Below are 57,108 nucleotides of genomic sequence, written 5' to 3' on the forward strand. Positions count from 1 at the left end.
CGGGCCGAGGCCGAAGGTGACGGGCAGCAGCATCGCGATGGTGGCCGTGGCGCCGAGGCCGGGCAGGACGCCGATCAGCGTGCCGACGAGGCAGCCGAGGAAGGCGAGACCGAGGTGCTGCAGCGTCAGGGCGACGCCGAAGCCGAGTGTGAGGTGGGAGACGAAGTCGCTCATCGGGATACCTCCCGGCGCAAGGACGAACCGTGCCGCGCCCGACGGCGCCAGGCGACCGCTGCGAAGGCGGCCGCGACCAGCGCAAGAACGGCAGCGACGACCCGCAGGACCGCCTTCGGCGACCAGCCGGGCGGGAAGGATGCGAGCAGGGCGTCGGGATAGAGCGGGATCTGCAAGGAAAGGAGATCCCCGAACAGCACCATGCAGAACGCCGTCAGCCCGGGCGCCAGGATCGCGAGTTCCAGCCAGTCCGCCTCGTCGCTCGCGAGGCCCGACACGAACACCGCCACGGGGCCGGCGACGACGAGGCCGAGGCCCGGGAGCGTCATGCCCCCGATGGAGAACGCGCGGACCAGGACGGCGAAGGCGAGGATCGCGATCGACAGGACGACGGGACCGCGCAGCGGCAGGGGTTCGAAGGCCGCACCGCGACGCAGGACGGACAGGAGAAGAAGCGCAAGGCCGCAGGCGCCGACGCCGATCGCCAGCCATCGCGGCAGAAGGCCCGAGCCGATCTCGTCGAGGGTTCCCTGCGTGAGGTCCCGCGTCAGCCACAGCGCGACGGCCGCGAGCGCGAGGAGCGTCAGCCCGCCCGCCAAGGCCGACGGCGACCGCACGAGGCCGGCCCTCCTTCGGATCGCTTGCCGATGGTCGATCATGAATTCCTCCCTGGTACTGCCGCGCTCCGCCCGCTTGTCGGCCGGCCACCTCCCAATGGCTCCGGTCGAAGGGCGAAGTCCGACGCCGCGGCGGGGGCGGCGGCGCCGGTCGTCAGGCCGGTGTCACTCCGGCTTGGTGCCGGACGCCGCGACCAGTTCGGAATGCTTCTTCAGCTCGTCCCGAAAGAAGGTCTCGGCCGTCGCCGGGTCGCTGCCGACGACGACGAGGCCCTGCGCGGCGAAGTCGTCCTTGACCTTCTGGGTGTCGAGGACGCGCTTGGTCTCGGTGTAAAGGCGATCGACGATCGGCTGGGGCAGTCCCGCCGGTCCGATCATGGCGACCCATGCGTCGAAGCTGTAGTTCGGCAGGCCGGACTCGGCGAGGGTCGGGACGTCGGGCAGGGACGGGTTCCTGGTCGGGGTCGAGACGGCGAGGGCCTTCAGGGTCCCGCCCTGGATCTGCGGCAGCGCGGCGGCGACGGACAGGAAGCCGACCTTGACGTGGCCGGCGACGAGGTCGTTCGTGAGCGGACCCGTGCCCTTGTAGGGGACGTGCCGCATCTCGACGCCCGCCTCCCGCGTGAAAAGGACGCCCGCAAGATGGAGGGCGGTGCCGTTGCCGGAGGATCCGTAGTCGACCGTGCCGGGCTGCGCCTTGGCCATGGCGATCAGCTCCTGAGCGCTCTTGGCCTCCAGCGAGGGGTGGGCCACGAGCACCAGCGGCACCGTGGCGATGACGGAGATCGGCTTGATGTCCGCGAGGCTGTCGAAGGGCACCGACTTCATGATGCTCGGGTTGATCACGTGGTTCGACGAGATCATGCCGATCGTGTAGCCGTCCTTCTCCGCCCGGACGAGCTCCGAGGTGCCGATCACGCCGCCCGCCCCCGGCCGGTTCTCGACGATGAACTGCTGTCCCATCGGCGCGGCGAGATCCTCGGCGAGCTTGCGCGCGACGATGTCTACCGTGGACGCGGCGGCGAGCGGCACGAGGATGCGGACGGGCTTGGTGGGATAGGCGTCCTCGGCGAACGAGGGCGCCGACAGGAGCGGCAGCATCGCGGCTCCCAGAACGAGGGCGCGTCGGGTCAGGCTGGCGATTGCGTTGGTCACGGTGTTCCTCCCTTGGATGTCCGGCGTTGGCCGCCGGCTCGGTTATCTCGGTTGCTGGTTCCGCAGCTCGTCGAACGACACCAGCGTCCCCGCGATCGCGCTCGCGGCGACGGTGGGGGGGCTCGCGAGCCAGACCTGGCCCGGGCCGGAGCGGCCGGGGAAGTTGCGGTTGATGGCGCTGACGGTCACCTGGTCGCCGCGGGTCGAGGATCCCGGTCCGCAGTTGGCGCAGGCGCCGCAGCTCGGCTCGAGAAGCTCGGCGCCGACGCGGCGGAACGTCTCGACGTAGCCCCGTTCCACGCAGTAGTCGCGGACCGCGCTCGTTCCGAACTGAAGGAACAGGGTCACGTGCGGAGCCACCTTCAGACCGTTGGCGTCGGCCCAGGCCAGCACCTCGTGGTAGCGGTCGAAGTCCTCGCGCTTGCCGGCCGTGCAGGAGCCGCCGTAGGCGATCTCGAGCGTCACCCGCTCCGTCACCTCGGCGAGCGGCCTGCCGTTGCCGGGATCGCCGGGCGCCGCCACCATCGGCGGGATGCGGGAGCAGTCGACGCGGATGACCTCGGCGTAATCCGCGCCGTCGTCGCTGCGCATCCAGGGCTCGAGCGTGAACGCGACGCCGCGCCGCTCGCGCAGGAACCGGACCGTCTCCTCGTCCGGCTCGACGATGCCCGTGAAGCCGCCGAGCTCGGCCGTCATGTTGGTGAGGGTCGCCCGCTCGTCCGTCGACAGGCCGGCCATGCCGGGTCCTGAGAACTCGAACACGCGCCCGACGCCGGAGCCGCCCTTCAGCGAGGGCAGGGCGAGGAGGTGCAGGATGACGTCCTTCGCTGTCACGCCGCGCGGGATCGAGCCCTCCAGCTCGATCCGCAGCACCTCGGGCATCACCATCCGCACGGCGCCGGTGACCATGGCGTTCGCCATGTCCGTGGTGCCGACGCCGAACGCGACGCAGCCGAGCGCCCCGCTGTGCGGCGTATGCGAGTCGGTGCCGACGATGAGCTGGCCGGGCAGCGCGTAGCTCTCCGCCATCATCGCGTGCGAGATGCCCTCCGATCCGGCGCGGCCCTCGAGGTAGCCGTGGTCGCGCAGGCCATAGTCGGCGACGAACTCGCGGTGGGCTGCCGAGAGCCTGCGGGCGCTCGGGATCAGGCCGCCCGCCACGTGCGCCGGGCTGCGGTCGACATAGGAGAGGTGATCCTCGAAGCAGACGATCGTTTCCCGCTCGCGCAGGGGCGCCGGGCGGCCGAAGGTTTTGTGCAGGAGATGGCTGCACATGCCCGTGTAGTATTCGTGGATGAAGCGGAAGTCCGCCCGTACGAAGCCGCCGGCACCCGCCGTCGGCACCGACGTGTCGGGGGTCTCGACGACATGGCGCCGGACGATCTTCTCGAACAGCGTCAGAGGGCCCTCGGACGCGGGTTGCGGGGAGACGTCGTCCTTCGCGGTCGTGCCGAGCCGCTCGTGGCCGTAGAGAAGCAGGCCGCCGCTCCTGAGGATGGTGGCGGCCAAGGTGTCGCGCCCGGCGACGAGTTCGGCGACGTCGATCTCCTCGCCCCGTTCGATCCGCTCCACGAGGCCGAAGTCGGTGGAAGTGAAGAGGCCGAGATTGTCGGCGTTCTGTCGGTAGATACGCTCGAAGCTCTCCGCCACCACGAGGCGGATACCGGCTGCCAGCTCGGCTGCCGGGCTGTGTTCGCGTGACGACCCCTTGCCGTAGCGACGGCCGGCGACCGTCACGGCGAACCCGCCGTCGCGCACGGCGCGCTGGCCGATCGGCCGCTCGTCCCCCGCCTTGAAGCCGGTGTAGGGATGGTCGCCCAGCGTCTCGTCGTAGTGGACAAGGCTCGTGATCGGGGTGATCTCGTCGGTGGAGATGTCGTCGCGCAAGGGCCCGACGGTCGCCAGCGTGGCTTGGCCCCCGGCGAGCTGCGCGCGAACGGCAGCCGGATCGGCCGCGAGGAACAGGATGCGTCCGGACAGCTTGAGCTTCATGATGCGTCTCTCCCGACGCAATCCGTAGCGCAGTTTGGTCCGGGTCTAAGGTGCTAAGGCGGGGTGGGGGCCATCGCGGATTGCGACGGCTGGCCGCGCATGACCGTGACGAACGCGTCGGCCGAGGGCAAGCGCGGGGTCTTGCGCAGGGCGTAGAGCCGGAGCTCGCGCTGGCTCCAGTCCTCGGCGAGCGTCCGGCGGACGAACTTGTCGGTCCCGGCATAGGCGGAGGCGGCCCCTTGCGGCAGGACGGCGATGCCGAGCCCGACCTCGACCATGCGGCACACGGCATCGAAGCTGTTGACGACGACGCGCACGTCGAGCGCGAGGCCGGCCTCAGCGGCCTTGGCGCGAAGCGTCCGGTCCAACGATCCGCCGGCCTGGATCGAGATCAGCGGGTGGACCGCGAGTTCCGCCAGCGTCATCGCCTGCCGCCGGGCCGCATGGTGGCCGCGCGGTAGGACGACGATGAAGGGATCGTTGCAGAAGAACCAGGACTCGACCCCCGAGGGCACGTCCGTCCGCATGCCGATGCCAACGTCGGCCCGGTCGTCGAGGCAGCCCCGGACGACCTCCTGCGTCGAACACTCCTGGAGCGCGACGTCGACGGCGGGGTATCCGTCGCGGAACGCGCGCAGGCGCTCGGGCAGGTAGCCGACGATGGCCGACGGGTTGGCGAGGACCCGCAGCGTTCCCGACAACGTGCCCGAGCGGGCCTGTACCTCCCGCGCCAGCGCGTTCAGTTCGGACTCCAGCCGCGTGCCGCGCGACAGCGCGATCTCGCCCGCGTCGGTGAGCTTGATGCCGCGGGGCGAGCGCACGAGGAGGGGCGCGCCGAGCGCCTGCTCGAGGTCGGCGATGCGCCGGCTGAGGGCGGAGGGCGCGATATGCTCCCGCTCGGCCGCGCGGGCGATGGACCCTTCCTGCGCGACGGTCAGGAACAGCCGCAGGCTATAGGGATCGACCCGGCGCGACATGCTGTGTGTCTCCCGAATGGCGATGGGGCCCCGCGACCGCGGCGTCAGACCGGGACATAGGTCGAAGCCTTGACCCGCTTGAGCGTGAAGCTCGTGCTGATCGAGCGCACGTTGGGCAGTTCGGTGAGCGCGTTCTTCACGGTCGCCTCGTAGTCGCGCACGCTTCGCGACACGACTTGGAGGACGTAGTCGTGCTCGCCGCTGAGCGAGTAGCATTGGAGGATCTCCGGCACGCGCTCCACGGCCCGCTCGAACTCCTGCAGGCGCTCGCGGCGGTGCTCGGAGATGCGCACGAAGCAGAACACCACGATGTCGAAGCCCACGGCCTCGGGATCGACGAGGTAGCGCTTCTCGCTGACGATGCCGACCTCCTGCAAGCGCTGGAGACGGCGCCAACACGGGGTGTGGCTCAGCCCCGTCTCCTCGCCGAGTTCGCGCATGGTGAGGCCCGGCTTCTCCTGGATGACCCGGAGGATGCGTCGGTCCGCTTCGTCGATGTCCAGGCGCACGGCGGCAGACCCTTCGAAAGTGCCTTGCGTCATCTCCGGAAACGTTCGAGAAGGACGCTGTCCTCGTAACCCCTATCATTGCGGGACCGTGTTGCGAAAGCAGTTTGGAGCGGCTCCAAAATAGTGACCGTTCCGCTGCCTGGGCATGCGAGCGTCATGAGGCTGGGAGGCACCTCATGAACAAGCTGGTTTCGCTCGACGACAAGTACACCGCGCAGGGCGGCTCCGTTTACATGACGGGGACGCAAGCGCTGGTGCGCCTGCCGATGACCCAGATGCGCCGGGACCGGGCGGCGGGGCTGAACACCGGCGCCTTCATCTCCGGCTACCGTGGCTCGCCGCTGGGCGGCTACGACCAGCAGCTCCTCAAGGCGCTCAAGTACCTCGAGCCCCACGACGTCGTCTTCCAGCCCGGCCTCAACGAGGATCTGGCGGCGGCGGCCGTTTGGGGCAGCCAGCAGCTCCACCTGTCGCCGGGCGCGACGAAGGACGGCCTTCTCGGCATCTGGTACGGCAAGGGGCCGGGCGTCGACCGCTCCGGCGACGTGTTCAAGCATGCCAACGCGGCGGGCTCGGCCCGCCATGGCGGCGTCCTGGCGCTGGCGGGCGACGACCACACCTGCAAGTCCTCCTCCATCCCGCACCAGTCGGACCACGCCTTCATCTCGGCTTTGATGCCGATGCTCTACCCGTCCTCGGTCCACGAGTTCCTCGAACTCGGCCTCCTCGGAGTCGCCATGTCGCGCTTCTCCGGCTGCTGGGTCGGCTTCAAGGTCATCTCGGAGACGGTCGAGACGACCACGGTCGTCGACCTCGCGCAGGAGGGCCGGCAGTTCGTCCTGCCGTCCGACTTCGCCCTGCCGGAGGGCGGGTTGAACCTGCGCTGGCCCGACACGCCGCTGGTCCAGGACGCACGCCTCCAGGAGACCAAGGGCTTCGCCGCCATCGCCTTCGCCCGCGCCAACGGGGTGGACCAGACCGTCATCGACAGCCCCCGGGCCCGCTTCGGTATCGTCGCCTCGGGCAAGGCGTTCGAGGACGTCCGGCAGGCGCTCGCCGAACTCGGCCTCCGCCAGCCGGAATGGGAGGCGATCGGCCTCCGGCTCTACAAGGTGCGCATGCCCTGGCCGCTCGAGCCGCAGGGGATCCGGGCCTTCTCCGAGGGACTCGAGGAGGTATTGATCGTCGAGGAGCGGCGCGAGATCATCGAGAACCAGATCAAGCAGCAGCTCTTCAACTGGCGTGCCGACGTCCGTCCCCGCATCGTCGGCAAGTTCGACCACGAGGACCGGCCGTTCCTGTCCCTGTCTGCGGGGCTCACCGTCTCGTCCGTCGCCCGCGCCATCGCGGAGCGTGTCCTGCGCCTCGAACTCCCCGCCGACCTCGCGCAGCGGATCACCGAGCGGCTTCGTGTCGTGGAGGCGGCCAAGGGACGGGGAGCCCAGCATTCCGCGCCGGTGACCCGGCTTCCGCACTACTGCGCCGGCTGCCCGCACAACACCTCGACGCGCGTGCCCGAAGGCTCCAAGGCGATGGCCGGCATCGGCTGTCACTTCATGGCCCAGTGGATGGACCGCAACACCGAGACCTTCACCCACATGGGCGCCGAGGGCGTGCCCTGGACGGCGATCGGCCGCTTCACCACCGAGGCGCATCGGTTCGTCAACCTCGGCGACGGGACCTACTTCCATTCCGGCCATCTCGCGATCCGCCAGTCGGTCGCGGCCAAGGCCAACGTCACCTACAAGATCCTCTACAACGACGCCGTCGCGATGACCGGCGGCCAGGCCGTCGACGGGGTGCTGACGCCCCAGCAGATCACGCACCAGATGCACCACGAACGGGTGGAGCGCATCGTTCTGATGTCCGACCGGCCCGACGTCTACGCCCCCGCCGAACTCGCTCCGGGCACCGAGATCCGCCACCGCGACGAGATCGATGCGACCATGCTGGAGTTGCGCGAGGTGCCGGGCGTCACCGTCATCGTCTTCGAGCAGATTTGCGCGGCCGAGAAGCGCCGACGCCGCAAGCGCGACAAGTCGCTCGACCCGGACAAGCGCCTGTGGATCAACCCCGCCGTCTGCGAGGGCTGCGGCGACTGTTCGGAAAAGTCGAACTGCATCGCGGTCGAGCCCGAAGAGACCGAGATGGGCCGCAAGCGCCGCATCAACCAGTCGGCCTGCAACAAGGACTATTCCTGCCAAAAGGGCTTCTGCCCCTCCTTCGTGACGATCAACGGGGCCAAGCCGAAGCGCCGTGCGGCGCTCGGGCGGCCGGACGTCACCGCCTTGCCGGACGCGGTGCTGCCCGAGATCGACCGGGCCTGGAACATCGCGGTCACCGGCGTCGGTGGAACGGGCGTCCTGACCATCGGCGCGCTGCTTGGCATGGCGGCCCACATCGAGGGCAAGATTCCGATGATCCTCGACATGGCGGGGCTGGCGCAGAAGGGCGGCGCGGTGCTCAGCCACGTGCGCATCGCGCGCGCCGACCGGCCGGTCGCCGCGCCGCGCATCGCAGCGGGCGGCGCCGACCTCCTGCTGGCTGCCGACTCGGTCGTCGCCGCCTCGAAGGAGGCCATCCTCCTTTGCGACGCCAGCCGGACACATGCCGTCTTCAACACCCGCAACACGCCCGTCTCGGACTTCGTGCGCCTGCGCGACTTCGACTTCAAGGAAGCGGCCGTCGAGCGCACCGTTGAGAAAGCGGTGCGCCACCGGGACGACTTCCGCAACTTCTCCGACATCGCGGTCGCCGCGTGCGGCGACGAGATCGGCGCCAACATCATGATGCTCGGCTACGCGTGGCAGAGGGGCCTGATCCCGCTCGGCCGCGACGCGATCACCAAGGCCATCGAGCTCAACGCGGTGGCCGTGCCGTTCAACCTCGCGGCCTTCGACTGGGGACGCCTTCTGGCGCACGATCCGGCCGCCGTCGAGCGGATGGCGGTGGAGGAAGATCGGCCGCGACCGCTGGCGACGATGTCGACGCCCGAGATCGTCGAGCATCGCAAGGCGCACCTGACGGCGTACCAGGACGCCGCACTGGCGCGGCGCTATGTGGATCGCGTCGGGCGCTTCGCCGAAGCCGCGAAACGTCTCGGAGGCGACGACGACCTCGTCCGAACGGTGGCGACGGGCTACGCTCGGGTCCTCGCCTACAAGGATGAGTACGAGGTCGCCCGGCTCTACAGCAGCCCGGCGTTCCGCGAGGGGCTGGCGAAAGCCTTCGACGGCGACGTCCGCCTGCGGTTCAACCTGGCACCCCCGATGCTGCCGGGCACCGACGCCGACGGGCGGCCGAGGAAGCGCGAGTTCGGCGCCTGGATGCTGCCCGTCTTCGGTGTCCTCGCTCGCCTGAAGGGGCTGCGCGGCACCGCCTTCGATCCGTTCGGTCGCACCGCAGACCGCAAGCTCGAGCGGCGCCTCATCGAACTCTACGAGGCGGACCTCGACTTCGCGGAGCGTCACCTGACTGTCCGGACCGCCGCGCGCTTCAAGGCGCTGCTCGGCCTCGCGAACGACATCCGCGGCTTCGGCCCGGTGAAGGAGAAGGCCTTCGAGAAGGCCATGGCCCGGCGGGAGGCGCTGCGGGCCGAGATCGAGAACACGGGCGTGGAACCGGCCGCTGTCGCGGCCGAGTGAACGCGGGAGGGAGACAGCATCATGTTCACCAATTCGATGGCGTTCGATCTCGGGGACGAGGTGAACGCGCTCCGCGACACGGTCCATGGCTGGGCGCAGGAGCGCGTGAAGCCGATGGCGGCGGCGATCGACCACGCCAACGATTTCCCGCACGAGCTTTGGCGCGAGATGGGGGACCTCGGCCTCCTCGGGATCACGGTGGACGAGGAGTTCGGCGGGGCCGCGATGGGTTACCTGGCCCACGTCGTCGCCGTCGAGGAGGTCGCCCGGGCCAGCGCCTCGGTCGCGCTGTCGTACGGCGCCCACTCCAACCTCTGCGTCAACCAGATCAAGCTGAACGGCTCGCGCGAGCAGAAGGCGCGCTACCTGCCGCCGCTGGTTTCGGGCGAGAATGTCGGCGCCCTCGCCATGTCGGAGGCGGGCGCGGGCTCGGACGTCGTTTCGATGCGCCTGCGCGCCGAGAGGCGCAACGACCGCTTCGTGCTGAACGGGACGAAGTTCTGGATCACCAACGGACCGGAGGCGGAGACGCTGGTCGTCTACGCCAAGACCGATCCCGAGGCGGGATCGAGGGGCATCACGGCGTTCCTGGTCGAGCGCGGCATGAAGGGGTTCTCCACGTCGAAGCACTTCGACAAGCTCGGCATGCGCGGCTCCAACACGGCCGAGCTGGTCTTCGAGGACGTCGAGGTGCCGTTCGAGAACGTGCTCGGCGAAGAGGGAAGGGGCGTCCGCGTCCTGATGTCGGGGCTGGACTACGAGCGTGTCGTCCTGTCCGGCATCGGGCTCGGCATCATGGCGGCCTGCATGGACGAGATCATGCCGTATATGGTCGAGCGCAAGCAGTTCGGCCAAGCCATCGGCTCGTTCCAGATCATGCAGGCCAAGATCGCCGACCTCTACACCAAGCTGAACACCGCGCGGGCCTACACCTACGAAGTGGCGCGCGCCTGCGACCGCGGACGGGTGACGCGCCAGGACGCGGCCGCGTGCGTGCTCTACGCCTCCGAGGAGGCCATGACGCTCGCCCACCAGGCGGTGCAGGCGATGGGCGGGGCGGGTTTCATGAACGAGACGCCGGTCTCGCGCCTCTTCCGCGACGCCAAGCTGATGGAGATCGGCGCGGGCACCAGCGAGATCCGCCGCATGCTGATCGGTCGCGAACTCGTCGGGGCTCAGGGTTGATGGGCGCGATCCGTTCCAAGGCCGTCGCGGGCTCCACGCAGTTCGCCGCCAACCGCGAGGCGCACCTCGCGTCCATCGCCGAGATCGAGCGAGTCGCTGCACGCACGGAGGGGGGAGGCGGCGACACCGCGCGCGCCCGCCATGCCGCGCGCGGCAAGCTGCTTCCGAGGGAGCGGGTGCAGCGCCTGCTCGACCCCGGCTCGCCGTTCCTCGAGATCGGCGCCTTCGCCGCCAACGGGATGTACGGTGACGCGGTCCCGGCCGCCGGCGTGATCGCCGGCATCGGGCGCGTGTCGGGCCGCGAGGTCATGGTGCTGGCCAACGACGCGACGGTGAAAGGCGGCACCTACTACCCGCTCACCGTCAAGAAGCACCTGCGGGCCCAGGAGATCGCGTCCGAGAACCGGCTCCCTTGCGTCTACCTCGTGGATTCCGGCGGTGCCAACCTTCCCAACCAGGACGAGGTCTTCCCCGACCGCGACCATTTCGGGCGCATCTTCTACAACCAGGCCCGCATGTCGGCGGCGGGCATTCCCCAGATCGCCGTCGTCATGGGCTCTTGCACGGCGGGCGGCGCCTACGTGCCCGCCATGTCGGACGTCACTATCATCGTGCGCGAGCAGGGGACCATCTTCCTGGCCGGGCCGCCGCTGGTGAAGGCGGCGACGGGAGAGGTCGTGTCGGCGGAGGACCTCGGGGGCGGAGACGTCCACACGCGCCTTTCGGGCGTCGCCGACTACCTCGCCGAGGACGACGCTCACGCCCTCGCGCTCGCCCGGCGCGCGGTCGCGAACCTCAACCGGGAGAAGCGGCCGGCCGTCGAGTTGCGCACGCCGGAGGACCCGCTCTGCGACCCCGAGGAGATCCTCGGCGTCGTGCCCGCCGACCTGCGCACGCCCTACGACATCCGCGAGGTGATCGCCCGCGTCGTCGACGGTTCGCGCTTCGACGAGTTCAAGGCGCGTTTTGGCGAGACCCTGGTCTGCGGCTTCGCCCACGTCTTCGGCGTCCCCGTCGGGATCGTCGCCAACAACGGCGTCCTGTTCTCCGAGAGCGCGCTGAAAGGCGCCCATTTCGTGGAACTCTGCTCGCAGCGGGGCATGCCCCTCGTCTTCCTCCAGAACATCACGGGCTTCATGGTCGGCCGCAAGTACGAGGCCGGCGGCATCGCGAAGGACGGGGCGAAGCTCGTCACCGCCGTGGCGACCACGTCCGTGCCGAAGGTGACCATGCTGGTCGGCGGGTCCTTCGGCGCCGGCAACTACGGTATGTGCGGACGTGCGTACTCGCCTCGGTTCCTGTGGACCTGGCCGAACAGCCGCATCTCGGTGATGGGCGGCGAACAGGCGGCGGGGGTGCTCGCCACCGTGCGCCGCGCCGCGGTCGAGAAGGAGGGCGGGGCGTGGTCGGCCGAGGACGAGGCCGAATTCAAGCGGCCGACGGTCGAGACGTTCGAGCGGCAATCGAGGCCGCTCTACGCCTCGGCCCGACTCTGGGACGACGGCATCGTCGATCCCCGCAAGAGCCGCGACGTGCTCGCCCTGTCGCTGTCCGCCGCCCTGAACGCCCCCATCGAGCCGACGCGGTTCGGCGTCTTCCGGATGTGAGGAACCCTTCGATGTTCGAGAAGCTCCTCATTGCCAACCGGGGCGAGATCGCCGTCCGCGTGATGGCCACCGCCCGCCGCCTCGGGATCCGCACCGTCGCCGTCCATTCCGAGGCCGACAGGAACGCCCTCCATGTGCGCACCGCCGACGAGGCCGTCCTGATCGGGCCGGCGGCAGTGGCCGAAAGCTACCTCAAGGCCGCCGCGATCCTCGACGCCGCGCGGCGGACCGGGGCACAGGCGATCCACCCCGGCTACGGGTTCCTGTCCGAGAACCCCGAGTTCGTCGAGGCCGTCGAGGCGGCGGGCCTCGTGTTCGTCGGCCCGCCGGCCTCGGCGATCCGCGCCATGGGCCTCAAGGACGCGGCCAAGCGGCTGATGGAACGTGCCGGCGTTCCCGTCGTCCCGGGCTACCATGGGGCGGACCAGGACCCGGCCATGCTGGCCGCCGAGGCCGACCGTGTGGGCTATCCCGTCCTGATCAAGGCGCGGGCCGGCGGCGGCGGCAAGGGCATGCGGCTCGTCGAGCGGCCCGTGGACTTCGCGCACGCGCTGGAGGGTGCGCGGCGCGAGGGGCAGGCGAGCTTCGGCGACCCCGCGGTGCTGATCGAGCGCTACGTCACGGCCCCGCGCCATGTCGAGATGCAGGTCTTCGCCGACGCCCATGGCAACGTCGTCCACCTGTTCGAGCGCGACTGCTCGCTCCAGCGCCGGCACCAGAAGGTGATCGAGGAGGCGCCCGCGCCCGGCATGACGCCGGAGGTGCGCGAGGCGATGGGCCATGCGGCGATCGAGGCGGCGCGCGCGATCGGCTACCGCGGGGCGGGGACGGTCGAGTTCATCGCCGATGGCTCGGTGGGCCTCCGTCCGGACGGGTTCTGGTTCATGGAGATGAACACCCGCCTCCAGGTCGAGCACCCCGTCTCCGAGGCGATCACCGGCCTCGACTTCGTGGAGACGCAGCTTCGCGTCGCCGTCGGGGAGCCGCTGCCGTTCCGTCAGGAGGACTTGGCGATCCGCGGCCACGCCTTCGAGGCGCGCCTCTACGCCGAGGATGTCGCCAAGGGCTTCCTGCCCGCGACGGGACGCCTGGAGCACCTGTCCTTCCCCGAGGCGACGTCGTTCGCGCCCGGGCCCGTGCGCATCGACAGCGGCGTCGTTGAAGGGGACACGATCACCCCATGGTACGACCCAATGATCGCCAAGGTGATCGTTCATGGCGAGGATCGGCCGAGCGCTCTCCGGGCCTTGACCGACACGCTCGACCGCGTTCGGGTGGGCGGCACGGTCACCAACATAGGCTTTCTCGCCCGGCTCTCGCGGCAGCCGGACTTCGCGGCGGGGCGCGTCGACACCGGTCTCATCGCCCGCGACATGGAGCGCCTTTCAGCGGAGCCGGACGCCCCCGAGGACGCTCCCCTGGTCGCCGCGCTCGCGCTCACCGGGCTTCTAGCGCCGTCGGAAGGAGACGACCCGTGGAGCCGCCTCCGCGGCTTCAGGTCCTGGGGCGTCGCGGAGGTGAGGGTTCCCCTCGTGCACGAGGGGCAGGGCACCACGGTGTCCTTCGGATTGACGGCTGACGGGACCGTGGTGTCGGACGGCGCCGCCGTGTCCGTACGCCGCGACGGGGATGCGGTCGCCGTCGGACGCGACGGACGGAACACCTCGCTCGTCGCCGTCGCCCGACACGGAAAGGCGATGTTGTTCGGGGGCGGGGCGTCGTCCACCTATCACCTCCTGGACGCGCTCGACGCGGCCGGCGACCCGTCCGGCGGCGGCGACGTCATCGCGGCCCCCATGCCCGGCGTCGTGACGGGACTGCTGGTCGCGGTCGGCGATGCCGTCGCGGCAGGTGATCCGATGGTCGTCCTCGAGGCGATGAAGATGGAGCATACCCTGCGCGCGCCGCGCGACGGCGTCGTGGCCGAAGTCCTCGTTGAGGTCGGGCGGCAGGTCGAGGACGGCGACGTGCTCGTGACGCTGGAGCCGACGGTCGATGACTGACGCGGTGACGCTCTTCGAGATGGGGCCGCGTGACGGCCTTCAGAACGAGAGGCGGTCGATCTCGACGGCGGAAAAAGTCCGCCTCGTCGATCTCCTCTCCGCGACGGGCCTCCGCAAGATCGAGGCGGCAAGCTTCGTCAGCCCGCGCTGGGTCCCGCAGATGGCGGACGCTGCCGAAGTGATGGCCGGCATCACACGCGCTCCGGGCGTCGCCTACACCGCGCTGACGCCGAACATGTGCGGGCTCGAAGGCGCTCTGGCTAGCGGGGCGACCGAGGTGGCCGTCTTCGCATCGGCTTCCGAGGGCTTCAGCCGAGCCAACATCAATTGCTCGATCGACCAGAGCCTGGAGCGTTTCGTCCCGGTGATCGTGGGGGCTCTCGCGGCGGGTGTCGTGGTCCGGGGATACGTCTCCTGCGTCGTTGACTGTCCCTATGATGGCTCGGTCGCCCCGGGCGCGGTTCTGGACGTGACGGAACGGCTGCTCGCACTCGGGTGCTATGAGGTCAGTCTCGGAGACACGTTAGGCCTTGGGACCCCGGCGGCCGTCCACGCATTGCTCCGGCGCCTTGCGGACAGCGTGCCTCCCGCGCGGCTCGCGGGCCATTTCCACGACACCGGGGGCAATGCAATCGCGAACATCGAGGTGGCGCTCGAACAAGGCCTTCGCACCTTCGACAGTTCCGTCGGCGGCCTCGGGGGCTGCCCGTACGCGCCGGGAGCAAAGGGAAACGTCGCGACGGAGAAGGTGAACGAGCGTCTCCGTCAGCTCGGCATGGAAACGGGCCTCGACGCGGAGCGACTGTCGGACGCGGCGGCCTTCGCGAAAACGCTCGGGAGTGCCAACTGACGCCGTTCGAAACCATCCTCGTGCGGCGTGACGCGCGCGACGTCGTTACGGTGACCCTGAACCGCCCGGAGAAGCGCAACGCGCTCTCCGCCGCGATGATCGCCGAGCTGACGGAGTTCGCGACGGGCATCGACGCCGACGGGACGGTCCGCGCCGTCGTCCTGGACGGTGCCGGCGAGACTTTTTGCGCCGGAGGCGACCTGTCGTGGATGAAGCGGCAGGTAGAGGCCGACCGCACGACGCGTATGTCCGAAGCGCGCAAGCTAGCGGGCATGCTCGGTGCCCTCAACAACCTTCGCGCGCCGCTGGTCGGGGCGATCCGGGGGGCGGCGCTCGGAGGCGGGGCCGGACTTGCCGCGGTACGCGACGTCGCCGTCGCCGAGACGGGGACGCGCTTCGGATTTACCGAGACGAAGCTCGGGTTGATCCCGGCGACCATCGGGCCCTACGTCCTCGCCCGGCTGGGCGAGGGCAGGGCACGGCGGGTATTCATGTCGGCGAGGATCTTCGATGCCGCGGAGGCGGAACGCTTGGGGCTGGTAGCCCGGTGCGTCGAATCCGGCCATCTTGCCGCCGCGGTGGAGGAGGAGGTTGCCCCGTACCTCGCCGCCGCTCCCGGTGCGGTCGCCCGCGCGAAGCGGCTCGCCCTCCAGCTTGCGTCGCCGATCGACGAGGCGTCAGTGGAAGCTTCCATCGCGGCGCTTGCCGACGCCTGGGAAAGCGACGAGGCACGGGCGGGCATTGCCGTGTTTCTCGACAAGCGCGCTCCGCCATGGACATCGGTTCCGGATGTCTGACAGCCACCTTTGCCGGCTCCCTGGCGTCGCGGATGAACGGGCGCCGCCTCCGCGGTGAAGGGGCTTCCCGGATGCGATCCCGGCATTGGAGTGGCGAGTCCCCCTCCTGTTCGTGGGGTCGTCGGAAGGCTCGTGTGGCGATGCGAAGCCTTCTCTGTGAATCGGCGTGGAATAAGGCCCCTGTTTTTGGGGTGATCGGCGTCCAAACGGGGGCTGACGCAATTCTGATGACGATTAGGGTGCTCCGATAAGGCGGGCTTCGAGAAGGTCCAGCTTGGCGCTACCGTACATCTGGCGCTTGATCAGCTTCAGGCGGTTGACGTGCCCTTCGGTCTGGCCGCTCGACCACTGCTCGGTGGCAGCCGCACGCACGGCGGCAAAATCCTTGGTGATGGCGCGGGCGAACGAGGCGATCAGGCTGGAGCCGGTGTCCTTCAGCCAGGGGTCGAGATCGGCTTCGGCCTTGCGACGGACGATGGACTGGAAGCGGTCGACCAGGGTTCGAGCTTCGGCCAGAGTTGGAACACCTTCCTCGATCGCGGCGACCGTGAGCGTCTCGGTCCTCGTCAGTTGGTCGCGCTTCCGCGTCATGAGGCGAGCGGTGGTACGGGCAGACGGCGGTCTGCAAAGCTGGGCGCTTGTTATGCGTTCCGATCGGCGTCGACGCGTCGTCCATTCCCGAACGACGCGTTCTGAACCACCGAAGCCAAGCGCCCGGAGGCGACGCCAGAGTTCTGCGCCGTTACGACAGCCTGCCTCCCACTGCGCGTCGAGAAACGGCAGATGCGGGTCGAGCGAGCCCTGTCGCGTACGGAACATATCGGTGCGTTGGCCTCGCACGATCAGGCGCACTAGCTTGCGACTGCGGCCCGTTCGGCGGGCGATCTCCTTGATCGAGACGCCGTTGGCCGCCAGCTTCGTGACGATGGCGTTCGTTTTCTCCCGGCGGAGGTAGCCACCGTACTGGCGCCGTTCGGCACAGGTGAGGAGCTTAGGATCGACGAACGTTGCGCCGAGGCCGGCTCGGATCGGCTTCATCGACTTCGATACCGCCTCGAGAAAGGCGCCGCTGGCATTCTCCATCAGGTGCCAGCGGTCTGCGACCTGGATCGCATCGGGCAGTGCCCGTGCCGCCGCTTCTCCGTAGCCGCCGCCTCGGTCGCGGGAGACGACACGAATGCCGGGATGGGCGGCGAGCCACGCAGCGACGGTCCCGATCTCGCGGTCGGGCAGCAGCTTCACGATCCGACGGCGTTCCAGATCGCAGATGATCGTGCCGTAGCGATGGTTGCGGCGGAACGCCCAGTCGTCGACCCCGATCACCACCAGTGGGTCGGTCCGGGAACGAGCCCGGCGCCGCACGACACGCAGCAGCGTGTCGTTGCTGACCGGCAGCATCAGACGGGCGGCGAACGCAGCGCCCGGTCTGCCGCCGAGAGCAAGGCCGAGGTGATGGACGATCCCCTCCATGCGATCGGTACGACGGACCCGTTCGGACACGCTCGCTCCGAAGCGCTCGGCGAAGATCCGTCGCCGACAACCTCGCTCGTCACATCGGAAGCGCCTCGTCGCCAACGGAAGCTGGACCGCATGTCCGCCCAGGGGCAGGTCGGCGACACGCCGGTGGTGGCGGCTATGAACCCGATGCGAGAGACGATCGCAGGACGGGCGCGCTGCGGATGACGCTCGCGCCGAGGCGGTGACGATCAGGACGCCGTCAGCGAACTCCTGTTGATTGACAGCAAGTCCGGCTGGAGCAACGGCTGAGAGCGAAAGGCGACACGACATGGCAGCGATCACCGATGGAAACCGCCATTCCCATCGTACAACTGCACCAAAGATGAGTCAGACCCCCTCTTGCACGCCGATCCGGGGTCCCGTTCCAACGCAGTTTGATAGCAATAAGGCCGGAGCGGAACGCCCGGCCCCAGGACGTCGAGGATCTGACGGTAATGTCGGCGTGGGAGTTCGCCGAGCAGGGTAAGCGCAGCCTCGTTGTCGTCACAGAGGCCAATTGGGTGGAAGGATACGGGACCCGTGCGGTCGAGCTGGTCCGTCGGGGCTACCTTCCAAGCCTGATTGATGACAAGGCGCCGCTGGCACGCGCGCTCGAGGTGGGTGCCGAATGGCTCGGCGCGGAACATCCCGTCGTCGCCGCCATGCGCATCGGCGTAGCAATTCATCACGGGAAACTGCCGCAGCCGTTCCTGCGGGAGATGGAACTGCCGCTCAACTCGGGCACGCTAGAAGTGATCGTTGCCTCGCCGACACTGTCGCAGGACCTCAACCTGAACGGCATCTGGCTTCGCCAGCGATGCAGCCGCCTCGTAGACACGGACGACTCTGCCTACGACGTCGCCGACCTCGTTGAATGGAAGACCTTCTCGGAGGCCGCAGCGGCGGTGGAGCTGCGGGGATACCTCGTCCGACGCGGCCGGGACTTTCCGAGCCTGGGAGCGAAATGCCCGAACTCGTCGGCGAGATGCGGGACGACATCCGTTCGGCGCCCTTCACCAGGGAGATCGTCGCCCTCTCGAAGCGTATTATGTACAACCCGGGTCCGATCCCGTTCTTCTGCTACTACCACGAAGACCAAGCCGACCTGCTCGCCAAGCTCAAGGTGTGCGAGCACTACAGCGGGATTTACGACGCGTGGCGGAACGACATGCCGCGTTGGAACTTCACCGAGGACTTCGCGGAGTACTTCCTGGGGTAGTGAGGCGAGGACGCCGACATGCCGCTCTCGAGCAGTCGGTCATACATTGCCTCCCGTCCCTATATCCCGTCGGGTTTCCGAGGAACACCCGCTGAGCATTCGTCGGCATCCAGTTCGCGCTGGCGTCTGCGCTCGCCCTGCCCGAAGCTCAGCGTGCCTGTCCGAAACCGTAGAGTCGCTCAGGGTTGTCCACCAGCATGGTACGCCACGCCTCTCCGGCGAAGTCGATCGTCCGCTCCAGCATCAATGGGTCGCTCGGAAGCCCGAAAGGGCCCGGCGACGGGTGTGGCCAGTCGGTCCCGAACAGGAGCCTATCGGGCGCGATGGCCGCGTAGCGGCGCGCGAGCTCGCCGGCGTCCTCGTAACCCGGCGGTCCGACGCGGGTGACGTGATATAAGCCCGATATCTTCACGTAGGCCCGGCGCCGTTCAAGAAGTTTGCAAACCACCGCGATCGCCGCCTTGCCGCAGCTCCCGCGGGGATCCACGCCGCCCAGATGGTCGAACACGACCGGCACGGGCAATCCCGCCAGGACATCCGCGTACGCCGTGATCTCTTCCGCTCCGACATGGAGCTGGATATGCCAACCAAGCGGCGCGATCCGTTGCGCCAGCGGCTCGGCCATCCTCAAGGTCAATGGGCCGGGACGGCGGGTGTTGAACCGGACGCCGCGAACGCCCCCTCGATGGAAGCGGGCGAGTTCGTCGTCCGTCACGTCAAGATCGACGACCGCAACACCGCGAAACGACGGTCCCAGCTTGCCGAGCGCGTCGAGCAGGCATGCGTTGTCGGTGCCGTAGGTGGACGGTTGGACGACGACCCCGCACTCGATTCCCATCGTTACAGCAAAACCCAGGTAATCCGACGCCGTCGCCGGCGGCGGGTTCACGACGGCGCCGGGCGGCCGGGGGAAACGGTCATCGAAGACATGGAAGTGTGTGTCGCAGGCATGCCGAGGCATGGCGCGAGACGTGGCCGGTGCCGTGGACGCTCCTGAGGCGTAGGTCGTCATGGGCTTCCCCCGTCAGACCGCGTCCCGCTCGCGTCGGTGGCGAGCGAAGGGCCGAACACGACGCATACGGGGCTCGGGGTATTCGCGAGAAGGATGGTCTCGCCCGTGACGTCGCGTCCCAGCGCCACAATCGTGTCGCTGTCCTCGTTGGCGACCACAAGCCCGCTTCCACCCGGGTAGGCCGTCGCGAAGCGGGGAGTGCGCCCTCCGCATCCGCTCCAACGGGGCGTCGACAGAAGTCCGGTCTCCCGATCCACCTCGAATGCGCAGATCGTATCGTGTCCGCGGTTAGACACGAACAGGGTGGACCCGTCGGGAGACAGCACCACCGCGGCGGCACGGCTCTGCGCAAAGGCGTCGTCCGGCAACGTTGAATGAGTGCGTAGTGGTTTCAGGAGGGCTCCTGCCGTCGAGAGTACCGTCACCGTGGAGTCCAGTTCCCCGACCAAGTATGCAAGCTCGTGAAGCCGGGAGAAAACGATGTTGCGTGGCCCCGACCCTTCCCGAACGCGAGCCGTTCCCTCGGGCCGGAGCGAGAGCTGGCCAGTCTCAGAGTCATACGCGACGGCGCTGACTGTGTCCGACCCCTTGTTGGGGACGGCGAGCCACCGTCCGCATGGCGAGAACCGTGCTTGGTGCGGCTTGGTGGAGGTCTGCTCCGTTCGGTGCGGCCCCAGCGTCTCTTGGATCGTCAGGTAAGACACTAGGGAGCCCAGGCACCCGTCCGCATCCACCGCGCGCGTGACGAGCGCTCCGGTCAGATGATTGGTGGCCACGAGGAACCGCTCGTCGGGACTCAGCAGGAGATCGACCGGGTTCAGCCCGGCAACCGTGTCGCTTCCCAGGGAACTCAGCGTGCTGCCGTCAACGCGGAAGACGGTGATCTCGCTTCCATCACCGTGAACCGTATACAGACGACGGCCGTCGCGCCGGAGCGCGAGGTAGGAAGGGTTCGGTAGGGTCGCCTCGACACCTTGGAGATGCCATCGCCCGTCGACGTCGACGCCGAAGACCGAGATGCCCTCACCCCGCGCATTACGCTCACGCGTCGTGCGGCAGCCCACGTAAGCGTATCGTTCCAGCATGCCTCGAAGTCCCTACTTCCTCCGACTTGCGACCGTGTCGCCGCCCGGCACCGTCCGTCCGGGTCGGGCGGCCGCCGCCGGTGGCCCCGCAGGAGCGACACGTCGCGCCACGCCCGCAATCGGGCGCCGTCAGCGTCCCGCCTGCGCGCCTTCGGCTCCGAACACCGTCAGCCAGCGGGCAACGTCCTTCTCGACGACCGCCTGCATGTTCTGGCCACCCTTCTCGTCCTCGGCAGGCTCACGCGCCCCGAGTCCGACAAGACGTTCCCGAACGCCAGGCTCCGCCAGCGCGTCGTTCAGCGATGCCTGAAGCGCCGCGACCACCTCGGGCGGCGTTCCCTTCGGCGCGAAGAGCCCGGTCCAGACCTGTAGTTCGAGGTTCGGCAACCCGGCCTCGGCAGCCGTCGGAACGTCCGGCATGGCCGCGGAACGCTCGGGCGCGGCGACCGCGAGCGCGCGTACTGCCCCGTCCTTCACGTATGAACTCGCCGACACGACGAGATCGCACGACCCGTCGATCTCGCCTGAGATCACGGCCATGACGGTTTGGCCGAACCCTTGGAAGGGGACGTCGACCGGGTTTATGCCGCCCGCCTGGAAGAGCAGCAGGCAGGCCAACTGCGAGGCTGCCCCGATGCCGGAATGGCCGAAGGTGACTTCGTTCGCCGGATCCTTCGCGTAGGCGATGAACTCGCTCAACGTCTTGTAGGGCTTGTCCTTATTGACGAAGACGACGCCGGGCGTGAAGGACGCTATCCCGAGATAGTCGAAGTCCGTCGTCGGGTCGAAGGTCAGGTTCTTGTTGACCGCGACGGCCGCCGCGAGCGTGCCCGTGTGCCCGAGTCCGATCGTGTAACCGTCGGGGGCGGCTCCCTTCACGCGTTCCGTTCCGATCGCCCCGCCGGCGCCCGGCAGGTTTTCCACCAGCACGTTCTGTCCGAGACGCTTGCCCATGGCCTCCGCGACGATGCGTCCCGTGGTGTCGGCCGCTCCCCCTGCCGCGAACGGCACGACCATCGTTATGGGCTTGTCGGGAAACGACTGTGCTGCGGCGGTTCCCAAAGGGGCCAGCGCCAGGGCCGTCGCCAAGGCGGCTGTGCGAAACGATGCCATGCGTGATCCTCCCAGATCCTTGCCCGCTACCGGGGCCTACGCCAGGCACACTACCCAGTAAAGGTTTTTAATCAACAAAAAACCAATAACTGAAATGCTTATCACGCATGTAGCGATAGACGTTTGGCTTTACATCGGAATAAGGGCAGCGCGAGGGGGCGACCGCATTGCCTGAGTTGCACGGAAGCTGGCTGCTTACCCCGTCCGCACCGGGAGCGTGGTCAGGGTCGTCCGCATGCCGTGAAGTTTGGCGACGGCCGCTGCCAACGGCTCGTTTCCTGCCTGGCGCGGACCCACCAAACGGACACGACCGCACATCCCGGACCGCACCGGGTCCAAGGCCGTGACGGGGTCGGGCCGGCAAGGGCAGACCGAGCGCTGCCCGCATATCCGACGACCGTCAGCGTTTCGGTCGTTCAGTCCAGGACGTCGCGGGTGTGGACGACGACGGGTGGTTCGGCGAAATGCGGGCCCGCAAGGCGCCGCCACTCCTGGAAGTCCTCCGACCCGCGGAAGCGGACTGTATGGTCCTCCACCGTCACCCACCGGACAATGAGCTTGTATGATCCCGGCTGCTCCACGACGCGGTGGAACTCCATGCCGGCGCATCCACGCGCCCGGAGGAAAAGCGGACGCGCCGCCGCGGCCGCGCGTTCCAAGGCTTGCTCCTCGCCGGGTTTGGCGACGATCTCCGCGATCTCAAGGAACATCGCCATCTCCTGCCGTGGCGGGCTTCACCCCATGTTCTGCGTCGATGGTCCGCGTGTCGCCCGTCGCCACGATGGTGCGCGTCGCATCGACGTTGGCGTAGATCCAAAGGATCTTCATCGGCTCCGTGTCGGAGGCGTTGATGAAGCGGTGGGGCAGGTTCGCCGGGATGTACGTCGTGTCCTGCGCCTTGATCCTATGACGCTCGCCGTCGATCTCGACGATGGCGTTGCCCTCGAGAAGCATGACGCTCTCCTCGCAGTTGTGGCTGTGCACCGGGATCGCAGCGCCCGGCTCGAAGATCGTAATGCCGTTGATGAAGCTGGTGGTGCCCGAAGCCCGGTTGACCAGCGGGATGGTCCGGGCACCGCCTCCGCGCTCGTGCGCCTCGATCTCGTCGGGCCGGAGGATGAGGGCCTTCCGGGTCATGGCGTCGTCTCCCTGTCCGCATGGTCACGCGTATCGGCGGAAATCGGTTGCGAAATGTCCGGGACGGAAGCGAAGCTATCCCGCCACCGAAGGCCGGATAACGTATCCGCAGCGGGAACGTACTCGAGCCCAACGGCCCCCGCGTAGCCGATCTCGTCAAGGACAGAGAACACGCCATCGAAGTCGATCGTCCCCGTACCCGGCTCGTGACGACCCGGGTGGTCGGCGACATGGACGTGCGCCACGAGCGTCCTGTGCTCCCTCAGGAAGGCGAGCGGGTCCCGGCCCGCGTTCGTCTCGTGGAAGACGTCGAGGATGATCGCGAGGTTTCCGGGTCCCACCTCCGTGACCGCACTGACGGCGACGGCAGGATCGTTGAGGATATAACGTGCGATCGTCCCCGGTCCGATGGCCTCCACGAGCACGGTCGTGTCCTGCGCTCGCGCGGCTTCGCAAGCGTGTCGAAGGTTCGCAACGTAGGTCGACCAGACATCCTGCCGCCCTGCGCCGCTGGGAAGTACCCCCGCCATGGCGTGAACGTACCGCGCTCCGACGTCCCGCGCGTAGCGTAGGCCCGCCTCGACGCCGTCGCGGAACTCTTCCTCCCGCCCCGGAACGCCCGCCAAGCCCTTGTCCCCGCGCGCGGCGTCGCCGCCGGGCAGCGCCAACTGGAGGAATTCAAGGCCGTGTCCCCGGCACAGCTCGAGCACGCGCCCGGCGGGGAGCGAGTAGGGATTGGAGTGCTCGACGGCGGCGAAGCCGGCTCGTGCCGCCGCGGCGAAGCGGTCCTCCAGGGGGAGCTCGGTAAACAGGTAGCCGAGGTGGGCGCTGTACCGCCTCGTGGCTTGTCCCGTGAGCGACGGATCATGCATGGGCGCCCAGCCTTTCGAGGATCAGGGGAACGATGCCGCCAGCCGCGAGCTGCTTGACCTCGAGGGCAGTCTCGACCGCGGCCACCGTTTCCAATTTTAATCGGGTGCCGTCCATCCGACCGACCGTCACCGTGATGGTCGCCCGCGGTCCCAGTTCCCCGACCGGTGCGAGGACCTCGATCTCGTCGCCCGGCGAGATCGACAGCGTCGCAGGGTGCGAGCTTCTCGGGAGCATTAGGGGAAGCACCCCCATGGCGATGAGGTTCGTGCGGTGGATCCGCTCGAAGCTAGAGGCGATCACGGCCCGGATGCCGAGAAGGGCGACGCCCTTCGCCGCCCAATCCCTGGACGAGCCCATGCCGTACCGTTCGCCTGCGATGATCACGACGGATCGAGCGTCCGCCTCGTACCGGGCGGCGGCCTCGCGCAGACCGACGACCTCGCCGCTCGGGCCGTAGGCCGTCGTCCCGCCGTTCAGATTGGGCGCCAGGAGGTTCGCGACGGAGCGGTTGTCGAACAGCCCGCGGACCATTGCCTCGAAGTTTCCCCGCCGCGACGCGAAGACGTTGAGGTCGGCTGGGTCGTCTCCATGGTCGACGAGATACCGGGCCGCCTCGGATCTCGGCATGATCTGGCCTGCCGGGGAGATGTGGTCGGTGGTCACGTCGTCGCCCAGCACGAGCAGCGGTGTGGCGGTGTAGGAGCCTAGCCGTGTCGTGCCGCCACGATGCGTGAACGGCGGGCGCCGGATGTAGGTCGAGGAATCATCCCAAGGGAAAACTTTTCCGGTCGGTGCGTCCAATTCCACCCAATCGCGGCTCGCCGTCGCCTCCGCGAACGCCGACGGGAAGTCGGCGGCGTCTCCGGCTTCGGCGGCGACCCGGTCAATCTCAGCCGAGGTCGGCCAGAGGTCAGCCAGGAACACCGGAGCTCCGCCCGGCGTCCATGCTACCGGGTCGGACGTCACGTCGCGACGCACGTCCCCGGCCAGCGCGTAGGCTACGACCATTGGCGGCGAGGCAAGGAAGCCGAGGTCGAGCCGGGGATGGACGCGCCCGGGGAAGTTGCGGTTGCCCGAGAGAATGGCGACCGCCGCCTTGCCGTGGTCCAGGGCGACCTCCACCACGGACGGAAGAGGACCGGAGTTACCGATGCACGTCGTGCAGCCGAACCCGACGATGCCGAAGCCGACAGTGGCAAGGTCGTCAAGAAGCCCGGCGCGGTGGAGGTAACGCTCGGCTGCAGGCGACCCCGGCGCGAGCGACGTCTTGACCCAGTGCGGAGGGCGAAGCCCCAGTGCGCGTGCCTTGCGGGCTAAAAGGCCAGCGGCCACGAGCAGGCGTGGATCCGTCGTGTTCGTGCAGCTCGTGAGCGCCGCTATGGCAACGGCACCGTCGGGCACACTCGTGTCCTGACCCGGCTCGTCGCCCAGGGGCCGGCCGAGTGCCGCTTCCACCGCCGTACGCGCATCCCGCGTGGACAGGAGGTCCTGAGGACGGCGTGGACCCGCCAGGCTTGGCGTGAGGGCGGACATGTCCAATTCAAGGGTCGCCGTGTACGTCGGCGAAACATCCGAGTCGAACCAAAGACCTTGCCGCTTGGTCACGACCTCCGCACGCTCGACGACGTTGGACGGGCGGCCCGTCATGCGCAGGTAGTCGATCGCCCGAGAGTCGACGGGGAAGAACCCAGTCGTCGCGCCGTACTCGGGTGCCATGTTGGCGACGACGGCGCGGTCGCCCGCGGACAGCGTCGGGACGCCCGGGCCGAAGAACTCGACGAACTCGCCCGTCACGCCGTGGGCACGGAGCCGCTGCGTCACCGCGAGGGCGAGGTCGGTCGACAGGACGCCTTCCGGCAGGGCGCCGACGAGGCGGACGCCGACCACCTCCGGCAGGCGCAGCATCACGGGCATGCCGAGCATCACGCCTTCGGCCTCGAGGCCGCCGACGCCCCAGCCTAGGACGCCGATGCCGTTGACCATCGGCGTGTGGCTGTCCGTGCCGATAAGCGTGTCGGGGAACACCCAGGACCGCCCGTCGACCTGGGCGGTGCGGCTGACGGTGGCGAGCTGCTCCATGTTCAACGTGTGCATGATGCCCGTGCCCGGCGGGTTGACGCGCAGGCCGGGCAGGGCGGTCGTCGCCCACTTCATCAGGCGGTAGCGCTCGGCGTTGCGCGCGAGCTCGGTTGCCATGTTGGCTTCCAGCGCGTCCGGCGAGCCGTAGCGGTCCACCGCGACGGAATGGTCGACCGACACGTCGATCGGGATCGACGGACGCAGAATGGCCGGATCGAGTCCTGCCTCGGCCAGAGCGTCGCGCATGCCTGCAATGTCGACGAGGGCGGGCACGCAGGTCGTGTCGTGCATAAGCACGCGGGAGGGGCGGAAGGCGATCTCGGCCTCGCTCCGTCCACGCTCGAGCCAGTCAAGGATGACAGAGGCCTGGGCCTCGGCCTCGTCGGTCGCGGCGTGGCGCAGGGCGTTCTCGGCCAGGATGCGAAGGACCCAGGGCATCCGGTCCAACGCAGGGCCGAAGGTGGCGCGCAGGTCGACGAGGTCATGGGGATGGCCGTCGACGACGACGCTCGCGATGGCTGCCCTTCCGGAGGGTCGCTCGGCCCGTACGCTGGCTCCGCTCATCCCCGGGTCTCTCAGACGAGCCGTTCGGACGAGACGAGGACGCCGTCCGCGTCGACGTAGATCCAGTCGCCCGGGCGGAACTCGGCACCGCCGAACCGGACCGGGATCTCCTTGCGGCCGGCACCGTCCTTGGCGCTCTTCTTTGGGCTGGTCGCGAGGCACCGCACGCCGACGTCCATCGCGTCGATCTCGACGCAGTCGCGGATCGAGCCGTTGATGACGATTCCGGCCCAGCCGTTGTCGAAGAGGATCTGCGCGATCATGTCCCCGAGGAGTGCAAAACGCGTCGAGCCCCCGCCGTCGACCACCATCACGCGGCCCTCGCCGGGTTCCTGGAGGCAGGCCTTCATCAGGGCGTTGTCTTCGAAGCACTTCACGGTCGCGATCGGCCCGTGGAAGGCGACGCGACGCCCGAAGCGGCGGAATGGCAGGTCGCAGAGGGTGACCTTTGCGTCGTGCGCATCGACCAGGTCGGCAGTCTTCATGTTCGTGTCCTCGTGTTCGATGGGGCGCGGGTCAACGCATCTGCCGGGCGTAGCCGGCCTCGAGTTCCTCAACCTGCGTGTCCGTCAGTCGCTGGGTCTTGAACGGGCGCAGCATCAGGAGGAGCTTGGCGGTCTCCTCCAGCTCCTCGGAGGCGTAGACAGCCGAGGTCAGGTCCTTGCCCGCGACGACCGGGCCGTGGTTCGCCAGGAGGACGGCAGCATGGCGGCCGTCGAGGCCACGGATGAGGTCGCCCGAGCGCGGGTCCCCCGGCTTGACGTAGGGGACGCGCGCGACCTTGCCGACGCGCATGACGACGTAGGGGGTGATCGGCTCGACGCAGTCCGCGTCGTCGAGGTCGGCGAGGCAGGAGAGCGCGGTGCAGTGGGTGCAGTGGAGGTGGACCACGGCGCCGGTCGCCGGCCGCGTCTCGTAGAAGGCGCGGTGGAGGAAGACCTCCTTCGACGGCTTGTCGCCGCCGACATGGTTCCAGTCCTTGTCGAGCTTCGAGATGCGCTCGGGCTCGAGAAAGCCGAGGCACGAGTTCGTCGGCGTCATGAGGAAGCCGTCGGCGACCCGGGCGCTGACGTTGCCCGCCGTGCCGACGGAGAAGCCGCGCTCGAACAGCGAGCGGCAATATCGGACCATCTCCTCGCGGAGCTCGCGCTCGCTCATGCCTGGCCCCCGAGGCTGCCGAGCGCCTTCTCGAAGAAGTCGGGCGCGCCGAAGTTGCCCGACTTGAGCACGAGGGCGAGGCTGCCGTTCTCCGTGGCGAGCACGGGGACGCCGGGATCGATCTCCGAGCCGATCCGGAGGGCGTCGAGGTTCAGGGCGGACACGACCGCGCCGGAGGTTTCGCCGCCCGCGACCACGAGGCGGCGCACGCCGCCCTCGACCAGCATCCTGGCCGTGTCCGCGAACAGGGCGTCGAGCTTGTGGGCGACCGCGTCCCGTCCGTAGCGTTCCTGGAGGCGGCGGACCTCGTCGGGCGTGCCTGACGAGTAGGCGAGGGGTGCCCGTCCCTCGTTCGAGCGGACGAACGACACGATGTCCCGCGCGGTGGTCGCGTCGCGCATGACGGCGTCGACGTCGATGGCGAGCACGGGATGGCTGGCGGCGTGGCGGTCGATCTGGCCGCGCGTCGCTCCCGAGCAGCTTCCGGCGAGGATCGCCTCCGGACCGTCGACGGCGACCGCGCCGCTGCCCGACCCCGAGGCCAGCCCGGCCCGGATGAAGTTGGCGGGTAGGCCGATCGCGATGCCGGACCCGCCCGTCAGCAGGGGCGCGTCCGCACAGGCCGTCCCGATGGTGACGAGGTCGTCGTCGGACGTCGCGTCGACGACCACGAGCGGGGAGACGGCAGCGTCGGTCAAGGATTCGCGGATGGCCTCGGCCCCGCGCCGCACCGTGCCCGAGGCGACGAGCCCGACCTCGTTCCGGCTCTGCCGCGCGAGCCAACGGCGGATGTCGGAGTCCGTCATCGGGTTCAGCGGATGGTTCTGCATGCCGGACTCGGCGAGCAGGCGGTCGTGCACGAAGAGGTGGCCCTGGTAGACCGTACGCCCGGCTCCCGGGAATGCGGGGCAGATGACGACGCCCCGCGCGCCGAGGGTCTCCGCCAGGGCGTCGGCGACCGGGCCGATGTTGCCCTCCGGCGTTGAGTCGAAGGTCGAGCAGTACTTGAAGACGATCTGGCGGCAGCCCTGGTGGCGGAGCCAGGCGAGCGCCTCCAGGGACTGGCGCACGGCGTCCGTCGGGGGAATCGAGCGGCTCTTCAGGGACACGACGCCGGCCTCAACGTTCGGCGCCGCGTCGGTCGCTGGGACGCCGAGGTACTGCGTCGTGCGCAGGCCGCCCTGTCCGCCCCAGCCCTTGGCGATGGTGTTGGCGATGTCGCTCGCCCCGGTGAAGTCGTCCGCGATCACGCCGAGAAGCATCGGACCCTCACGCGGCGGGGGCGACGAGGCGGCGGATCTTCTCCACCGCTGCGTCGGGACTGGTGAGGACCGGGGTCGCCGTGACGGCGCTGACCGCGGCGCGGGCGCGCGACGTCGAGAAGTGCGCGAGCATGATGGCGTCGAACCCTTCGAGCGCGGCCGCCTGCTCGGCCACGAGGCGGTTGTGGGTCTCGGCATCGCCGCCGTTCAGGGCGCGGATCGCTGGCTCCACGACGAACGTGGTAAGCTCCGCTTCCGGCTTGATGCGGATCGCGTCGGAGCGGAACTCCTCCTCCATGCTGGCCCGCGACGGCGGGAAGGCCGCGATCATGGCGAGGCGCCGGCCGCGCGCCATCGCCGCCTCGAACATCGCCTCGTTGGGCTTCAGGACGGGGACGGGCAACTGCCGTGCCGCCTCCTCAATGGCGCTGCCAAAGGACGAGCAGGTGAAGAGGACGCCGTCCGCGCCGATGCCGACCGCGTAGCGGGCGAGCGTTACCATCCGGTCGGTCAGCTCGTCCGTGATGCCGGAAGCCGCGGCCCGGTCGGGCGACAGGCTGTCGTCCATGATGTTGACGGTCTCGGCGTCGGCCCATCCGGTCGCGAAGGCCTGCCGGATCGGTTCGACGGCGATGGGGGTGGCATGGATCAGCGCGATGCGCGGCTTGGAGGGCATGGGTCTCTCCGGATCGGGATGGCGGGGCCGACGACGACGTCGGCCCCCGTGCGGTCGGCTTCAAGCAGCGGGGAAGACCCAAACGCTCTCCGGCGGGAACTCGGCGTAGATCCGGCCCGGGGGGAGCGGTCGGGCGCCGTTTGCCTTGACCGCAAAGTCGCCGCGGCGGATCCGGTACTCCCATCGGTCGCCGAGGTAGAGGCTGTCGTCGAGCTGCATCTCGAGGCGGTTCGGACCGGGATCGTTGGAGACGCTGATCTGCTCGACGCGGATCACGGCCTGCGCGTCCGCGGCCTTCGCCAGCTTCGCGTCGGCGTCGCGCACCACGCCGTCCAGCGCCCAGCCCTCGCCGCCGATCGTGGCGCGGTTGCCCTCGATCGAGACGATCTTGCCGCGGGCGATGTTGTTCGCGCCGAGGAAGTCCGCCGCGTAGAAGCTGCTCGGCTCCGTGTAGATCTGGTGCGGCGCACCCTCTTGGACGATGCGCCCGTTCTGGAGGAGCAGGATGTTGTCAGCGGCGGCGAGTGCTTCCGTCTGGTCGTGCGTGACGAGCACCGCGCAGATCTCGAGGTCGAGGATCAGCTTTCTGATCCAGTAGCGCGCCTCCTCGCGGAGCTTGGCGTCGAGGTTCGACAGGGGCTCGTCGAGAAGGAGGACGCGCGGCTCGTAGACGAGGGCACGGCAGATCGCGACGCGCTGCTGCTGGCCGCCCGAGAGCTGACTCGGGTAGCGGTCGCCGAGGTGGCCGAGACCGAGGCGCTCCAGGATGTGCTGGACGCGCTTCTCCATGTCGGCCGCGTTGGTGCCGCGCAGCTTCAGCCCGTAACCGACGTTCTCCTTCACCGTCCGGTGCGGCCACAGCGCGTAGGACTGGAAGACGAGGCCGATGTTGCGCTGCTCGGGCGGCAGGAGGATGCGCTTCTCGTTGTCGAGCGCGACCTTGTCGCCGATGCGGATGACGCCGATCTCGGGGTTCTCCAACCCGGCGATGCACCGCAGGAGGGTGGTCTTGCCCGAACCCGATGCGCCCAGCAGCGCGACGATCGAGCCGCGGTCGGCGGTGAAGGAGGCGCCCTTGAGGATCTGGAGGCCGCCCAGCCACTTCTGGACGTTGTTGACGACGAGCTCAGTCATGGATCTTGGCTCCGAGACGCAGGGCGAGCATGAGGCCGGCCGCGGTGAGGATGATCGAGATGAAGGAGAGCGCCGCGATCGTGTCCATGGCGCCTGTCTGGAGGAGGGTGACCATCAGCGAGCCGATGACCTCGGTGCCCGCGCCCATGAGGTAGACGCCGACGGCGTACTCCCGGAGGAAGATGATCATGATCAGCGCCCAGGCGCCGGCGAGGCCGGGACGGACGATCGGGACGACGATGTCGCGCCAGGTCCGGCCGACGGTGGCGCCCGACGTGCGCGCCGCCTCCTCGAGCTCGGGCGCGACCTGGATCAGCGTTCCCTGGAGAAGCCGGAGGCCGTAGCTGAGGCCCACCACCAGATAAGCGATGAAGAGGGCGATCAGCGTCGGTCGCAGCGGGGTGAGGAAGGGCACGAAGAGGAAGAGCCAGAAGAAGGCGAGGCCGACGACGAGGCCGGGCAGGGCGCGGGGCAGGAGCACCGTGTAGTCGAGCACCGTGTTCGAGACGGTGTGGTTGCGGTGTCCGGCGAGGCCGACGAGCAGGTAGATGAACACCGCCACCGCGCCGCCGACCACCGACAGGAGCACTGTGTTGAGGATACCTCGCGTCAGGCTCGGCACGTCGAGGAGGTGGCGGAAGTTCTGGAGCGTCAGGTGGTCGACGAGGCTGATGCCCTGTCCCCAGGCGTTGACGAACGCGCGCACCGTGATGCCGCCGATCGGCAGGACCACCGAGACGAAGAGCCAGAGACCGATGACGGACAGGGCGATCGCCTGTCCCTTGCGGCCGAGCTTGAGCGGCGTGGCGCGGGCGCCCTTGCCGCCGAGCGCGGCGTAGCGGCGCGAGTTGCGCAGGAGCTTGCGCTGGAAGAACACGAGCGGCAGGGTGATCAGGATCAGCACCATCGCGACCACCGCCATGAGCTGGTAGGTCGGCACGCCGAAGAGGGTGGTGAGCTTGTAGATGTAGGTCGTGAGCACCACGATGCCGTTCGGGTCGCCGAGGACCAACGGGATGCCGAAGGTTTCGAAGCCCAGCAGGATGTTGAGCGCCGCCACGAAGACGAGCGCAGGCAGCACCATCGGCAGCGTGACGTCACGCGACACCCGCCAGATCCCGGCGCCGGTCGTCCGGGCGGCCTCCTCGAGGTCGGACGGCAGGTTCCGCATGGCCGCGGAAACGTAGAGATAGACGTGCGGGACGTGGCTGAGGCCGGCGATCACGATGATTCCGGCGAGCGTGTACAGGTTCCACGGCACGAAGCCGAAGGTCTCGCGCATCCAGATCGACACGAAGCCCGACGGGCCGACCGAGACTGTGTAGCCGAAGGCGAGCACGATCGAGGAGATGAACATCGGCACGAGGACGAGGATCTCGAGCGTCCGCTTGAAGCGGATGTCGGTGCGGGTCAGCAGGAATGCGAGGATGCCTCCGAGCGGGACCGCGACGAACACCATGCCGAAGGCGAAGAGCGTCGTGGTGCCGAGTGCCTGGTAGAAGGTCGGGTCGCTGAGGACGTAGGCATAGGCGTCGAGGCTGACGCTGGTCCGGCGGCTGAAGAACGGGCCGTCGAGGAAGCTCTGGTAGACGATGAGGCCGACCGGGGCGAGCACGAACAGCGCGAGCAGGCCGATGACGACGTTCCGGTACCAGCGGGCGTCGATCGGCCGCTTCATCCGGGGCTCGACTGGCTCGCGCATGGCGGCGGAAGCCACGCGGCCGGGTATGGAGGGGGCGTTTGCTGACATGGGTCGCGGATCCCGTGACGGAGGATGGGGCCCGCGACCCGACGCGGGCCGCGGGCGTCGGGGCGTCGCCTCAGCGGGCGACCGCCGCCTGCCATTCCTTGAAGAAGCCGACGCGCTTCTCGGGCTTCATGAACTCGAGCAGGGTGTCGTCGAGGGCGATGGGCTTCAGGGCGCCGCCGACGGTGTCGTTCAGCGTCTTGACGTTGAGACCCGCCGTCACGTCCTCGCGCACGGACGGCAGGCCACCCGAGGCGAGCGCGTCCTGACCCTCCTTCGACAGCATGAAGTCGACGAAGAGCTTGGCCGCCTCCGGATGGGGCGCGTCCTTGGTGATGCCCGCGACGCGCGAGAAGGCGGCCGTGTAGTCGGTGAAGAACCCGACGCCGAGGTTCGGCGTCGACTTCACCCAGTCGAGCGCGTAGGAGCCGATGATGTTGTAGGCGAGGACGTTCTCGCCCGAGACCACGGTCTCGCGCATCGAGCCCGAGCTCGAGTAGGTGCGCACGCCCGCGCCGCCCATGGCCTTGGCGAGCGTCCAGAACCCGTCCGCGTCGGCGACGACGTCGTGCGTGTGGTGGAGGAAGCCAGTGCCGCTCTTCTCCGGGTCGAAGGTCGCGACCTTGCCCTTCAGGGCGGCGTCTCCCTCGAGGAACTTGGCGAGGTCGGCGTGGGTCGTCGGAACCTTGTCCTTCGGCAGGGCCGAAGTGTTGTAGATCATGCCGATCGGCTCGACCGTGGTCGCGTAGAGCATGTTCTCGTAGTCCGCCCACTCGGGAAGGTTCGCCTTCTCGGGGGACTCGTATTCTTCGACGTAGCCGTCGGCAGCGAGCGTCATCTGGAGGTCCATGCCGGAACTCCAGACGATGTCGGCGCCGACCTGGCCTGCGGCGGCCTCGGAGATCGCACGGTTGTAGGCGCCGTTGGTGCCGAGGTCGTTGTACTCGATGGGGATGCCGTACTTCTTGGTGAAGGCGTCGAGCAGGGCCTGCGCCTGCGCGATGTCGGTCGAGGTGTAGATGACGACCTTGCCCTCGCCCTTGGCGGCCTCGATCGTCGAGGCGTAGTCGGCGGGATAGCCGGCGGGAACGTCCTGGGCCGAGGCGGCGGCGATGGCGGCGAGCGAGACGGCGCCCGCGAAGAGGGCCGACGTGAAGATGCGCATGTGAATTCCTCCCGAGTGCCGGGCGCCCCGCCGCGCACGATGGCTGCGGCTCCTCCGGGGCGGCGGCGATGTCGGGTCGGCGGACCATCCGCCGACCTCGGTCGTCACTGGGCTGACTGGCGAATTCGGAACGAAAAGCCAGTTGGGCATGTCGTCAACGGGCGTTGGCAACCATGCGCTCGGGCTGGCTGTCGCGGCCGACGGCGGCAGCGACGAGCGAGCCGAAGGCGTCGCAGTTCATGGTGCCGCCGAGGTCGCGGGTGCGGCTCTCGGGGTTTTCCAGCACCTCGTCGACGGCGCGCTCGATCTCGGCGCCCGCCGCCTCGAAGTTGGCGAGGCCCCGCTTCTCGCCGAGCCAGCTCAGCATCATCGCGACCGACAGGATTAGCGACGACGGGTTGGCGACGTTCTTGCCCTGGATATCCGGGGCGGAGCCATGCTGCGCCTGGGCGCAGACGCGGTTCTCCTCGCGGTTGGCGTTGATCGAGCCGGCGAGGCCGAGGCTGCCGGAGAGCTCGCTGGCGAGGTCGGAGAGGATGTCGGAGTAGAAGTTCGTCGAGACGATCACGTCGTAGCGCGAGGGGTCGCGGACGAGGTGGGCGGCCATGGCGTCGATGATGACGTCGTTCAGTTCGACCTCGGGGAACTCCTTGTGGACCTTGCGGACCCAGTCGAGGAAGAAGCCGTCGGTGATGATGAAGTTGTTCGCCTTGTGGACGGCGGTGACCTTCTTGCCGCGCTTCATCGCGAGCAGGAAAGCCTCCCGGGCGATGCGCTCGCAGGCCTTGGAGGTAAGCTTGCGCACCGACAGCGCGACGTCCTCGGTCGGCATGAACTCGCCGAGGCCCTTGTACATGTTGCGGTCGGGATAGAAGCCCTCGGTCGCCTCGCGCATGATTACGAGGTCCATGTCCTTGCCGGGCAGGAAGGAGCGCTTACGGGCGGGGCGGACGTTCGCATAGAGGTCGAGCCGGACGCGGAAGCCGCCGGAGACGTTCACGCCGCCCTTGTCGCGTGCCGGATAGTCCATGTGGGACTGGGGCCCGAGGATGATGCCGTCGTAGCCTTTGGCCTTCTCGATCGTCTCGTCGCGCAGTGTCGTGCCGTGTTTCTCGAGGCTGACGAAGCCGACGTCCTCGTAGTCGCACTCGATGCCAAGGTCGAAGCGGCGGTTCGCCTGCTCTAGGACCTCCATCGTGGCCTTGGTGATCTCGGGTCCGATGCCGTCGCACGGCAGCACAAGGAAACGCATCTTCTCTCTCCCATTTCGCGCGGCGGCGCCGCCGGATTGGCGTGGGAGTGTTTTGGCTTTTTCGATTTATAAATGCAACGGCAATTTTGGACTTTGAAACAGAAAAATGCATTTTGATTGGTGCGGCAGATTGGTTATTGTCTCACCGGACCGTGAGCAAGGTGGCCTGCCGTCGGCGAACGGGGCGTGGCATGGGGAAGGGTACGCATGTCCGAAGTCGCAAGCCCGCTCGTGATCTCGCTGGCAGGGAAGGTCGGCGACCTGATCCGTGCCGGGGACATCAAGGTAGGGGAGAAGCTCGCCACGCAGGCGCTGGCCGACCGCTTCGGCGTGTCCCGGTCGCCCGTGCGGGACGCGCTCACCCTGCTGCACGAACGGGGCTTCATCGATCAGCAGCCGAACCGCGGCTTCTTCGCCAAGCACGTCGCCTATAACGCCGGTGGCGCCGCCAGCGAGCCGCTGCCGCACGACGCTCCGGACGTCTACCAACGGCTTGCCGAGGACTGGCTGACCGACCGCATCCCGTCGGAGGTGAGTGAGCAGATGCTGCGCGAGCGCTATGGGCTGACGAAGGCGCAAGTGTCCGATATCCTCGTGCGCGCGACGCGGGAGGGATGGGCCGAGCGCAAGCAGGGCTACGGCTGGCGACTTCTTCCCGTAGCCAAGACCCCCGAGGCGTTCGAGCAGATCTACCGTTTCCGCATGCTGGTCGAACCCGCAGCCATGCTGGAACCGGACTTCCGCGTCGACCCGAAAATCCTCGCGGAGCAACGCCGCATCCAGGAGAAGATGCTGGAGTCCGACATCGAGCGGTTGCCGGCGGAGCGGCTGCTCGACAACGGCTCGATCTTCCACGAGGAGCTGATGCGCATGAGCGGCAACCCGTTCATGCATATGTCGCTCGTCCGGGTGAACCGCATGCGGCGCTTGCTGGAGTACCGCTCCAGCATCGATCGGGCACGGCTCACCGTCCAATGCACCCAGCACCTCGAGATCCTGTCCGCGCTGGAGCGCAACGAGATCATCGAAGCGTCCTACCTCATGCGACGTCACCTCGGCGGTGCCTTGACACGCAAGTCGCCGCTCCGATGGGCGAAGGACGCGTTGCCCTCCGGATACGGCGACGGCGAGGACGTTCAGTCCCCGGATCCATCGAACGATTAGGGGAGAGTTCCGCCATCGGTGGAGGCAGCCTATGGTCAGGCTTCCGAGGGGCACGGCTAGCCGGGCCTCGCTCCCGGCCGGCTGATCGGACGGCCATGCGTTCGGCGATCTCCTGAGAACGCGATGCAGCTGCGGGGCGCCGTTAAGCCCGACACGTCGAAATCGATCCCCTGTTCCGGCAGGCCTTTCGCTCGCGGATGAGGCGCTTGCAGGGCACGCGTGCGATCCTTCTCCGGACCAATGGGCAACGCGGCGCCCCGGTCCGGAGGGGCAACTGTCTCGTCGGGGCCGACTGGGAACCCGGAGGGGGGCTGGCGCATCCATACGAGGTTGAACAGCATGGTGTTGGGCTTCATCGGCACCGGCACGATCGCGGCGGCAATGGTCGACGGCCTCAGGGGGGGCGACATCCTTGTGTCGCCGCGCGGTACCGCCGTCCCGGCTGAACTCTCCGCCCGCCACGAGGGAGTGAGGGTGGCCGACGGCAACCAGTCCGTGGTGGATGGAAGCGACACGGTCGTTCTTTCGGTTAGGCCGCAAGTCGCCGAGGAGATCGTCCGCGACCTGCGGTTCCGTCGCGACCAACGGGTGGTCAGCCTTATCGCAGCCACGGGATCGACAGCCTGCGCAGGTGGATCGGACAGGACCTTGCGATCATCCAGGCGATCCTCTGGCCCTTCGTCGCCGCGCGAAACGGCGTGACGCCGATATATCCGCCCGACCCCGAAGTCGGCGCCCTTTTCGACCGGCTCGGTACCGCCGTTCCCTGCCGCACGAAGGAGGAGTTCGATCTTCTTGCGGTCGCCTCGGCTTTGAAGGGCAGCTATTTCGGCCTTCTCGAGGCAACCCAGGATTGGCTGCGGGATCGGGGACTGTCCGATGCCTCGTCGCGCACCTACCTGGCCGGCCTCTTCGCCAGCCTAGGAGATTGCATGGCTTGTCCGCCCGCGCGCGTTCGGCCTGAAATTAGAATGGATCTATGTCGTCAGCTTCAGGATCGCCAGATCCCTGCGATCTATGTCTGCAACGGGTCCAGGCCGTGTCAAAACGTCGAGCTTAGTTGTCGTTCGACGTTTTGAGGCCGACCGGCTGGCTAGACGTCAAGAAGGGGCGCACTGCGGCTGCGTTTTGCGATCATTGGGGAGACAGGACGATGCGGTCGGCTGGCGTGATGGGACGGAGCAATACGCCGTGGCTGCCTGGTCAGCCTGCCATTGCGGCGAGGAGCCTCTGGCTGCCCATGATGTTCAGGACCCGCGTGAGATTGTAGGCCAGGACCTGGAGCGCCATCTCGGCCGACACACGCGGTAGCGTCCGGGTCAGGAAATGGGTGGCGCCCATACGGGGCTTCAGCGTGCCGAACGGATGCTCGACCGTCTCGCGCCGCACCCGCATGGCCAGAGGATCGGCATCGAGCCGGCGCTGCACGCTCTCCAGAACGTGCTCGTGCTCCCAGCGCGTGACGCGCCGCTCCTTACCCGTCGTGCAGTCTGCCTTCATCGGGCAAGCCTGGCAGGCGTTCGTCCAGTAGCGGCTGAGCGTCATGCCGTTCTCGACCGTCGTGTATCGGTAGGGGAGCGTCTCGCCTGCCGGGCAGCGGTAGGCGTTCTCGTCGTGGCGGTACAGGAAGTCTTCCTTGCCGAAGCGTCCCGCCGCCTTGGCGCCGGACGTCATCGGTCGTGGCAGCGTGACGGCGATGCCGGCGCGCTCGCAGGCCAAGATCTCCTCGCCGGAGTAGTAACCGCGGTCGGCCACAGCCTCGAGCCGATCGACCTGGAGCGCCTGCTTGGCCTGCTGCGCCATGCCGCTGAGCGGCGCCCGGTCCGACCCGACATTGGTGACCTCGTGCGCCACGATCAGATGGTGTTCGGTGTCCACCGCCACCTGGACGTTGTAGCCCACCATGCCCGACCCGCGTCCGCTGGTTGCCATCGAGCGGGCGTCCGGATCGGTCAGGGAGACCTGACGATCGGGCGCCGCCGCCATCTGCGTCTCCAAGCCGGCGAGGCGCTCCATCTCCTGACCGAGGCGGGCGATCTTCTCGTTCAGCCGAGCGACCTTGGCGGCGAGTTCGGGTGTCGGCTCCTGGCGGTCGGCCGTGTCGAGCTGAGCCAGATAGCGTGAGACACTCTCCTCGATCTGCTCACGGCGCCGCTCGAGCTTGGCCTTGGTGAAGTTGCGGTCGCGGTTGTTGACCGCCTTGAACTTCGAGCCGTCAATCGCGACTCGCGTGCCGGTCAGCAGGCCCATCTCGCGGCATAGAGCCACGAAGCGAGCGCAGACGCGTCCGATGGCGGAGCCGTTCTGCCGACGGAACTCGGCAATGGTCTTGTGATCGGGCGACAGCCGCGCCGTCAGCCACATGACCTCGACGTTGCGGCCCGCCTCGCGCTCCAGCCGCCGGCTGGAAGGAATGCGGTTCAGGTAGCCGTAGACGTAGAGCTTCAGGAGAGCCGAGGGAGGATAGCCGGGCCGACCCGTCGCGGCCGCCTCGACACCCTCGAAGCCGAGCGAACCCAGATCCAGCGCATCGATGAACACGTCGATCACCCGGACCGGGTTGTCCTTCGCAATCCAGTCCTTGAGGCAGGGCGGAAACAGCGTCGCTTGATTGCGATCGACACCGACAACGAAGCGTCCCATGCCACCTTCCGGTCAACACTGACGAGAATAACACGCGTAGGGTTTTGACACAGCCAGGGTCGATAGCAGATGGGCCACCTTTCTGTGCCCACTCCCGTGATTTTTGACCAGCTTGTTCGGGAGGTTTGCCGACGATCCGCGTTTGGTCGCGTCGACGCAGGAAGCGGACGCATGTATGCACTGGAGACACTAGGCTCAGAGCCGTTCGAAGCCCGTCCGAGAGAGACTTGATTACGTGTGGGCGATTGATCTCCTCCAGCAGCGTTCATGCAATATCGAGGCTAACGGAATGGGCATACGCCTGCGTTGCCCATAGTGATTTACGTGCATCACAAACCCAAGTCGCAGGAAGAGCAGAGTTTGACCGTCGATCCTGAGCCGTCAGGCGCTGATCCGTGGCCGATCGATCCCAGTTTGCCTCTGGGCGAGGGCGTCTACCGCGCCTTGCAGGACGCACTGCAGAAAGGTCGGCTGGCGCCCGGCGACCGGTTGCGGGAGGAGGAGATCGCGCGTCGCCTGGCCGTCAGCCGCACGCCGGTGCGGGAGGCCTTCGCGCGGTTGCTGGCGCGTCGCTTCGTCGAGCCTGCGGGCGGGCGTGGCATCGTGGTGCGCACGCTCGACATCGGTGAGGTCACTGAGCTCTACATGATGCGCGAGATCCTGGAGGGCGCCGCGGCGCGTCTGGCGGCGCGCCATGCCTCCGAGTTCGAAGTCGATACGCTGCGCGAGATCGAGGCCGGCTTCGAGGCGGCTGGGGACGAGGCGTCCCGGGCCGAAAGCAACAGGCATCTCCACGACGCGATCGTGCGCGTCGCCCGCAATCGCTACCTCGACGCCAGCCTGGAAGAACTGAAGGACGCTTTGCCGCTTCTCGGGCGCACGACCTTCAGCGTGCCGGAGCGCCCGCAGGCCGCCGCCGCCGAGCACCGCGCCGTGGTGGACGCGATCGCCAGCCGCGATCTCGACGGAGCGGAGGCCGCAGCGCGCGCCCACATCCGCGGAGCGTTGCGGGCGCGCCTTAGCATGATGCGGATCGCCGAGCGCTCCTGAGCGCTCGGCGATCACCCGGTGTCGAACCGCTAGTTCGTGAGGCCGATCGAGCGGAGCGTATCGGCGACCTTGGTCTTCTCGCTGTCGAGGAAGGAGGCGAACTCGGCCTGCGGCTGATACATGTCGACCCAGCCTCGCGTGTCGATCTCCTTCTTCCACGCCTCCGAGCGCGCCATCGCGTCGACCGCTTGCTCGAGCGCCTGCCGATCGGCGGCCGGAACCTTCGATCCGACCATCAGCCCTCGCCAGTTCAGGAGACTCACGTCGAGGCCCGACTCGCGCAGAGTCGGCACGTCCGGAAACGACGGCAACCGCTCCTCGGACGAGACGGCGAGCGGGCGTAGCGCCCCGGACTCGATCTGCGGAGCGAATTCCGCCACGCCGTTGACCCCGACGGTGACGAAACCTCCGAGGATCGAGGCGAGCGACTCGCCGCCACCCGAATGCGCGACGTAGTTGATCCGCCGGGGATCGACGCCCGCGGCGTTGGCCACGAGGCCCACCAGCATGTGGTCGGTGCCTCCGGCCGATCCGCCACCCCAGGAAACCGCTCCGGGATCCGCCTTCAGCCTCTCGACGAGTTGCTGGACGGTCTGGATGGGGGACGCCGTCGGGACGGCGATCATTTCCCATTCGCCGGTGAGGCGGGCCAGCGGCGTCACCTCGTCCAGCGTTACCGCCGACTTGTTGGTGATGACGCCCCCCATCATGATCAGCCCACTGACAAGGACCGTGTCGGTGCTTGCGGCGGAGTTTGCCACGAACTGGGCCAGACCGATCGTGCCGCCGGCGCCCGGCACATTCTGCACCTGCACGTCCGAAACGACCTCGCCGGCTTCCATTGCGGCCTGCATGGCACGGGCCGTCTGATCCCATCCACCACCTGGGCTGGCCGGGGCAACGAGGGTCAGTGCCGACAGGTCCTCGGCGAATGCCGGGCCTCCCACAAGCGCCAGTGCGACCAACGAAGCGCGCGCGCTGCGGTGAAAACGGGTGAGCATGTTCATGAAGTTCCTCCCTGAAACCGCCGCCGAGACGGCCTTTCGGACGGTTCAAGACTCATCCGTCACGTTCAGTATGGCATTGCATGCTATTGTATGCAATAACGCGGCATGGTTGGATCCCGGGGAGGATGGAATGGTCGAGACTGTGGACGTGCTGGTCGTCGGATCGGGCAACGCCGCTCTCTGCGCGGCGCTGGCCGCACGCGAGACGGGCGCGAGGGTGCTGGTCGTGGAGAAGGCGGGGCGGGAACTGGCGGGGGGAAACTCCAAGTACACCGCAGGCGCCATGCGCTTCGTCTACGACGGTAACGAGGATCTCTTGCCGTTTCTGCGAGACCCGTCCGATCCGCGTCTGTCGCGCACCGACTTCGGTGCCTACACGGCCGAGAAGTTCGGCGAGGATCTCCTCGGCTTCAACGATGGGCGGCCCCTGTCGGAGGAGCAGCACGCGCTGATCGACGGCTCCTATGACGCCCTGCGCTGGCTGGCCACGCATGACGTCAAGTTCGAGCCGATCTATTCGCGGCAGAGCTTCGAGAAGGACGGACGCTTCGTTTTCTGGGGCGGTCTGACGCTCGCCGCCGCGCATGAAGGCGTCGGGCTCGTCGATGCCGAGATCGCGGCCTTCGAACGGCTAGGCGGCGAGATCCGATACGATTGCGGCGTGGTGGACCTCCTTGTCGAGGATGAGAGGGTCGTCGGCGCCGTGGTGGAAACCGGCGCCGGCGAGCGCGCGACGATCCGGGCCAGGGCCGTCGTGCTCGGCTCGGGTGGCTTCGAGGCGAACCGCGAGATGCGGATCCAGCATATGGGCCCGAACTTCGCCGATGCGAAGGTGAGAGGCACGCCCTTCAACACAGGGATCGGTCTGGAGCTCTCCTATCGCTTGGGCGCCCAGCCCCACGGCTTCTATGGCGGTTGCCACGCGACACCGATGGACCTTCACACGCCCGAATACGGCAATCTCGACCTGCCGCACGACGAGCGGAAGAACTACCGGAAGATCTGCTACTTCCTGGGCGTGATGCTGAACCGCGACGGACAGCGTTTCGTCGACGAAGGCCGGGATTTCCGCAACTACACCTATGCCCAGTTCGGCCGCGCGGTTCTGGAGCAGCCCGGCGGCGTGGCGTGGCAGATCTTCGATGCGAAGATCGAGCCGCTCCTTTATGCCGAGTACCGTTTCCACGACGCGCACTACGTCGAGGCGGCGACCCTTGACGACCTGATCGCCCAACTCGACGGCGTCAGGGATCCCGCAGCCTTCCGGCAGACGATCGAGGCGTTCAACGCCGCAGTGGACGACAGCCATCCGTTCGATCCCACGATCAAGGACGGGCGCGGCACGCAAGGCCTCGAACTTCCGAAGTCCAATTGGGCGCAGCGGATCGATCAGGGACCCTTCCGCGCCTATCCCGTCACCGGCGGCATCACCTTCACCTATGGCGGACTGAAGGTCGGTCCGAACGGCGGGGTCGTCGGCAAGGACGGACAGGAGATCCCCGGCCTCTTCGCCTGCGGAGAACTCGTCGGCGGCGTCTTCTTCAACGGATATCCGGGTGGCTCGGGACTGACCTCCGGCGCCGTGTTCGGGCGCCGCGCCGGTGCGGGCGCCGCAAGGTTGGCCAGCAGCGTCCCGGAGCAGCTCGAACTGGCATGATCGGAGCAGGCTGATCCACGAGACGTGCACTTGCAATGAATCGAGGGGCGATCTCGCCCTTCGAGGTCAGCGTGCTTCCCGTTTCATGGTCCATGCCATCTGGAAACGGTACCGGAATCCCTCATCGGCTGCGCAATCCCCGTCCGCCTTGAGGATCCTCCTCCGCACAGTTCGCTGGATCCCGCCCGTGGCCTGACCGCTGTGTCATTGCCCCTTCGATCAGCCGCGACCAATCCGGTGCCGGATTCGTACAGATTCTTCGAAGCCGCGGCCCGGGTGCTGTCGGCGCTGTCGGTCGACGACTTGCGTCAAGCACCCGGCGAACGATTTGCCCCAGGGCTTCGCGGCCCATGGAACCCATGCCGTGGACTTGTAGCGCCAATGGCTGCCACAAGTTGCCGCCGTTCAGGCGGGCGACGCGCGTTCCAGAACTTCGCGAAGCCCCTCGCACAGCGCGTCCACCGCCTTTGGGGGGTGGACTGCCAGCCGGAGATAGCGGTCGGACGACCCCAGCTTGTTGCCGCATTCGCGAACGAACAGGCCGTGATCCTGCAAGAGAGCGTCACGCACCCACTGCCCGGACACGCCATCCGGCAACTCGCAGAAAACGAAGTTCGCAGCGGATGGGAAGACGCGAAGCCCGTCGATCCGCATCAGTCGCCCGATCATGTTGTGACGGTCCCGCTTGACGCGCCCGAGGCTGGCGCGGAATGCCGGCGCGTGCGCCAGGACGCGGCGCAGGACGAAAGCCGCAAGGCCGTTGATGTTCCAGAAGGGGACCTGCGCACGAAGTTCCGCCGCCAGCCTCTCGTTAGCGACGGCATAACCCAACCGCACTCCATGCCATCCAAGCGCCTTGCCGAGGCTCTTGACGACAACAAGGTTTCGCGAGCGAAGCGCGAGGGCTGCGGCGCTCTCGACGTCGGAGAAGTCGATGAAGGACTCGTCGACGACTATGAGGTCGAGATCGGGCAAGGAGCGGACGAGCGTCTCGATCTCGGGAGCAGAGAGAACCGTTCCCGTTGGATTGTCGGGGTTGCAGACCACGAGCGTCCGGGCGCCCGTCATGATCACCTGGTCGATGATCTCGGCGACGTTGAGCGTGAAGCCGGCCTCACGTCGCCGTTCGAGGAAGCTGACGCTCAACCCGTTCTCCCGGGGAAGGTCCGTCCAGCGACCGAACGTTGGGATCGGCGTGACGAAGGGAGCAGCCGCGTTCCGGCAAAGTAGCGTGATGAGCTCCGTGGAGCCGTTCGCTGCTACGATGTTCGCGGACGGCATGCCCGTCCATTCGGCAAGATGCGCTTGGTGCGTCTCGGCGTAGTCCGGATAGTACTTGACCAAGTCCGGAAGGGCGTCGCGGATCTCGTCCAGAAGTTCGGGAGGCGGGAAATACGGGTTCACCGGAACACAGAAGTCGAGCAGATCCCGTGTCGGAGCCATCCCCGCTCGGACCTGGAAGAAAGAGGGGTTGTGCGAGGGAGTTCGGAATGCGTTCAGCATGGCCTCAACGTCCCATCCAACAACCGCCGCCAACCACGGCATAGTCGCCGACGATGGGGGCGTCCGTTCCGAACTCCGCCTCCACGGAGCGGCGTAGCCTCTCCCCTGCATCGCCTTCACCGCGCTCGGTGTAGAGCAGGCCCAGCACGGTCCCGCTGTGCGCGCAGTTGACGCCGAGCGCACCTTCCTTGTCCGCGATCCGCTCCAGTGGTGCGAAATGCGCCTTCGGCAGGATCTCCTGGCTGAGGCGGGCACTCTGCCGGGCGGCCTCACCGATCCCCTCAAGGTCCCCGAGACACAGGCTGCGGCCCAGCAGTTCCACGTAGGCCCGGACGATCGCCTCTTGGCGCGCGTACACTGCGCGTGCGCGGTCCCGGTCAAAGCCGACCGTGTCGACCTCCCCACCGCCGTCGATGACGATGACACGCAGGTGTGCGGGGGCGGTCCAGGCGCCAAGACGATGACCCGTCAAGTGGTTCACCCAGGCAATGCCCGCATAGTGGACGCAGTCGGAGGGTTCCACCGACGCGAGCAGCGTCCCCGTCTCGGCGGGCGTCAGCGAGATGCGCGAGCAGCGACAAAGGGCGGACAGGGCCGCCGTCAGGTCGGCCGTGCTCGACGCCATGCCCTTCCCCCTCGGGATCGCGCTGTCGATGCGGACTTCGTGCGTCAGCTCGACGCCGAAGCGCTCCGCCAATGCGTCGGCCAGCCGCCGGACTTTCTGGTGCTGGTCGGGCTCTGCTAGGGCAAGGCCACGCTCAGGGACAACCCGGGCCGTCGCGCAGGCGAACGTGTCGATCGGACAGTTGACGAGGAAGTCCTGCCCTCCGATAGCGCCCTGCACGAGCTCGCCGCACGTCCCCGGCGCACGCATCCGCACAGACGGCGAGGGGGCGGGGGCGATCGGGAAGCTCGACGGCCGGGAAGGGTGGGCGCAAGAAGTTCGCCCTAGGGCGCTGGAACGTGTCATCGAACGTTTGTCCTTGGAGTTGCGGAGGTTCGGGCAAGCGGGGCGCAGGGGAACTGCGGGCGGTGGCTCGGCTCCGGATCGTCGAGTGGGCCACTGAGGGCGGCTTCGAGGGCGAGGATCATCTGCCCCAGCGTCTCGCCATCGAGGTCACGCGCCGTGGATGGTGCATGGAACGGCGCCCTGCGCGCTGGGGCGGCTGCCGTGCGGTTCAGCGGGGCGGGGGAGCTGATCATCGCTCGAACGTCCACACCGGGCGTGACAGGTTGCGCTCGGGGACCAGAACCGTCCGCGTCGAGCATGGCATCACGAGCTGCGCCGGCGCGGGGTTGCGCGCCGAAACGAAGCCGACGGTCAGGAGCGCGAGGAGGCTGGAGGCTTTCAAGGTCGTATCCTTGTCCGAGATCGACGTCGTTCGCGTCGACGGATAAGGTCCTAACCAATCCTCGCTGACAGGCACGTGAGCCAACTGTCAGCGTGCTGTCAGCTTCGATCGGCTAGAGAAGCTAGCGTGCGTATCCTTCATCACTCGATCATACTGCTACGGGCCGGCTTCGTTCTTCTGGCGACGACGATGGCTGTCCAGGCGCAGGACGGAGGGCCGGGCGGGAACGGCCCCGGTGGCGGCGGGGGCGCGTCCGGTGAAGGGCGAGGCGGTGGCTTCGGCGGCGCCGGAAACGAGCTCGGTAGCGGCAACGGGTTGGCGGGGCAGGGTGGTCCGCAGGGCCGTAGTGGTGCGTCTTCCCCCGACCTCTCGCGTTACACTCGTGGCCCCGAGGGCGCGCTCGAAGCCGTGCGCGCCAAGCAGGCGTTGCCCATCGATCTCATCGTGGGCGCGGCGCGCCGCCTCACCGACGGCGAGGTCATAGACGCGAGGATGGTGGCGGCGGGCAACGCGTTGCAGTACGACCTCAAGGTTCTCGAGGCGACGGGCGACGTGCGCAGCTTCCTCTTCGACGCCCGGACCGGGCAACTCGTGAGGATCCGATAGCCATGCGCGTTCTCATAGCGGAGGACGACCAGCGAATCTCGAAGGCGTTGGGCATCAGTCTCTCTGCCGCGGGCTTCGTCCCGGAGTACGCGACCGACGGCGAGGACGCATGGTTTCGCGGTGACACCGAGGCGTTCGACGCGATCGTCCTCGATCTGGGCTTGCCGACCCTGGACGGTCTGACGATCCTGAAGCGTTGGCGCCGCGCCGCCCGGCTTGCGCCCGTGCTCATCCTGACCGCGCGGGGACAATGGAACGAGCGGGTGGAGGGGATCGAGGCCGGCGCCGACGACTACGTCGTGAAGCCCTTCCGAATGGAGGAGGTCGTGGCGCGCGTGCGGGCTCTCGTGAGACGCGCCGGCGGTTTCGCCTCGTCCCAGATAGAGGTCGGCGACATGCTGCTGGACACGCGCGCCATGCAGGTCTCGCGCGGCGGCGTGCCCATCATGCTGACCCCGCAGGAGTATCGGCTCTTCGCGTTCCTTGTCCACCAGCGCGGCCGGATCGTCTCCCAGTCTGAGATCACGGAACACCTTTACTCCCAGGATTTCGAACGCGAGTCGAACGCCGTCGAGGTGCTGGTGGGTCGCGTTCGCAGACGGCTCGGTGCGGGAGTGATCGTCACCCGTCGCGGGTTCGGCTACATGCTGGGCGAGGGAAGCGCTTGAGGATGCGTTCGCTACGGTTGCGCCTCGTGCTGGGCGCGGGCGTATGGATCGCGGTTGCGGTGGTGCTGGCCGGGGCGGCGATCGGCTACCTGTTCGTCGGAAGCGTCGAGCGGGGAGCGCGGGCCGACTTGTCCGCCACGATGGCCCGTCTCGTCGCCCTCGTAGATGCGGGCGCCGCAGGCGACTCGCCGGCATTGACCGGCGCCTTGCCCGACGCGCGCTATGACACGCCGCTCGCCGGCGTCTACTGGCAAGTGACAGACCTCGACAGAGGCGGAATCGCCCGGTCTCGCTCGCTCTGGGACCACGTGCTCACGATCGACGCCGTCCGAGGCGACAGGTTCGTCACCACCGAGGGTCCCGCGGACCAGTCCCTGTTGGCCGCGGCGCGCACGATTCGGTTTCCCTCGGACGAGGGCACCAGACGTTATCAGGTCGTCGTCGCACAGGATCGCTCGATCCTCGATGAGACCATCGAGCGGTTCGGGCGCGAACTGGCGGTCGCTTTGCTCATTCTCGGATTGATGCTCGTCCTTGCCGCCATCTTGCAGGTGCAGCTTGGGCTAAGCCCGCTCGGAAAGCTTCGCGCCGACGTCGAAATGGTCCGGAAGGGGACAACCACCTCCGTCAACTCCAAGTACCCGACGGAGGTGCTGCCCTTGGTCACCGAGGTGAACGAACTCCTGGCGGCGCAACGCAAGGCAATGGAGTTCGCGCGCTCGCGGGCCGCCGACCTAGCGCACGGATTGAAGACGCCGCTCGCCGTCCTGGGGACCTTGGAACAGGAGCTTCAGCGCCGGGGCGACATAGGCAACGCCGGACTCATCGCCGAACTCACGGCAGAGATGCATGACAGGATCGACTACCAGATGCGCTTGGTGGGCCTGAACCAAAGAGCACGCCTCCACAGCCTCAGCGCGTCGCCTGCCCGTGCTGTCGAGCGGACCGCGTCCGTCCTTCGGAAGACACGGATGGGCGAGCGACTGGGTTGGACGATCGACGTCGACCCTGAGATTCAGTTCGACATCGAGGAGAACGATCTCGTCGAACTTGTCGGCGTCGTCCTCGAGAACGCGGCCAAGTGGGCCGACGCGGCGATTCGTGTCAGGGTCGCCGGGAGCGGCGCGAAAGCCGAGTTGCGCATCGAGGACGACGGACCAGGCATCTCTCCGAGCGAATTGAACGGCATCGGAGTGCGCGGCCGTCGTCTCGATGAGACCATGCCCGGAACCGGGCTGGGGCTGGCGATCGCCGGCGAGATCGTCGCATTGAACGGCGGGACGCTCACCTTCGAAAGGTCGACGCTCGGAGGGCTCTGCGTGCGGATCGAGCTGCCGCTCGCGCCGTCGTCTCACCCTTCATCCTGAAAACCGCGACGGCTGGCCGGACCTGAGTGGTCGGCGCCGGCGCGATGGCGATCGCAGTACGCGATCTCCGAGAACGCAAGCGAAAAGTTTTCCGATCCCGGCCGAGCGATCACGGCTGTGACCGTCCTAACCCGAGAGCTGTGCCTCCTCGAACCAGTAGAGACGCATGGGGTTGGCGACGAGCAATCTTTCCCGCGCCTCCTCGCTCGGCGCGATCCGGGGAATCATGTCCACCAACCCACCGTCGTCGGGCATGTGCGTCGTCATGTTGGGATGCGGCCAGTCGGTGCCCCAAAGCACCCGGTCGGGGAACCGCTCCACGAGATGGCGGGCAAACGGCACGACGTCGTCGTAGGAAGGCGGTCCGCTGCGGGACAGACGCTCCGGGCAGGTGACCTTGGACCAGACGTTCGGGCGTTCCATCAGCTCGACGAAGTGGCTGAACTCGGGACCGTCGACAGGTTTCGACACGTCGGGACGACCCATGTGGTCAACCACGACCATGGTCGGCAGGCTCGTGAAGAAGTCCCAGCGCTCTTCAAGGTCGGCCGCCTCGAAGTAGACCACGACATGCCAGCCGAGCGGCGCGATGCGCTCGATGATGCGGTGGTACGTGCTGTCCGGCTTCGGATCGACGAGGCGGCGGACGAAGTTGAAGCGCACTCCGCGCACGCCCGCGGCATCCAGCATGGCCAGGGTCTCGTCGGAGACGTCCGGGCGTACCGTGGCGACACCGCGGGCGCGTCCGCCCGAAGCCGTCAAGGCGTCGACCAATGCCCGGTTGTCGGCACCGTGACAGGTCGCCTGGACTATGACGTTGCGCGAGAAACCCAAGTGGTCACGTAGGGCGAACAGCTCCTCCTTACCCGCGTCGCAAGGTGTGTACTTCCGCTCCGGTGCATATGGGAAACGGTTGCCCGGACCGAAAACGTGACAGTGGGCATCCACCGCGCCGGGCGGCGGGACGAAGCGGGGCTTCGAGGGTGCCGGATCGTAGCTCAACCAGTTCGCGTCCATCTTGAAGTCGCTCATAGGCCCCGTGCCCTCAGTTGCGCGTCGAGTCGCGGATAGACACGTCGCGCATTGCCCTCGAACACTCGGTGCTTGTCCTCCTCGGGGATGGGGAGGGCGTCGATGTAGCGCTTGGTGTCGTCGAAATGGTGCCCCGTCTCCGGATCGATGCCGCGCACGGCGCCGACCATCTCAGAGCCGAACAGGATGTTGCCGACGTCGATCACCTCGAACAGGAGGTCGATGCCCGGCTGGTGGTAGACGCAGGTGTCGAAGTAGACGTTGCGCATCACGTGTTCGGCGAGGGGGGGCCGCTTCAGCATGTCTGCGAGGCCCCGATAGCGTCCCCAATGGTAGGGAACCGCCCCTCCGCCATGCGGAATGACGAGGCGCAGCGTCGGGAAGTCCTTGAACAGGTCTCCTTCGATGAACTGCATGAATGCGATCGTGTCGGCTGCGAGGTAGTAGGCGCCGGTCGCGTGCATGGCCGGGTTGCACGAGCCCGAGACGTGGATCATGGCTGGCACGTCCAGCTCGACCATCTTTTCGAAGAACGGGTACCACGCCCGGTCCGTGAGCGGCGGTGCGTCGAAGCGGCCGCCGCTCGGGTCTGGGTTGAGGTTGCAGCCGACGAAGCCGAGCTCATTCACGCAGCGCTCCAACTCGTCAATGGAATGCGCGATCGACACGCCCGGAGACTGGGGAAGCTGACAGACGCCGATGAAGGTCTCGGGATAGAGGTCGACCACGCGCTTGATGAGGTCGTTGCAGCGCCGCGTCCAGGCTTGGCTCACCGCTTCGCTGCCGACGTGGGGCGCCATGGCCGAGGCTCGTGGCGAGAAGATCGTCATGTCGGCGCCACGCTCGCGCAGGAGCCGAAGCTGGTTGGTCTCGATCGAATCGCGGATTTCGTCGTCCGAGATCTCCGGATAGTCCGGATCGACATCTCCGGCCGCCCTGAAGGCCGCCTCCTGTCGGTTGCGCCATTCGGTGTGTGACGCCGGAGCGGTCGTGTAGTGGCCGTGGCAATCGATGATCATGGAAGTTCGTCCTGCGGCTGCGGGGCGGTCCGAACGTGACGGGCAGCTCCTCCGGCGAAGACCGCGGGCTAGCGTCCGTTTCGTCCACCTGCCTCTTGTAAGGTTACCCTCACGTTCCGCGAGCATCGAAAGCGGTTGCCCGCCATTCAAATTCCGGATGTGTCGGGCTGCGCGGCCGCCGTGAGCGCGTCGATCAGGGCGCTCTGGATCGCGGTCGGGCGCCAGTCCGCGCGGAGCGCGATCCCGATCCGGCGCCGCGAGCCAGGAACTGGGCCGGCGACGGCGGCGAGGAGCCCAGCATCCCGCTCGACCCGGAACTGGTCGGAGGAGAGAAGGGCGAGCCATTCTCCCCGAAGCATCAGCCCGCGGGCCGTGAGCACGGAGCCGCATTCGATGCGTCGTGCCGGACGCCGCGCCGCGAACATCGTTTCCCAGACCGCGCGCATCGGCGCGCCGGACGCTCCGACGATCCAAGGGAAGGACGCGAGTGCCTCGAGGGTCGGCACTTCGTCGCCTGCGAGCGGGTGATCGGCACGGCCGACCACGAAGAGGTCGTCGTCCAGGAGCGGGCGCTGCACGACGTCTGAGCTCGGTGCCGGATCGCGGAGCGCGCCGACCAGGATGTCGATCTCGCCGCCGCGCAACGCCATCAGCAGTTCGGTGTAGGAACCCTCGACGATCGTCACCTCAGCCTGTTCGTAAGCTGACATGAGGAGCGCCAGGGCTTCCGGCAGGAGCCGCGCCCGGGGAAGGGGAAGCGTACCTACAACGACGCGCCCGGTTCCCGCCCGAACCAGTGCGGCCAGTTCGTCGAGCCCCGCCTGCAGCTCGGCGACCATCAGGCGGATCGAGCGGACGAAGCGAACGGCGGCAGCGGTCGCCCGGACGGTGCGTCCTACCCGCACGAGAAGGTTCTGCCCCAGGATCAGCTCCAGCTCCTTGACGGCCCGGTGCACGGATGGCTGGGCCAGCCGCAATTCGCGCGCGGCCATGACGTAACTGCCGGAGCGCTCGACGCTCGACAGCGCCCGTAATTGCCCCATCGTCACGCGCCGCTCGATGTATGCGATCTGCGGAAGCCTTGCCGCCCGTCGGATCCGGCGCCCGCCTGCCACAAGGTGGTCGAGCGCCCGCGCCGCGCGAGCGATGAAGGTCGCTCCGGCGGGGGTCGGCACGGTTCCGCCGGGAAGACGGTCGAACAGACGCTGGTCTAGGAGGATCTCCAGCTTAGTGAGTGCCTGGGTGAGCGCGGGTTGGGAAAGGTTCACCGCGCCCGACGCCGCGCTTACGCTGCCCTCCCGCGCTACCGCGAGCACGGCGTCGATATGGCGAAGATTGAGGTCGAAGGGCCCGAGCATGATCCATCTATAGCGAAGGCTTATGGCACGCACGCTCTTTCGTCTGGTGCATTCGAGTTGGCTGGGGCACCTCTGGGCGAAAGGATCCCGCGCCGTTCCGAAACGGATGGGACGCACGCTTCCCCGGCAGGGAGAACTCGGCTGCGCCCGGAAACTTGCCGGGTGCCGCGCTGGGCGGAGATCCGACGGTTCAGGGAGGCAAGGCTATGTGCAAGATCTTCGGGATGACCCGGCGTGGGATGATTCGGCTGATGGGCGGAGCGGCGCTCGGCGCTCTCGCCCCGCTGCTTCAACCGGATGCCGCGATTGCGCAGGACGCCTATCCCAATGCGCCGGTAACGATCGTGCTGCCCTTCGGGCCGGGCGGCATCGCGGACATTACCGCGCGCATCGTCGCCGAGGGGCTGACCCGCAAGCTCGGCCAGCAGTTCTTGGTCCAGAACCAGCCCGGCGCCGGTGGCTCCACCGCGGCGCGCATCGTCCTGTCGGCGCCTGCCGACGGCTACACGCTGGCCTTCTTCACGAACGGCACCTCCATCTCGGTTCCGCTTTTCGCGCAACTGCCCTTCGACCCGGTCCAGGAGTTCGTCCCCGTCTCAAGTCTCGCCTACTTCGACTTCGTCTTCGCGACCCGGAAGGGCGGTCTCTACGACTCCATGGAAGCGTTGCTGGCAGCCTCACGTGCGGAACCGGGCGTCCTGAACGTCGGCACGGTGAACGTCGGCTCCAGCCAGAACCTCGCGGCCGAGCTGTTCCGCACGACGTCGGGCATCGAGTTCACCGTGGTGCCCTACCGCGCGACGCCGGATCTCCTGGTCGGCCTCCTGGGGGAGGAGGTGGATCTCATCATCGACAGCGAGGCGGCCCTGAAGTCGGCGCTCGACGACGGACAGGCGCTGGCGGTGGCCTCATCGGGCCCCAAGCGCTCGACCGTCTTGCCAGACGTTCCTACTGCCGCCGAAGCCGGGGTCGCCGGCTTCGACGTCACTTCATGGAACGCCATCTTCGCGCCGGCCGGAACGCCGGAACCCGTGGTCACCCAGCTCAACACCGCCGTGAACGAGATCCTGGCGGATCCGGCGACCATCCAGCGCTTCCGTGAACTGGGCGTCGAGGCGCGAGGATCCACGCCGCAGGCCATTGGAGAGCGGATGCAGGCGGACATCGTCAAATGGGGGGCGGTGATCGAGAAGGCCGGGATCCCCAAGATGTAGGACGACAACGGGCGGCATGTCCGCCGTCGTCGCAACCCCGGAAACGACCGGAAGGAAGACGCCATGAAAACGAAGATCGTTCTGGTGTCGTCCATGGCGATGCGGCAGATCCTCGGTGAACTTGCGGAGCGCTACGAGGCGGAAACGGGCTGCCTCGTCGATCTCAGGCCCATGGGGGGCGTGGACGCCGCGAACCGCGTTCGGGAAGGCGATGCGGCCGACGCGGTCGTGCTCGCCCGCGATGCCATGGCCGACCTGGAACGGGCCGGTCACGTCCGCGCCGGAAGCACGGTGAGCCTCGCGCGCTCCGGCATGGCCGTGGCGGTGCCCACCGGCGCCCCGCATCCTGACCTTTCCGACGAGGCGGGATTTCGGACGAGCGTCTTCGGCACCAGCCGCATCGCCTATTCGACGGGGCCGAGCGGCAACCACTTCCTCCGTCTGTGCGAGCGTTGGGGTCTGCTGCCGGACGGGGCCGAACGCCTCGTGAAGGCGCCACCCGGCGTACCCGTCGGGGATCTCCTCGCAAGGGGCGAGGCCGCGCTCGGCGTCCAGCAACTCAGCGAACTGCTCAATGTGCCCGGTATCGAGATCGTCGGCCCTCTGCCGCCCGAGATCCAGTCGATCACGGTTTTCTCGGCAGGCGTCGCCGCCAGCTCGCGGAGACCGGAGGAGGCGGGCCGTCTGATCGCCTTCTTGGCAGACGGAGAAGCCGCGCAGGTCAAGCGCCGGCATGGCATGGAGGCGGCTTGAGCTGATCGCTCGTCCAACCGTGGACGCATAGCCTAAGGTGCCGGCGGCAACTCCGCTTCGCGAGCCTAGCCGGCAGCGAAGTGGCCGACCACGAAGCGACGCAGTTGCACGGCCGCAGGCGAGAGGGGCTTGCCACGTCGGGATACGATGCTGATCTGGCGGCGGACCTCCGGCTCGGCCAGCCGGATCAGCCGCAGGTCGTCGCCGACCTTAGACGGGAACGACATCTGCGGGATGACCGCCGCCGCAAGCCCCTCGCGCGCCAACGCGATCGCGGTTTGCAGGTGCTGGACCTCGAACTGCCATTCGAGACCCTCCACCTTACCGTCAAGGGCGTCGTCGATGATGGCCCTGTTCCCGGTCCGGCGGCTGACCCGGATCAGGGGAAGCTTCGAGAGCTCGCTCCAGCGCACCTCGTCGCGGTTCGCCAGCGGGTGCGACGGTCCGCAAACGAGGACGAACGGATCGTCCAGCAGAACCTCCGTGTCGAAGTCCCAGCGGTCCGTGAAGGTCATCGTCAGCCCGAACTCGATGACGCCCTGCTGGAGCAGTTCGACGATCTCGGATGCCGAGAGATCGAAGATCTGCACGTGGACACGGGGTTGCTGGCGGTTGAACGCGCGCAGGATCGACGGCAGCCGACCGCTGGCGATCGTGGGCAGGCAGCCGATGGAAAGGGTCTGCCGGCGCTCGTCGCCCTCCTTCTTCAACTCCTCAAGCGACGACGACAGCCCTTCGACGGCAGCCTGGACCTTTGGGAGGAGCGTCAGCCCGGCCTCCGTGAGCGAGACGCGCCGTGTCGTTCGCGACAGCAGTTTCACGCCCAGGTCGTCCTCGACCTTGCGAACGCGATGGCTGAGCGCCGTCTGGGACAGGTTGAGGTGGAGCGCGGCGGCGCGGAAGCTGCCGTGTTCCGCGATGGCAAGGAACGCCCTCAAGCCCTGAAAGTCGATGTTCACAGGAAGTCCGCCCTTTGGATTGATGCACCGAATCGCTCAATCCGCCGAAGGAAATCATTTGTTACAGCAGTTGTCGACTTCCATAGTCCCTGCGTCATCAACGGAGGGGAGGCTTCGTCTTGGCGTTTCCAGCACATGCTCTCGTACGCAAGCCACGCAACCTCGTCGGAGGCCTGCTGCTGGTCGGCCTCGCCGCGGGCGCGCTACGCCTGTCCGCCCAACTCGACCAAGGAACGCTGGGGGCGATCGGACCGGGAATGTTTCCCCGGTGGCTCGCGTTCTGCCTCGGCCTATGCGGCCTTGCGGTCGCCGCCTCGGCGCTGAAGGAGGGCGACCCGTCCGGGGCCGACGGGCTGGAGGCGATAGGCGTGCGGGGCCCGGCATTGGTGCTGCTGGCGATCGCCTCGTTCGCCCTCACGCTGCGTCCCTTCGAACTCGGGCCGTTCTCGACCCCGGGCGGCGGCCTGCTCGTCGCGGGCCCCCTGACCGTCTTCCTCGGTGGCCTTGCGACGCCGGAGGCCCGTCCGCGTGAGTTGCTCGCGATCGGAGCGGGCCTGACGGCGTTCTCCATCGTGCTTTTCGCCGACCTCCTGAACCTCCCCATCCCGGTCTACCCGCAAGCACTGGCCGACGCCCTCTTCGCAGGCTGGTCGCACAAGACGGTCCTACGCGTCCTGGCGGCGCTGCTCGCCCTTATCGCCGCGGTGCTGGTCGTCCTCGGCGAGCGGGCGCCGACGGAGGCCGACCGTGGTTGATCTCGTCTCCAACCTCGCGACCGGCTTCTCGGTCGCGCTCACGCCGCTGAACCTTTGCCTGGCCTTCCTCGGCTGCCTGATCGGAACGCTGATCGGCGTCCTTCCTGGCATCGGCCCTATAGCGACCATCGCCATGCTGCTCCCGATCACCTTCGGCATCGAGCCGACGGGCGCCCTGATCATGCTGGCAGGCATCTACTACGGCGCGCAGTACGGCGGCTCCACGACGGCGATCCTCATCAACATCCCGGGCGAGGCCACCTCGGTCGTCACCGCCCTCGACGGCTACCAGATGGCCCGCCAAGGCCGTGCCGGCGTGGCGCTCGGCATCGCGGCGATCGGGTCCTTCATCGCCGGGACGGTGGCGACCTTCCTGATCGCGGGCCTGAGCGCGCCGCTGACGGGCGTCGCCCTCGTCTTCGGGCCGAGCGAGTACTTCGCCCTCATGATCCTCGGCCTCATCTTCGCGGTCGTCCTCGCCCGCGGCTCGGTCGTGAAGGCGGTCGCGATGATCCTTCTCGGGATCCTCCTGTCTACCGTCGGCACCGACATCGAGACGGGCGAGCAGCGCCTGACCTTGGACTTCGAGTTCCTCATCGACGGCCTCGACTTCGCCGTCCTCGCCATGGGCCTGTTCGGCATCGCCGAGGTCCTGCGCAACCTCGACCACAACGAGACGCGGGACCTCGTGCAGACGAAGGTCGGACGCCTCCTGCCGAGCATGCAGGAGTTCAGGACCTCCATCGGCCCGATCCTTCGCGGCACGGGTCTCGGCTCGATCCTCGGGATCCTCCCCGGAAGCGGCGCCGTGCTCGGTCCCTTCGCGTCCTACGCGCTCGAGAAGAAGATCGCGGCCGAGCCGGCGAGGTTCGGCCGGGGCGCCATCGAGGCAGTCGCGGGGCCGGAGGCGGCGAACAACGCGGGCGCCCAGACCTCGTTCATTCCGCTCCTCACCCTCGGCATCCCCTCGAACGCCGTCATGGCGCTGATGATCGGGGCCATGGCCGTGCACGGCATCGTGCCCGGTCCGCAGGTCATGACGAGCAACCCGATGCTGTTCTGGGGCATGATCGCCTCGATGTGGATCGGCAACCTGATGCTGCTCGTCATCAACCTGCCACTCATTGGCATCTGGGTGCGCCTGCTGAAGGTGCCCTACAGGGTCCTGTTCCCGGCGATCCTCCTGTTTTGCTCGATCGGCATCTACTCGGTGAACTCGTCGACCATGGACGTTCTCCTGATCGGCGTGCTGGGTCTTGCGGGCTACGTCCTCATCAAGCTCGACTTCGATCCCGCGCCGCTCGTCCTCGGCTTCGTCCTCGGCGACCTCATCGAGGAGAACCTCCGCCGCGCGCTGCTCCTTTCGCGCGGGTCGGTGGCGAGCCTTGTGGAAAGCCCGATCAGCGCGATCCTCCTGCTCGTCGCCGCCCTGATCCTCGCGCTCGCCGTCCTGCCGAACATCCGCCAGCGCCGCGACGAGGTCTTCGTCGACGACTGAACGCGAGCGTGCCAGCCAGCACGGGACGCCGCAGGCTGCCCGGAAGCGACACCACAAGACATCACCGACAGGGAGGAAACGACATGGTCCATGAAGCGAGAAGGGCGGGCGTCGAAGTAAGCCGCCGCACGGTACTGGGCGGGGCGGCCGCAATTGCCGCCGGCTTCTTCGCCAAGCCGTTCGCGGCGCTCGCGCAGGAGTATCCCACGCGCAACGTCACCCTCATCGTGCCGTTCACGCCCGGCGGCTCGACGGACATCCTGGCCCGCCTCCTCGGCCAGGAGCTGGAGAAGACGCTCGGACAGCCGATCGTCGTGGAGTCCCGTCCGGGCGGTGGCGGCTCCGTCGGCGTCGGTTTCGTCGCCCGCGCCAACCCGGACGGCTACACGCTCGTCATGGGGCACATCGGCTCGCTGGCCGTCGCCCCGAGCCTCTACCCGAAGCTGCCCTACGACCCGGTCAAGAGCCTCTCGCCCATCAGCGGGATCGCGAAGGTCCACAACATGCTGGTCGTCAACCCGTCCGTCCCGGCGCAGAACCTTTCCGAACTCGTAGCCTACGCCAAGGCCAATCCCGGCAAGCTGAACTACGCCTCTGGCGGCAAGGGCAGCGCCGCCCACATCGCCATGGTCGCGCTCTGCGACGCGGCGGGCATCCAGATGACCCACGTCCCCTACAAGGGCACGGCCCCCGCCGTGACGGACCTTCTGGGTGGACGGGTGCAACTGACCTTCACGGGCGCGCCGAACCTCATCCAGCACGTCAAGGCAGGCACGCTCCGCCCCATCGCGGTCTCGGGCGCCACGCGCCTGGCGGCCGCGCCCGACGTCCCGACCGTGGCCGAGGCCGGCTACCCCGGGTTCGAGGCCTCCCAGTGGTACGGCATCCTAGCCCCCGCCGAGACGCCCGCGCCGATCGTCGAGCGCCTCAACACCGAAATCGTCAAGGTCATGGCGTCGCCCGCGATCGCCGAACGGCTCGCGGCGGAGGGGGCAGACGTCTGGACGGACACGCCCGACG

Annotated in this window: 50 protein-coding genes (2 of these 50 cut by a window edge); 19 read left to right on the forward strand and 31 right to left on the reverse strand. The window is 68.0% G+C overall.

What is annotated here, in order from left to right; translation table 11 throughout:
* The 6 genes from H7A85_RS02870 to H7A85_RS02895 all read right to left on the reverse strand — a co-directional run.
* On the reverse strand, positions 1-174 hold the 5' end (the start) of the coding sequence (locus tag H7A85_RS02870; protein ID WP_182084357.1) for a tripartite tricarboxylate transporter permease. 1,329 nt of this gene lie to the left of the window's left edge; 174 of the gene's 1,503 nt are visible here — the first part of the coding sequence; it begins with the start codon at positions 172-174; the stop codon falls past the left edge of the window.
* The gene (locus tag H7A85_RS02875) at positions 171-791 is read right to left on the reverse strand and encodes a tripartite tricarboxylate transporter TctB family protein (RefSeq protein ID WP_182084358.1); all 621 of its coding nucleotides are present in this window, start codon (positions 789-791) and stop codon (positions 171-173) included. The genes H7A85_RS02870 and H7A85_RS02875 overlap by 4 nt, the downstream gene beginning before the upstream one ends.
* A 165-nt stretch (positions 792-956) precedes the next feature.
* A complete protein-coding gene (locus H7A85_RS02880; RefSeq protein WP_210270208.1) occupies positions 957-1,946 on the reverse strand; it encodes a tripartite tricarboxylate transporter substrate binding protein in 990 nt (329 codons plus the stop codon).
* A gap of 42 nt (positions 1,947-1,988) precedes the next feature.
* Complete coding sequence (locus H7A85_RS02885) at positions 1,989-3,938, reverse strand: aconitase family protein (protein WP_210270209.1); 1,950 nt, start codon at positions 3,936-3,938, stop codon at positions 1,989-1,991.
* A 53-nt stretch (positions 3,939-3,991) separates the two neighbouring features.
* Positions 3,992-4,915: a LysR family transcriptional regulator gene (locus H7A85_RS02890; protein WP_182084359.1), complete on the reverse strand. Its 924-nt coding sequence runs from the start codon at positions 4,913-4,915 to the stop codon at positions 3,992-3,994.
* 44 nt (positions 4,916-4,959) lie between these two features.
* Positions 4,960-5,457 carry an Lrp/AsnC family transcriptional regulator gene (locus H7A85_RS02895; protein ID WP_182084360.1) on the reverse strand — a complete coding sequence of 166 codons (498 nt, stop codon included), beginning with the start codon at positions 5,455-5,457 and terminating at the stop codon, positions 4,960-4,962.
* Between the two features lie 143 nt (positions 5,458-5,600).
* On the opposite strand from H7A85_RS02895, the gene H7A85_RS02900 reads away from it, so the two are divergent.
* From H7A85_RS02900 to H7A85_RS02925, 6 genes are read left to right on the forward strand one after another with little or no spacing between them, the layout of a single operon-like run.
* A complete protein-coding gene (locus tag H7A85_RS02900; protein WP_182084361.1) occupies positions 5,601-9,068 on the forward strand; it encodes an indolepyruvate ferredoxin oxidoreductase family protein in 3,468 nt (1,155 codons plus the stop codon).
* A 21-nt stretch (positions 9,069-9,089) separates the two neighbouring features.
* On the forward strand, positions 9,090-10,253 hold the full coding sequence (locus tag H7A85_RS02905; RefSeq protein ID WP_182084362.1) for an isovaleryl-CoA dehydrogenase: 1,164 nt from the start codon (positions 9,090-9,092) through the stop codon (positions 10,251-10,253).
* The gene (locus tag H7A85_RS02910; RefSeq protein WP_182084363.1) at positions 10,253-11,860 is read left to right on the forward strand and encodes a carboxyl transferase domain-containing protein; all 1,608 of its coding nucleotides are present in this window, start codon (positions 10,253-10,255) and stop codon (positions 11,858-11,860) included. The genes H7A85_RS02905 and H7A85_RS02910 overlap by 1 nt, the downstream gene beginning before the upstream one ends.
* Before the next feature lie 11 nt (positions 11,861-11,871).
* Positions 11,872-13,863, forward strand: a complete 1,992-nt coding sequence (locus tag H7A85_RS02915) for an acetyl/propionyl/methylcrotonyl-CoA carboxylase subunit alpha (protein WP_182084364.1) — start codon at positions 11,872-11,874, stop codon at positions 13,861-13,863.
* On the forward strand, positions 13,856-14,713 hold the full coding sequence (locus tag H7A85_RS02920) for a hydroxymethylglutaryl-CoA lyase (RefSeq protein ID WP_182084365.1): 858 nt from the start codon (positions 13,856-13,858) through the stop codon (positions 14,711-14,713). Before H7A85_RS02915 ends, H7A85_RS02920 begins: the two co-directional genes overlap by 8 nt.
* Before the next feature lie 50 nt (positions 14,714-14,763).
* Entirely contained in the window at positions 14,764-15,510 is a 747-nt protein-coding gene (locus tag H7A85_RS02925; RefSeq protein ID WP_348519692.1) for a crotonase/enoyl-CoA hydratase family protein, read from the forward strand.
* Between the two features lie 234 nt (positions 15,511-15,744).
* Here the strand turns inward: H7A85_RS02925 and H7A85_RS02930 are convergent, their stop codons facing one another.
* Positions 15,745-17,298 (reverse strand): ISL3 family transposase, encoded by a 1,554-nt coding sequence (locus tag H7A85_RS02930; protein WP_182084366.1) that lies wholly within the window; start codon positions 17,296-17,298, stop codon positions 15,745-15,747.
* A gap of 673 nt (positions 17,299-17,971) precedes the next feature.
* Here H7A85_RS02930 and H7A85_RS02935 point away from each other — a divergent pair.
* Entirely contained in the window at positions 17,972-18,226 is a 255-nt protein-coding gene (locus tag H7A85_RS02935) for a hypothetical protein (RefSeq protein ID WP_182084367.1), read from the forward strand.
* Positions 18,227-18,374: 148 nt separating this feature from the next.
* On the opposite strand, the gene H7A85_RS02940 is transcribed toward H7A85_RS02935, so the two are convergent.
* From H7A85_RS02940 to H7A85_RS03010, 15 genes are all read right to left on the reverse strand, one after another.
* Positions 18,375-19,238, reverse strand: coding sequence for an amidohydrolase family protein (locus H7A85_RS02940; RefSeq protein WP_182084368.1), 864 nt, complete (start codon positions 19,236-19,238; stop codon positions 18,375-18,377).
* Positions 19,235-20,323 (reverse strand): beta-propeller fold lactonase family protein, encoded by a 1,089-nt coding sequence (locus H7A85_RS02945; RefSeq protein WP_182084369.1) that lies wholly within the window; start codon positions 20,321-20,323, stop codon positions 19,235-19,237. The genes H7A85_RS02940 and H7A85_RS02945 overlap by 4 nt, the downstream gene beginning before the upstream one ends.
* A 129-nt stretch (positions 20,324-20,452) precedes the next feature.
* Positions 20,453-21,436 carry a tripartite tricarboxylate transporter substrate binding protein gene (locus H7A85_RS02950; protein ID WP_182084370.1) on the reverse strand — a complete coding sequence of 328 codons (984 nt, stop codon included), beginning with the start codon at positions 21,434-21,436 and terminating at the stop codon, positions 20,453-20,455.
* A 416-nt stretch (positions 21,437-21,852) separates the two neighbouring features.
* On the reverse strand, positions 21,853-22,146 hold the full coding sequence (locus H7A85_RS02955) for an antibiotic biosynthesis monooxygenase family protein (RefSeq protein ID WP_182084371.1): 294 nt from the start codon (positions 22,144-22,146) through the stop codon (positions 21,853-21,855).
* Positions 22,136-22,573 carry a cupin domain-containing protein gene (locus tag H7A85_RS02960; RefSeq protein WP_182084372.1) on the reverse strand — a complete coding sequence of 146 codons (438 nt, stop codon included), beginning with the start codon at positions 22,571-22,573 and terminating at the stop codon, positions 22,136-22,138. The genes H7A85_RS02955 and H7A85_RS02960 overlap by 11 nt, the downstream gene beginning before the upstream one ends.
* Positions 22,570-23,445, reverse strand: a complete 876-nt coding sequence (locus H7A85_RS02965) for a TIM barrel protein (protein ID WP_182084373.1) — start codon at positions 23,443-23,445, stop codon at positions 22,570-22,572. The genes H7A85_RS02960 and H7A85_RS02965 overlap by 4 nt, the downstream gene beginning before the upstream one ends.
* Positions 23,438-26,089 (reverse strand): aconitate hydratase AcnA, encoded by a 2,652-nt coding sequence (gene acnA / locus H7A85_RS02970; protein WP_182084374.1) that lies wholly within the window; start codon positions 26,087-26,089, stop codon positions 23,438-23,440. Before acnA ends, H7A85_RS02965 begins: the two co-directional genes overlap by 8 nt.
* 11 nt (positions 26,090-26,100) lie before the next feature.
* Positions 26,101-26,574, reverse strand: a complete 474-nt coding sequence (gene rraA, locus H7A85_RS02975; protein WP_182084375.1) for a ribonuclease E activity regulator RraA — start codon at positions 26,572-26,574, stop codon at positions 26,101-26,103.
* A gap of 31 nt (positions 26,575-26,605) precedes the next feature.
* Entirely contained in the window at positions 26,606-27,247 is a 642-nt protein-coding gene (locus H7A85_RS02980; protein WP_182084376.1) for an aldolase, read from the reverse strand.
* A complete protein-coding gene (otnK, locus tag H7A85_RS02985) occupies positions 27,244-28,509 on the reverse strand; it encodes a 3-oxo-tetronate kinase (RefSeq protein WP_182084377.1) in 1,266 nt (421 codons plus the stop codon). The genes H7A85_RS02980 and otnK overlap by 4 nt, the downstream gene beginning before the upstream one ends.
* 7 nt (positions 28,510-28,516) lie before the next feature.
* On the reverse strand, positions 28,517-29,185 hold the full coding sequence (locus tag H7A85_RS02990; RefSeq protein WP_182084378.1) for an aspartate/glutamate racemase family protein: 669 nt from the start codon (positions 29,183-29,185) through the stop codon (positions 28,517-28,519).
* A 60-nt stretch (positions 29,186-29,245) separates the two neighbouring features.
* Positions 29,246-30,319, reverse strand: a complete 1,074-nt coding sequence (locus tag H7A85_RS02995; RefSeq protein WP_182084379.1) for an ABC transporter ATP-binding protein — start codon at positions 30,317-30,319, stop codon at positions 29,246-29,248.
* Positions 30,312-31,997, reverse strand: a complete 1,686-nt coding sequence (locus H7A85_RS03000) for an iron ABC transporter permease (protein WP_244630894.1) — start codon at positions 31,995-31,997, stop codon at positions 30,312-30,314. Before H7A85_RS03000 ends, H7A85_RS02995 begins: the two co-directional genes overlap by 8 nt.
* A 142-nt stretch (positions 31,998-32,139) precedes the next feature.
* Positions 32,140-33,231, reverse strand: a complete 1,092-nt coding sequence (locus H7A85_RS03005) for an ABC transporter substrate-binding protein (RefSeq protein ID WP_182084381.1) — start codon at positions 33,229-33,231, stop codon at positions 32,140-32,142.
* A gap of 154 nt (positions 33,232-33,385) precedes the next feature.
* The gene (locus H7A85_RS03010; protein ID WP_182084382.1) at positions 33,386-34,483 is read right to left on the reverse strand and encodes an isocitrate/isopropylmalate dehydrogenase family protein; all 1,098 of its coding nucleotides are present in this window, start codon (positions 34,481-34,483) and stop codon (positions 33,386-33,388) included.
* Positions 34,484-34,690: 207 nt separating this feature from the next.
* On the opposite strand from H7A85_RS03010, the gene H7A85_RS03015 reads away from it, so the two are divergent.
* Both H7A85_RS03015 and H7A85_RS03020 read left to right on the forward strand, forming a co-directional pair.
* Positions 34,691-35,647, forward strand: a complete 957-nt coding sequence (locus H7A85_RS03015) for a GntR family transcriptional regulator (RefSeq protein WP_182084383.1) — start codon at positions 34,691-34,693, stop codon at positions 35,645-35,647.
* Positions 35,648-35,986: 339 nt separating this feature from the next.
* Complete coding sequence (locus tag H7A85_RS03020; protein ID WP_182084384.1) at positions 35,987-36,349, forward strand: NAD(P)-binding domain-containing protein; 363 nt, start codon at positions 35,987-35,989, stop codon at positions 36,347-36,349.
* A gap of 501 nt (positions 36,350-36,850) precedes the next feature.
* Here the strand turns inward: H7A85_RS03020 and H7A85_RS03025 are convergent.
* Positions 36,851-38,290 (reverse strand): IS1182 family transposase, encoded by a 1,440-nt coding sequence (locus H7A85_RS03025; protein WP_182084385.1) that lies wholly within the window; start codon positions 38,288-38,290, stop codon positions 36,851-36,853.
* A 360-nt stretch (positions 38,291-38,650) separates the two neighbouring features.
* Here H7A85_RS03025 and H7A85_RS03030 point away from each other — a divergent pair, with 360 nt between their 5' ends.
* On the forward strand, positions 38,651-39,340 hold the full coding sequence (locus H7A85_RS03030) for a GntR family transcriptional regulator (RefSeq protein ID WP_244630895.1): 690 nt from the start codon (positions 38,651-38,653) through the stop codon (positions 39,338-39,340).
* A gap of 29 nt (positions 39,341-39,369) precedes the next feature.
* On the opposite strand, the gene H7A85_RS03035 is transcribed toward H7A85_RS03030, so the two are convergent.
* A complete protein-coding gene (locus H7A85_RS03035; RefSeq protein ID WP_182084386.1) occupies positions 39,370-40,347 on the reverse strand; it encodes a tripartite tricarboxylate transporter substrate-binding protein in 978 nt (325 codons plus the stop codon).
* Between the two features lie 130 nt (positions 40,348-40,477).
* Here H7A85_RS03035 and tcuA point away from each other — a divergent pair, with 130 nt between their 5' ends.
* On the forward strand, positions 40,478-42,004 hold the full coding sequence (tcuA, locus tag H7A85_RS03040) for an FAD-dependent tricarballylate dehydrogenase TcuA (RefSeq protein ID WP_182084387.1): 1,527 nt from the start codon (positions 40,478-40,480) through the stop codon (positions 42,002-42,004).
* A 405-nt stretch (positions 42,005-42,409) separates the two neighbouring features.
* Here the strand turns inward: tcuA and H7A85_RS03045 are convergent, their stop codons facing one another.
* From H7A85_RS03045 to H7A85_RS03055, 3 genes are all read right to left on the reverse strand, one after another.
* The gene (locus H7A85_RS03045; RefSeq protein ID WP_182084388.1) at positions 42,410-43,447 is read right to left on the reverse strand and encodes a histidinol-phosphate transaminase; all 1,038 of its coding nucleotides are present in this window, start codon (positions 43,445-43,447) and stop codon (positions 42,410-42,412) included.
* A gap of 64 nt (positions 43,448-43,511) precedes the next feature.
* Positions 43,512-44,351: a hypothetical protein gene (locus H7A85_RS03050; protein ID WP_182084389.1), complete on the reverse strand. Its 840-nt coding sequence runs from the start codon at positions 44,349-44,351 to the stop codon at positions 43,512-43,514.
* Between the two features lie 355 nt (positions 44,352-44,706).
* Positions 44,707-44,859 carry a hypothetical protein gene (locus tag H7A85_RS03055; protein WP_182084390.1) on the reverse strand — a complete coding sequence of 51 codons (153 nt, stop codon included), beginning with the start codon at positions 44,857-44,859 and terminating at the stop codon, positions 44,707-44,709.
* A gap of 126 nt (positions 44,860-44,985) precedes the next feature.
* On the opposite strand from H7A85_RS03055, the gene H7A85_RS03060 reads away from it, so the two are divergent.
* From H7A85_RS03060 to H7A85_RS03070, 3 genes are read left to right on the forward strand one after another with little or no spacing between them, the layout of a single operon-like run.
* Positions 44,986-45,465: a hypothetical protein gene (locus H7A85_RS03060; protein WP_182084391.1), complete on the forward strand. Its 480-nt coding sequence runs from the start codon at positions 44,986-44,988 to the stop codon at positions 45,463-45,465.
* A gap of 2 nt (positions 45,466-45,467) precedes the next feature.
* Positions 45,468-46,133, forward strand: a complete 666-nt coding sequence (locus H7A85_RS03065) for a response regulator transcription factor (RefSeq protein ID WP_182084392.1) — start codon at positions 45,468-45,470, stop codon at positions 46,131-46,133.
* A gap of 26 nt (positions 46,134-46,159) precedes the next feature.
* Positions 46,160-47,500 (forward strand): sensor histidine kinase, encoded by a 1,341-nt coding sequence (locus H7A85_RS03070; protein ID WP_244630908.1) that lies wholly within the window; start codon positions 46,160-46,162, stop codon positions 47,498-47,500.
* Positions 47,501-47,626: 126 nt separating this feature from the next.
* Here the strand turns inward: H7A85_RS03070 and H7A85_RS03075 are convergent, their stop codons facing one another.
* From H7A85_RS03075 to H7A85_RS03085, 3 genes are all read right to left on the reverse strand, one after another.
* Positions 47,627-48,532, reverse strand: coding sequence for an amidohydrolase family protein (locus H7A85_RS03075; RefSeq protein ID WP_182084394.1), 906 nt, complete (start codon positions 48,530-48,532; stop codon positions 47,627-47,629).
* Entirely contained in the window at positions 48,529-49,551 is a 1,023-nt protein-coding gene (locus H7A85_RS03080; protein WP_182084395.1) for an amidohydrolase family protein, read from the reverse strand. The genes H7A85_RS03075 and H7A85_RS03080 overlap by 4 nt, the downstream gene beginning before the upstream one ends.
* Before the next feature lie 146 nt (positions 49,552-49,697).
* A complete protein-coding gene (locus tag H7A85_RS03085) occupies positions 49,698-50,909 on the reverse strand; it encodes a LysR family transcriptional regulator (RefSeq protein WP_182084396.1) in 1,212 nt (403 codons plus the stop codon).
* A 206-nt stretch (positions 50,910-51,115) separates the two neighbouring features.
* Between H7A85_RS03085 and H7A85_RS03090 the strand changes: the two genes are divergently transcribed.
* Together H7A85_RS03090 and H7A85_RS03095 are read left to right on the forward strand one after the other, a co-directional pair.
* Positions 51,116-52,123, forward strand: coding sequence for a tripartite tricarboxylate transporter substrate-binding protein (locus tag H7A85_RS03090; protein WP_182084397.1), 1,008 nt, complete (start codon positions 51,116-51,118; stop codon positions 52,121-52,123).
* 63 nt (positions 52,124-52,186) lie between these two features.
* Complete coding sequence (locus H7A85_RS03095) at positions 52,187-52,876, forward strand: substrate-binding domain-containing protein (protein WP_210270210.1); 690 nt, start codon at positions 52,187-52,189, stop codon at positions 52,874-52,876.
* 65 nt (positions 52,877-52,941) lie between these two features.
* Here the strand turns inward: H7A85_RS03095 and H7A85_RS03100 are convergent, their stop codons facing one another.
* Positions 52,942-53,835 (reverse strand): LysR family transcriptional regulator, encoded by an 894-nt coding sequence (locus H7A85_RS03100; protein WP_182084398.1) that lies wholly within the window; start codon positions 53,833-53,835, stop codon positions 52,942-52,944.
* Between the two features lie 119 nt (positions 53,836-53,954).
* Here H7A85_RS03100 and H7A85_RS03105 point away from each other — a divergent pair, with 119 nt between their 5' ends.
* The 3 genes from H7A85_RS03105 to H7A85_RS03115 form a co-directional block, all read left to right on the forward strand.
* Positions 53,955-54,590: a tripartite tricarboxylate transporter TctB family protein gene (locus tag H7A85_RS03105; protein ID WP_182084399.1), complete on the forward strand. Its 636-nt coding sequence runs from the start codon at positions 53,955-53,957 to the stop codon at positions 54,588-54,590.
* Positions 54,583-56,088 carry a tripartite tricarboxylate transporter permease gene (locus H7A85_RS03110; protein ID WP_182084400.1) on the forward strand — a complete coding sequence of 502 codons (1,506 nt, stop codon included), beginning with the start codon at positions 54,583-54,585 and terminating at the stop codon, positions 56,086-56,088. Before H7A85_RS03105 ends, H7A85_RS03110 begins: the two co-directional genes overlap by 8 nt.
* A gap of 83 nt (positions 56,089-56,171) precedes the next feature.
* Positions 56,172-57,108: the 5' portion of a tripartite tricarboxylate transporter substrate binding protein gene (locus H7A85_RS03115; RefSeq protein WP_182084401.1), read on the forward strand. 77 nt of this gene lie beyond the right edge of the window; the window shows 937 of its 1,014 coding nt (coding positions 1-937); it begins with the start codon at positions 56,172-56,174; its stop codon lies beyond the right edge, outside the window.

Origin of the sequence: Aureimonas sp. ME7, from assembly GCF_903970965.1 — a bacterium.
Classification (GTDB): domain Bacteria; phylum Pseudomonadota; class Alphaproteobacteria; order Rhizobiales; family Rhizobiaceae; genus Aureimonas.

Bases quoted from the DNA above. Each gene is read 5' to 3' on its own strand.
- H7A85_RS02940 (WP_182084368.1), bottom strand. From the start codon at position 19,238: ATGACGACCTACGCCTCAGGAGCGTCCACGGCACCGGCCACGTCTCGC.
- H7A85_RS02920 (WP_182084365.1), top strand. From the start codon at position 13,856: ATGACTGACGCGGTGACGCTCTTCGAGATGGGGCCGCGTGACGGCCTT.
- H7A85_RS02990 (WP_182084378.1), bottom strand. From the start codon at position 29,185: ATGCCCTCCAAGCCGCGCATCGCGCTGATCCATGCCACCCCCATCGCC.
- H7A85_RS03045 (WP_182084388.1), bottom strand. From the start codon at position 43,447: ATGGCTCCGACACGGGATCTGCTCGACTTCTGTGTTCCGGTGAACCCG.
- H7A85_RS03065 (WP_182084392.1), top strand. From the start codon at position 45,468: ATGCGCGTTCTCATAGCGGAGGACGACCAGCGAATCTCGAAGGCGTTG.
- H7A85_RS03095 (WP_210270210.1), top strand. From the start codon at position 52,187: ATGAAAACGAAGATCGTTCTGGTGTCGTCCATGGCGATGCGGCAGATC.
- H7A85_RS02945 (WP_182084369.1), bottom strand. From the start codon at position 20,323: ATGCTGGAACGATACGCTTACGTGGGCTGCCGCACGACGCGTGAGCGT.
- H7A85_RS02900 (WP_182084361.1), top strand. From the start codon at position 5,601: ATGAACAAGCTGGTTTCGCTCGACGACAAGTACACCGCGCAGGGCGGC.
- H7A85_RS02980 (WP_182084376.1), bottom strand. From the start codon at position 27,247: ATGAGCGAGCGCGAGCTCCGCGAGGAGATGGTCCGATATTGCCGCTCG.
- H7A85_RS03005 (WP_182084381.1), bottom strand. From the start codon at position 33,231: ATGCGCATCTTCACGTCGGCCCTCTTCGCGGGCGCCGTCTCGCTCGCC.
- H7A85_RS02960 (WP_182084372.1), bottom strand. From the start codon at position 22,573: ATGACCCGGAAGGCCCTCATCCTCCGGCCCGACGAGATCGAGGCGCAC.
- acnA (WP_182084374.1), bottom strand. From the start codon at position 26,089: ATGAGCGGAGCCAGCGTACGGGCCGAGCGACCCTCCGGAAGGGCAGCC.
- tcuA (WP_182084387.1), top strand. From the start codon at position 40,478: ATGGTCGAGACTGTGGACGTGCTGGTCGTCGGATCGGGCAACGCCGCT.
- H7A85_RS03080 (WP_182084395.1), bottom strand. From the start codon at position 49,551: ATGATCATCGATTGCCACGGCCACTACACGACCGCTCCGGCGTCACAC.
- H7A85_RS02890 (WP_182084359.1), bottom strand. From the start codon at position 4,915: ATGTCGCGCCGGGTCGATCCCTATAGCCTGCGGCTGTTCCTGACCGTC.
- H7A85_RS03035 (WP_182084386.1), bottom strand. From the start codon at position 40,347: ATGAACATGCTCACCCGTTTTCACCGCAGCGCGCGCGCTTCGTTGGTC.
- H7A85_RS02915 (WP_182084364.1), top strand. From the start codon at position 11,872: ATGTTCGAGAAGCTCCTCATTGCCAACCGGGGCGAGATCGCCGTCCGC.
- H7A85_RS03020 (WP_182084384.1), top strand. From the start codon at position 35,987: ATGGTGTTGGGCTTCATCGGCACCGGCACGATCGCGGCGGCAATGGTC.
- H7A85_RS02930 (WP_182084366.1), bottom strand. From the start codon at position 17,298: ATGTCGTGTCGCCTTTCGCTCTCAGCCGTTGCTCCAGCCGGACTTGCT.
- H7A85_RS02955 (WP_182084371.1), bottom strand. From the start codon at position 22,146: ATGTTCCTTGAGATCGCGGAGATCGTCGCCAAACCCGGCGAGGAGCAA.
- H7A85_RS02965 (WP_182084373.1), bottom strand. From the start codon at position 23,445: ATGCATGATCCGTCGCTCACGGGACAAGCCACGAGGCGGTACAGCGCC.
- rraA (WP_182084375.1), bottom strand. From the start codon at position 26,574: ATGAAGACTGCCGACCTGGTCGATGCGCACGACGCAAAGGTCACCCTC.
- H7A85_RS02905 (WP_182084362.1), top strand. From the start codon at position 9,090: ATGTTCACCAATTCGATGGCGTTCGATCTCGGGGACGAGGTGAACGCG.
- H7A85_RS03025 (WP_182084385.1), bottom strand. From the start codon at position 38,290: ATGGGACGCTTCGTTGTCGGTGTCGATCGCAATCAAGCGACGCTGTTT.
- H7A85_RS03075 (WP_182084394.1), bottom strand. From the start codon at position 48,532: ATGAGCGACTTCAAGATGGACGCGAACTGGTTGAGCTACGATCCGGCA.
- H7A85_RS03010 (WP_182084382.1), bottom strand. From the start codon at position 34,483: ATGCGTTTCCTTGTGCTGCCGTGCGACGGCATCGGACCCGAGATCACC.
- H7A85_RS03090 (WP_182084397.1), top strand. From the start codon at position 51,116: ATGTGCAAGATCTTCGGGATGACCCGGCGTGGGATGATTCGGCTGATG.
- H7A85_RS03015 (WP_182084383.1), top strand. From the start codon at position 34,691: ATGTCCGAAGTCGCAAGCCCGCTCGTGATCTCGCTGGCAGGGAAGGTC.
- H7A85_RS03000 (WP_244630894.1), bottom strand. From the start codon at position 31,997: ATGAAGCGGCCGATCGACGCCCGCTGGTACCGGAACGTCGTCATCGGC.
- H7A85_RS02935 (WP_182084367.1), top strand. From the start codon at position 17,972: ATGCCCGAACTCGTCGGCGAGATGCGGGACGACATCCGTTCGGCGCCC.
- H7A85_RS02895 (WP_182084360.1), bottom strand. From the start codon at position 5,457: ATGACGCAAGGCACTTTCGAAGGGTCTGCCGCCGTGCGCCTGGACATC.
- H7A85_RS02885 (WP_210270209.1), bottom strand. From the start codon at position 3,938: ATGAAGCTCAAGCTGTCCGGACGCATCCTGTTCCTCGCGGCCGATCCG.
- H7A85_RS02950 (WP_182084370.1), bottom strand. From the start codon at position 21,436: ATGGCATCGTTTCGCACAGCCGCCTTGGCGACGGCCCTGGCGCTGGCC.
- H7A85_RS02910 (WP_182084363.1), top strand. From the start codon at position 10,253: ATGGGCGCGATCCGTTCCAAGGCCGTCGCGGGCTCCACGCAGTTCGCC.
- otnK (WP_182084377.1), bottom strand. From the start codon at position 28,509: ATGCTTCTCGGCGTGATCGCGGACGACTTCACCGGGGCGAGCGACATC.
- H7A85_RS03085 (WP_182084396.1), bottom strand. From the start codon at position 50,909: ATGCTCGGGCCCTTCGACCTCAATCTTCGCCATATCGACGCCGTGCTC.
- H7A85_RS02995 (WP_182084379.1), bottom strand. From the start codon at position 30,319: ATGACTGAGCTCGTCGTCAACAACGTCCAGAAGTGGCTGGGCGGCCTC.